55 protein-coding genes (2 of these 55 only partly in view) are annotated in these 56,181 nt (G+C 61.1%); 24 read left to right on the top strand and 31 right to left on the bottom strand.

All coding sequences use genetic code 11. From position 1 onward, the window contains the following. The 5 genes from EGY12_RS09940 to EGY12_RS09920 form a co-directional block, all read right to left on the bottom strand. Window positions 1–381 carry the 5' portion of an SDR family NAD(P)-dependent oxidoreductase gene (locus EGY12_RS09940; RefSeq protein WP_123893336.1) on the bottom strand. It extends 402 nt beyond the left edge of the window, so the window shows 381 of its 783 coding nt (coding positions 1–381); its start codon is at window positions 379–381; its stop codon lies off the left edge, out of view. After that, window positions 374–964 (bottom strand): DUF3156 family protein, encoded by a 591-nt coding sequence (locus tag EGY12_RS09935; protein ID WP_123893334.1) that lies wholly within the window; start codon window positions 962–964, stop codon window positions 374–376. Before EGY12_RS09935 ends, EGY12_RS09940 begins: the two co-directional genes overlap by 8 nt. Beyond that, a complete protein-coding gene (locus EGY12_RS09930; protein ID WP_123893332.1) occupies window positions 939–2,432 on the bottom strand; it encodes an APC family permease in 1,494 nt (497 codons plus the stop codon). Before EGY12_RS09930 ends, EGY12_RS09935 begins: the two co-directional genes overlap by 26 nt. 129 nt (window positions 2,433–2,561) lie before the next feature. After that, complete coding sequence (locus tag EGY12_RS09925) at window positions 2,562–3,746, bottom strand: anaerobic sulfatase maturase (protein ID WP_123893329.1); 1,185 nt, start codon at window positions 3,744–3,746, stop codon at window positions 2,562–2,564. Continuing rightward, a complete protein-coding gene (locus EGY12_RS09920) occupies window positions 3,743–5,455 on the bottom strand; it encodes an arylsulfatase (protein WP_123893327.1) in 1,713 nt (570 codons plus the stop codon). Before EGY12_RS09920 ends, EGY12_RS09925 begins: the two co-directional genes overlap by 4 nt. 482 nt (window positions 5,456–5,937) lie before the next feature. On the opposite strand from EGY12_RS09920, the gene EGY12_RS09915 reads away from it, so the two are divergent. The 4 genes from EGY12_RS09915 (at window position 5,938) to EGY12_RS09900 (ending at window position 9,925) form a co-directional block, all read left to right on the top strand. Continuing rightward, window positions 5,938–6,585, top strand: coding sequence for a LuxR family transcriptional regulator (locus tag EGY12_RS09915; protein WP_123893325.1), 648 nt, complete (start codon window positions 5,938–5,940; stop codon window positions 6,583–6,585). A gap of 140 nt (window positions 6,586–6,725) precedes the next feature. Further along, window positions 6,726–7,913 (top strand): MFS transporter, encoded by a 1,188-nt coding sequence (locus EGY12_RS09910; protein WP_123893323.1) that lies wholly within the window; start codon window positions 6,726–6,728, stop codon window positions 7,911–7,913. Next, the gene (locus tag EGY12_RS09905; protein ID WP_123893321.1) at window positions 7,910–9,022 is read left to right on the top strand and encodes a class II histone deacetylase; all 1,113 of its coding nucleotides are present in this window, start codon (window positions 7,910–7,912) and stop codon (window positions 9,020–9,022) included. The genes EGY12_RS09910 and EGY12_RS09905 overlap by 4 nt, the downstream gene beginning before the upstream one ends. Window positions 9,023–9,118: 96 nt before the next feature. Then, a complete protein-coding gene (locus EGY12_RS09900) occupies window positions 9,119–9,925 on the top strand; it encodes an alpha/beta hydrolase (protein WP_123893319.1) in 807 nt (268 codons plus the stop codon). 39 nt (window positions 9,926–9,964) lie between these two features. Here the strand turns inward: EGY12_RS09900 and EGY12_RS09895 are convergent, their stop codons facing one another. The 3 genes from EGY12_RS09895 to EGY12_RS09885 form a co-directional block, all read right to left on the bottom strand. After that, window positions 9,965–10,330, bottom strand: coding sequence for a cupin domain-containing protein (locus tag EGY12_RS09895; protein ID WP_019454941.1), 366 nt, complete (start codon window positions 10,328–10,330; stop codon window positions 9,965–9,967). Window positions 10,331–10,348: 18 nt separating this feature from the next. Continuing rightward, window positions 10,349–11,650 (bottom strand): FAD-binding oxidoreductase, encoded by a 1,302-nt coding sequence (locus EGY12_RS09890; protein ID WP_064291110.1) that lies wholly within the window; start codon window positions 11,648–11,650, stop codon window positions 10,349–10,351. Between the two features lie 101 nt (window positions 11,651–11,751). Next, entirely contained in the window at window positions 11,752–12,510 is a 759-nt protein-coding gene (locus EGY12_RS09885; protein WP_038878388.1) for a helix-turn-helix transcriptional regulator, read from the bottom strand. Between the two features lie 229 nt (window positions 12,511–12,739). Between EGY12_RS09885 and EGY12_RS09880 the strand changes: the two genes are divergently transcribed. Continuing rightward, window positions 12,740–13,867, top strand: a complete 1,128-nt coding sequence (locus EGY12_RS09880) for an iron-containing alcohol dehydrogenase (protein WP_123893317.1) — start codon at window positions 12,740–12,742, stop codon at window positions 13,865–13,867. Between the two features lie 258 nt (window positions 13,868–14,125). On the opposite strand, the gene EGY12_RS09875 is transcribed toward EGY12_RS09880, so the two are convergent. After that, window positions 14,126–15,055, bottom strand: a complete 930-nt coding sequence (locus tag EGY12_RS09875) for a LysR family transcriptional regulator (RefSeq protein ID WP_107226705.1) — start codon at window positions 15,053–15,055, stop codon at window positions 14,126–14,128. 135 nt (window positions 15,056–15,190) lie between these two features. On the opposite strand from EGY12_RS09875, the gene EGY12_RS09870 reads away from it, so the two are divergent. From EGY12_RS09870 to EGY12_RS09855, 4 genes are all read left to right on the top strand, one after another. After that, entirely contained in the window at window positions 15,191–16,531 is a 1,341-nt protein-coding gene (locus tag EGY12_RS09870) for an aspartate aminotransferase family protein (RefSeq protein ID WP_123893315.1), read from the top strand. Between the two features lie 10 nt (window positions 16,532–16,541). Next, complete coding sequence (locus EGY12_RS09865; protein ID WP_123893313.1) at window positions 16,542–18,050, top strand: CoA-acylating methylmalonate-semialdehyde dehydrogenase; 1,509 nt, start codon at window positions 16,542–16,544, stop codon at window positions 18,048–18,050. A 127-nt stretch (window positions 18,051–18,177) separates the two neighbouring features. After that, window positions 18,178–19,554, top strand: a complete 1,377-nt coding sequence (locus EGY12_RS09860; RefSeq protein ID WP_123893311.1) for an APC family permease — start codon at window positions 18,178–18,180, stop codon at window positions 19,552–19,554. Between the two features lie 2 nt (window positions 19,555–19,556). Further along, on the top strand, window positions 19,557–20,666 hold the full coding sequence (locus tag EGY12_RS09855) for a P1 family peptidase (protein WP_123893309.1): 1,110 nt from the start codon (window positions 19,557–19,559) through the stop codon (window positions 20,664–20,666). Between the two features lie 36 nt (window positions 20,667–20,702). On the opposite strand, the gene EGY12_RS09850 is transcribed toward EGY12_RS09855, so the two are convergent. The 10 genes from EGY12_RS09850 to EGY12_RS09805 all read right to left on the bottom strand — a co-directional run bounded on the left by EGY12_RS09850 (window position 20,703) and on the right by EGY12_RS09805 (window position 29,664). Further along, window positions 20,703–21,953: a phospholipase D-like domain-containing protein gene (locus EGY12_RS09850; RefSeq protein WP_123893307.1), complete on the bottom strand. Its 1,251-nt coding sequence runs from the start codon at window positions 21,951–21,953 to the stop codon at window positions 20,703–20,705. Beyond that, window positions 21,946–22,596: a MotA/TolQ/ExbB proton channel family protein gene (locus EGY12_RS09845; RefSeq protein ID WP_123893306.1), complete on the bottom strand. Its 651-nt coding sequence runs from the start codon at window positions 22,594–22,596 to the stop codon at window positions 21,946–21,948. Before EGY12_RS09845 ends, EGY12_RS09850 begins: the two co-directional genes overlap by 8 nt. Window positions 22,597–22,642: 46 nt before the next feature. Beyond that, a complete protein-coding gene (locus tag EGY12_RS09840; protein WP_123893304.1) occupies window positions 22,643–24,886 on the bottom strand; it encodes a TonB-dependent receptor in 2,244 nt (747 codons plus the stop codon). Window positions 24,887–24,925: 39 nt separating this feature from the next. Next, window positions 24,926–25,672, bottom strand: a complete 747-nt coding sequence (locus tag EGY12_RS09835; RefSeq protein WP_123893302.1) for an energy transducer TonB — start codon at window positions 25,670–25,672, stop codon at window positions 24,926–24,928. A 1-nt stretch (window position 25,673) separates the two neighbouring features. Next, window positions 25,674–26,081: a biopolymer transporter ExbD gene (locus EGY12_RS09830; protein ID WP_123893300.1), complete on the bottom strand. Its 408-nt coding sequence runs from the start codon at window positions 26,079–26,081 to the stop codon at window positions 25,674–25,676. 244 nt (window positions 26,082–26,325) lie between these two features. Further along, window positions 26,326–26,649, bottom strand: coding sequence for a DNA-binding transcriptional regulator (locus EGY12_RS09825; RefSeq protein ID WP_123893298.1), 324 nt, complete (start codon window positions 26,647–26,649; stop codon window positions 26,326–26,328). Then, the gene (locus EGY12_RS09820; RefSeq protein WP_123893296.1) at window positions 26,612–26,992 is read right to left on the bottom strand and encodes a type II toxin-antitoxin system RelE/ParE family toxin; all 381 of its coding nucleotides are present in this window, start codon (window positions 26,990–26,992) and stop codon (window positions 26,612–26,614) included. Before EGY12_RS09820 ends, EGY12_RS09825 begins: the two co-directional genes overlap by 38 nt. 254 nt (window positions 26,993–27,246) lie before the next feature. Further along, window positions 27,247–28,167 (bottom strand): L,D-transpeptidase family protein, encoded by a 921-nt coding sequence (locus EGY12_RS09815; RefSeq protein WP_038878352.1) that lies wholly within the window; start codon window positions 28,165–28,167, stop codon window positions 27,247–27,249. Between the two features lie 233 nt (window positions 28,168–28,400). Continuing rightward, entirely contained in the window at window positions 28,401–29,276 is an 876-nt protein-coding gene (locus EGY12_RS09810) for a helix-turn-helix domain-containing protein (protein ID WP_123893294.1), read from the bottom strand. A gap of 10 nt (window positions 29,277–29,286) precedes the next feature. Next, a complete protein-coding gene (locus EGY12_RS09805) occupies window positions 29,287–29,664 on the bottom strand; it encodes a hypothetical protein (protein ID WP_049202336.1) in 378 nt (125 codons plus the stop codon). A gap of 120 nt (window positions 29,665–29,784) precedes the next feature. Here EGY12_RS09805 and EGY12_RS09800 point away from each other — a divergent pair, with 120 nt between their 5' ends. Continuing rightward, window positions 29,785–30,606, top strand: a complete 822-nt coding sequence (locus tag EGY12_RS09800; RefSeq protein WP_123893292.1) for a helix-turn-helix transcriptional regulator — start codon at window positions 29,785–29,787, stop codon at window positions 30,604–30,606. Between the two features lie 38 nt (window positions 30,607–30,644). On the opposite strand, the gene EGY12_RS09795 is transcribed toward EGY12_RS09800, so the two are convergent. The 8 genes from EGY12_RS09795 to EGY12_RS09760 form a co-directional block, all read right to left on the bottom strand. Beyond that, the gene (locus EGY12_RS09795; RefSeq protein ID WP_123893290.1) at window positions 30,645–31,781 is read right to left on the bottom strand and encodes a porin; all 1,137 of its coding nucleotides are present in this window, start codon (window positions 31,779–31,781) and stop codon (window positions 30,645–30,647) included. Between the two features lie 119 nt (window positions 31,782–31,900). Continuing rightward, on the bottom strand, window positions 31,901–32,152 hold the full coding sequence (locus tag EGY12_RS09790) for a hypothetical protein (RefSeq protein ID WP_123893288.1): 252 nt from the start codon (window positions 32,150–32,152) through the stop codon (window positions 31,901–31,903). Next, entirely contained in the window at window positions 32,152–32,922 is a 771-nt protein-coding gene (locus EGY12_RS09785; protein ID WP_123893286.1) for a 3-hydroxybutyrate dehydrogenase, read from the bottom strand. Before EGY12_RS09785 ends, EGY12_RS09790 begins: the two co-directional genes overlap by 1 nt. Window positions 32,923–32,934: 12 nt before the next feature. Beyond that, window positions 32,935–34,326 (bottom strand): GntP family permease, encoded by a 1,392-nt coding sequence (locus tag EGY12_RS09780; protein WP_072626667.1) that lies wholly within the window; start codon window positions 34,324–34,326, stop codon window positions 32,935–32,937. Between the two features lie 168 nt (window positions 34,327–34,494). Beyond that, window positions 34,495–35,418 carry a 3-hydroxyacyl-CoA dehydrogenase family protein gene (locus EGY12_RS09775; RefSeq protein ID WP_123893284.1) on the bottom strand — a complete coding sequence of 308 codons (924 nt, stop codon included), beginning with the start codon at window positions 35,416–35,418 and terminating at the stop codon, window positions 34,495–34,497. Window positions 35,419–35,436: 18 nt separating this feature from the next. Beyond that, on the bottom strand, window positions 35,437–36,621 hold the full coding sequence (locus EGY12_RS09770) for an acetyl-CoA C-acetyltransferase (protein ID WP_123893282.1): 1,185 nt from the start codon (window positions 36,619–36,621) through the stop codon (window positions 35,437–35,439). Window positions 36,622–36,634: 13 nt separating this feature from the next. After that, window positions 36,635–37,288, bottom strand: coding sequence for a CoA transferase subunit B (locus tag EGY12_RS09765; RefSeq protein ID WP_123893280.1), 654 nt, complete (start codon window positions 37,286–37,288; stop codon window positions 36,635–36,637). Between the two features lie 11 nt (window positions 37,289–37,299). Further along, window positions 37,300–37,998: a CoA transferase subunit A gene (locus EGY12_RS09760; RefSeq protein ID WP_004933280.1), complete on the bottom strand. Its 699-nt coding sequence runs from the start codon at window positions 37,996–37,998 to the stop codon at window positions 37,300–37,302. 168 nt (window positions 37,999–38,166) lie between these two features. Here EGY12_RS09760 and EGY12_RS09755 point away from each other — a divergent pair, with 168 nt between their 5' ends. The 4 genes from EGY12_RS09755 to EGY12_RS09740 all read left to right on the top strand — a co-directional run bounded on the left by EGY12_RS09755 (window position 38,167) and on the right by EGY12_RS09740 (window position 40,984). Then, entirely contained in the window at window positions 38,167–39,066 is a 900-nt protein-coding gene (locus EGY12_RS09755; RefSeq protein ID WP_123893278.1) for a LysR family transcriptional regulator, read from the top strand. A gap of 108 nt (window positions 39,067–39,174) precedes the next feature. Further along, the gene (locus EGY12_RS09750) at window positions 39,175–40,179 is read left to right on the top strand and encodes a hypothetical protein (RefSeq protein WP_123893276.1); all 1,005 of its coding nucleotides are present in this window, start codon (window positions 39,175–39,177) and stop codon (window positions 40,177–40,179) included. 3 nt (window positions 40,180–40,182) lie between these two features. Further along, window positions 40,183–40,575: a hypothetical protein gene (locus tag EGY12_RS09745; protein ID WP_123893274.1), complete on the top strand. Its 393-nt coding sequence runs from the start codon at window positions 40,183–40,185 to the stop codon at window positions 40,573–40,575. Window positions 40,576–40,588: 13 nt separating this feature from the next. Further along, window positions 40,589–40,984 carry a hypothetical protein gene (locus tag EGY12_RS09740; protein ID WP_123893271.1) on the top strand — a complete coding sequence of 132 codons (396 nt, stop codon included), beginning with the start codon at window positions 40,589–40,591 and terminating at the stop codon, window positions 40,982–40,984. Window positions 40,985–41,408: 424 nt separating this feature from the next. Here the strand turns inward: EGY12_RS09740 and EGY12_RS09730 are convergent, their stop codons facing one another. Further along, on the bottom strand, window positions 41,409–41,708 hold the full coding sequence (locus EGY12_RS09730) for a hypothetical protein (protein ID WP_123895578.1): 300 nt from the start codon (window positions 41,706–41,708) through the stop codon (window positions 41,409–41,411). A gap of 245 nt (window positions 41,709–41,953) precedes the next feature. On the opposite strand from EGY12_RS09730, the gene EGY12_RS09725 reads away from it, so the two are divergent. The 7 genes from EGY12_RS09725 to EGY12_RS09695 all read left to right on the top strand — a co-directional run bounded on the left by EGY12_RS09725 (window position 41,954) and on the right by EGY12_RS09695 (window position 48,784). Then, the gene (locus EGY12_RS09725) at window positions 41,954–43,324 is read left to right on the top strand and encodes a glutamine synthetase family protein (protein WP_060457160.1); all 1,371 of its coding nucleotides are present in this window, start codon (window positions 41,954–41,956) and stop codon (window positions 43,322–43,324) included. A gap of 29 nt (window positions 43,325–43,353) precedes the next feature. Then, entirely contained in the window at window positions 43,354–43,764 is a 411-nt protein-coding gene (locus EGY12_RS09720) for a GNAT family N-acetyltransferase (RefSeq protein WP_033636925.1), read from the top strand. A gap of 13 nt (window positions 43,765–43,777) precedes the next feature. Then, on the top strand, window positions 43,778–44,467 hold the full coding sequence (locus tag EGY12_RS09715) for a trehalose-6-phosphate synthase (protein ID WP_123893267.1): 690 nt from the start codon (window positions 43,778–43,780) through the stop codon (window positions 44,465–44,467). A 252-nt stretch (window positions 44,468–44,719) separates the two neighbouring features. Then, a complete protein-coding gene (locus tag EGY12_RS09710; RefSeq protein WP_123893265.1) occupies window positions 44,720–46,900 on the top strand; it encodes a carbon starvation CstA family protein in 2,181 nt (726 codons plus the stop codon). Between the two features lie 217 nt (window positions 46,901–47,117). Beyond that, window positions 47,118–47,321, top strand: coding sequence for a YbdD/YjiX family protein (locus EGY12_RS09705; protein ID WP_004953088.1), 204 nt, complete (start codon window positions 47,118–47,120; stop codon window positions 47,319–47,321). 21 nt (window positions 47,322–47,342) lie between these two features. Next, window positions 47,343–48,305 carry a GTPase gene (gene yjiA / locus EGY12_RS09700; RefSeq protein ID WP_123893263.1) on the top strand — a complete coding sequence of 321 codons (963 nt, stop codon included), beginning with the start codon at window positions 47,343–47,345 and terminating at the stop codon, window positions 48,303–48,305. Window positions 48,306–48,361: 56 nt separating this feature from the next. After that, window positions 48,362–48,784, top strand: a complete 423-nt coding sequence (locus EGY12_RS09695) for a hypothetical protein (RefSeq protein WP_123893261.1) — start codon at window positions 48,362–48,364, stop codon at window positions 48,782–48,784. A gap of 24 nt (window positions 48,785–48,808) precedes the next feature. Here the strand turns inward: EGY12_RS09695 and EGY12_RS09690 are convergent, their stop codons facing one another. Continuing rightward, entirely contained in the window at window positions 48,809–49,831 is a 1,023-nt protein-coding gene (locus EGY12_RS09690; RefSeq protein ID WP_123893259.1) for a LacI family DNA-binding transcriptional regulator, read from the bottom strand. Between the two features lie 284 nt (window positions 49,832–50,115). Between EGY12_RS09690 and ascF the strand changes: the two genes are divergently transcribed. Both ascF and EGY12_RS09680 read left to right on the top strand, forming a co-directional pair. Beyond that, window positions 50,116–51,558, top strand: a complete 1,443-nt coding sequence (gene ascF, locus EGY12_RS09685) for a PTS cellobiose/arbutin/salicin transporter subunit IIBC (protein ID WP_123893257.1) — start codon at window positions 50,116–50,118, stop codon at window positions 51,556–51,558. A 16-nt stretch (window positions 51,559–51,574) separates the two neighbouring features. Further along, on the top strand, window positions 51,575–53,005 hold the full coding sequence (locus EGY12_RS09680; RefSeq protein WP_123893256.1) for a 6-phospho-beta-glucosidase: 1,431 nt from the start codon (window positions 51,575–51,577) through the stop codon (window positions 53,003–53,005). 41 nt (window positions 53,006–53,046) lie between these two features. Here the strand turns inward: EGY12_RS09680 and EGY12_RS09675 are convergent, their stop codons facing one another. Beyond that, entirely contained in the window at window positions 53,047–53,505 is a 459-nt protein-coding gene (locus EGY12_RS09675) for a very short patch repair endonuclease (protein WP_071845097.1), read from the bottom strand. Between EGY12_RS09675 and EGY12_RS09670 the strand changes: the two genes are divergently transcribed. Then, window positions 53,488–55,146, top strand: a complete 1,659-nt coding sequence (locus EGY12_RS09670) for a DNA cytosine methyltransferase (protein WP_253722949.1) — start codon at window positions 53,488–53,490, stop codon at window positions 55,144–55,146. The genes EGY12_RS09675 and EGY12_RS09670 overlap by 18 nt on opposite strands. 91 nt (window positions 55,147–55,237) lie before the next feature. Here the strand turns inward: EGY12_RS09670 and EGY12_RS09665 are convergent, their stop codons facing one another. Next, window positions 55,238–56,181, bottom strand: the end of a protein-coding gene (locus EGY12_RS09665) for an AIPR family protein (protein WP_123893252.1). 1,120 nt of this gene lie beyond the right edge of the window; 944 of the gene's 2,064 nt are visible here — the last part of the coding sequence; its start codon lies beyond the right edge, outside the window; its stop codon occupies window positions 55,238–55,240.

The following is a 56,181-nucleotide window of genomic DNA, read 5'->3' as shown; positions in this document are numbered from 1 at the left end:
ATTGCCGCCGCTTTTAATCAGCTCCGGCAGGCAGGCGCGCGCGCTGGCGAAAGCGCTGTTGAGGTTGCTGTCCATCGCCCCTTGCCACTGCGCGTCGGTCATCTCGGTGATGCGCTTGAAGCCCATGCCGCCGGCGCTGCCGATCAGGCAGTCGATGCGCCCGGCTTCACGCAGAATGGCCGGCAGCAGCGTGTGGGCCCAACTCTCACCGCTGGCGGCATCGCCCACCAGCGCCTGCGCGCCGATCTCTTGCGCCAGCGCCGCCAGCGGTTCCGGGCGGCGGCCGATGATGAACACCCGATCACCCTGCGCCGCCAGCAGACGTGCGCAGGCGGCGCCGACGCCGGTACCGCCGCCGGTAATCACAACCACTCTACTCATGATTCAGCTTCTCCATCAGTTGGCCGATCATCAGCAGGCTGCTCAACAGCAGCCGCCGCTGTTCGGCATCCAGCCGCAGATAGCGGCGGCCGACCGGCAAACAGCTGACCACCTCCGACGCGGCGAAATGCTCAATATCCACCTGCCAACGCCCGTCGTTCACCGTCAGCTGCACGCGGCGAAAATCCAGCTGCGCCAGCGTCTCGCCGATCTGCGGGTAACGCTGCAGGCCGTCCAGCACCTGCTGCGCGGCCGCATGGCGCTGGCGCAGCAGATAACGCACCCCGCACCGCCGCAGCCAGCCGCCGGTCACCACGTCCAGCGTCAGCGGAAGCTGCATCGCGCACGGGCCCTGCAACCGAAAGCGGTGGCTGACGATATGCGCCATAAACAGCCCCTGCACCTGTTCACTGACCTCGATCTGCGGCCCCTGCGGCAGCGTCAGCCGCAGCAGTCCCGGCGCCAGGCGTTCGCACGCGTAGGGTTCCAGATTGCGCACCAGACGATCCAGCGCAGCGCCCGGCCGATAGCCCGACGGCGCTCGCCGCCAGGCACGGTTAAGTGAGGGAAGTAAGCCGATCAAACTGCGCCTCCTCGTTTTCCCCCTTGGCGAATGCGTTCTCCAGCACCTGCTCGACCGGCACCGGCTTGAACGGATTCACTTTCTGCACGCACAGCGTCCAGAACAGCGCATAGGCGGCAGTCAGGCCGATCATCCAGCCGAAGGGAATGTAGATATCGCTCGGGTTCATTCCCGGCGGCGTGATGTAAACGATGGCCAGCACGATGCCAACGCTGGAAACGATCTGCGGCAGCGGGAACCACGGCGATTTATAGGCACGCGGCAGATCGGGGCGACGTGCGCGCAGGATCACCACCGAGCAGGTCACCAGCAGGTAGGCCACGCCCCAGGCGCACACCGCCGCCAGCACCAGCGGTATGATTCTGTCGAGATTGCCCTGAATGGCGAAGGCGTGTACGCAGGGGATCAATACCGCCACCAGAATGCCGACCACCGGCGTCTTAAAGCGCGGGTGCAGATAAGCGAACATGCGCGGCAGCGCGCCGTCCAGCGCCATGCCGTACAGAATGCGCGGCACCGCCGCCATCAGCGTGTTGATGGTCGCGGCGCCCGCCAGCAGCAGGCCGACGCCGAGCCAATATTTGCCGAACTGGCCCATCACCTGGCCGGCGAACGCCGGGATGGCCATCGGCGTTTCCAGCAGGCGCGTGCCGCTGGCGGCGTCGATCACCACGTTTTCCACCTGGTGGCTGAGCGCCGCGCCATACAGCGCCATACACACCGCCACGCCGCACAGCCCCAGCGCCATCGCGCGCGGGATCACCCGATCGCAGCGTTTGATCTCCGGCGCCATCGGCGTCACCAGTTCACAGCCAACGAACATGAACATCGCCATGCCGATCAGGCTGAACACCGCGAAGGGATCGTTCAGGCTCAGCGTGCTGCCGAACCAGCCCTCGAGCGGCACCGCATGCGGCGACAGCAGCCCGACGATGCCGAAAATCACCAGCGTGCTCCACATGGCGAAGGTCAGCACGATCTCCGCCTTGCCGAAGGCCTCGATGCCGAACGCGTTGAGCAGGCCGAACACGACAACCAGCCCGACGCCGACCATCCAGGAGGCATTGTGGCTTTCCATCAGGGTGTTGAGGTGCTCGAAGTTCACCAACGCCATGATGCCGGAAAGAATGGTCTCGGCGGTGCCGGCGAAGATATGCACGATCAGGTAGGCCGACAGCGCGCCGGTGATAGCGAAAAAACGCCCCATGCCGCAGGAGATATAGTCGTAAACGGAGCCGGAGGTCGGCAGCAGCGCCGCCGCTTCGGAGAAGGTGGTGAGCTGCGCCTGCATCATGATGAAGGCGATCAGCATCGCCAGCGCGAAGGTGTCGCCGCCGATGCCGAAGCCGCTGGTGACCGTCAGGATCACCGGGCTGGCCATGATCACCCCGACCGAACTGGCCAAGGTGGTGGGAAAGCCGACCTTGCCTCGAGCCAGGTGGGCGTGCAACCGCGACGACAGGTTCATGGTTATTTCCTCTTATAGTTTTGGCCTGATGCATGCAGGTGCTTGCAGGTTTTTCACCGCCAGCGGCGGTAATCTCACTATAGAGAGGAAAGGAAAATGCTGACTATCGTCCTTAAGGACGAGACGGTTTCAACCTGCGGCCGCGCTCACGGCGGCGCGCCACTGCCTCGCTCCCTGCGGGCTGCGCGGATAGGCACGCAGCGGCGCCAGCAGCGCGGAAAAGAAGGCGTAATAACCGGCGCACAGCCGGTTGTAGCGATCTTCGCCCACATGCGCCGGGCAGCCGCCCTGGCAGACGCTTTTCACGCTGCAGCGTTGGCACTCGCGGCGCAGGCTCTTGTTTTTACCGAATGGCATCTCCGCCGCCCTTGCCGCCAGGGTGGCGAGCGGCGTGTGGCGATCGGCATGGCCGAGCAGGTGCTGCGCGTTGATCAGATGATCGCAGGCGTAAAGCCGCCCGTCCGGCTCCATCACCAGATTGCCGCCGCAGCGTTCGGCGTGTACACAGCTGGGGCTGACGTGAGTAAAATACTGTGCGTAGACCTGCTCGATGTTCATCACGAAGACCTGGCCGACGTGCCCGCGGCTGCGCCAGCGGCGGTATACCGCCAGCATGAAGCGCCCCCAGTTGGCGGCGCTCAGCCCATAGCCGGCGGTGGGCGCGTCCCCTTCCAGCATCAGCGGCTGGAACTGCAGATAGCGCGCCCCGATCGCCACCGCATGATCGTAGATCGCCTCGGCGCGATCCGCGACGCCGTCGTGCACCACCATCAGCAGGTTGAAGTCGATCTGATGGCGCTGCAGCAACGCGATGCCGCGCAGCGCGGCGTCATAGCTGGCGCCACCGCGCTTGTCCGGCCGGTGGGCGTCCTGCACCTCGCGGTCGCCGTCCAGGCTGACGCCGAGGATAAAGTGATGTTGCCGGAACAGCCGGCACCAGGCGTCGTTCAGCAGGGTGCCATTGGTCTGCAGGCTGTTGCTGATCCGCACGCCCGGCGGCGCATAGCGGCGCTGCAGCGCCAGCGCCCGCTTGTAAAAACCGATCCCCGCCAGCAGCGGCTCACCGCCCTGCCAGACGAAGTTGATCTCGCGGCTGTAACGCGGCTGGGCGGCGATGTAGCCGCGGATAAATTCCGCCAGCAGGTCGTCGTCCATCTTGCGCGTCCGTTCTTCCTGGCGCTGCGGATAGTAACAGTAACGGCAACCCAGGTTGCAGCCGGCGCCGATCGGCTTCACCAGCAAATGAAAAGGCACCGCCGCGCGCGGTTCGCTCTCTACCGGGATCTGCTGCGCGCGCAGCTGGGCCAGGTTCATGGCGCCGCCTGCGGCAACGGTTTGTGGGTCTGCGGATCCAGGCCGATATAGTCACCGGTGCTGGCGTCAACGCCGAGGTAGTCGATCGCTTCACCTTTGGCTTCAATGACCATGCTCTGCTGCGCAAAGCGGCGATACGCCTCGCTCAGCCGTTTGACTCGATCCGGGTTGGCGGCGGCCAGATCGCGCGTTTCCAGCGGATCGTCATGCAGGTTGAACAGCCCCCACGGCGCCATCTGCGCCGTCGGCCCGGCCTTCACCAACCGCCGCAGCTTCCAGACGCCATCCACATAGGCGGCCTGGTTATGCAGTTCCACGCCGTAGGTCGCACGCGGCACGCCGTCTGCCTCGCCGCTGAAATAGCGCTTGAAGCTGACGCCGACCATCGGCAGCGTCGGCTTGGCTTTCAGCGGTTTGTTGGCGTCGATGCCGGCATAGTCATACAGCGTCGGCGCGATGTCATACACCGCCATCGGCGTGCGGTCGATGCCGCCACGCCCCTTCAGCCGCGGCGCGGAGATGATGAAATCGGTATTGATGCCGCCCTGTGCGCTGGTGGTTTTGTGGTAATTGGCGTACGGCGCGTTGCTGACGTTGGCCCAGTGCGGCCCGTAGGAGATGAACGATCCCTTGCGGCCGAGGTTGGCGTAGCTGTTGTCGAACTGCCGCCAATACTCCGGCTTCGAACCGTAGTAGAAGCCGCTGGCGGGGTTGGCGCCGTTGTCGGTGGCGAACACGATCACCGTATTTTGGTCGCGGCCGGTTTGCTTGAGGGTGTTCAGCACCGCACCGACCTGATCGTCCATGTAAGCAATCATTGCCGCGTACACCTGCATGGTCTTGGCTTCATATTTTTGCTGCTCGGGCGTCAGCGCGTTCCAGGCCTTATCCAGCGCCAGCGTCGGCATCGGCGTGCGCTCGGAGATCAGCCCCAGCGCCTTCAGGCGCTGAATGCGCCGCTGATAGGCCTGCTGGTAACCGGCGTCGTATTTGCCGTCGAATTTGGCGATCCAGTCATCCGGCGCCTGCAGCGGATCGTGCGGCGCGGTAAAGGCCAGATAGGCGAAGATCGGCTTGCTCTGCGGCGTATCGCGGATCCACTGTTCCAGTTGATCGGCATAGGCCTTGCTGGAATAGAAATCTTTGGGCAACGACACGCGTTTACCGTTCAGGGTGTAGAAGGTATGGAACGCCTCCACGGTGCCCAGCGGTTTCGCATCGTCGAAATGGCTGGTGCCGCCCCCCATAAAGGCGAAGGCGCGCTCGAAGCCGCGATCGGTCGGTTTGGCGCCGTCGACATAGCCCAGGTGCCATTTGCCCGCCATCATGGTGGCGTAGCCCGCGTCGCGAAAGCGCTCCGGCAATGTGGTCACGCGGTCGGTCAGCCGCATTTCATAGCCCGGCTGCGCGGCGGTGCTCTCATACCACCACATGCCGCCCATGCCGGCCTGCTGGTTGGTGTTGCCAGTCATCAACATCGACCGCGCCGGCGCCGACATCGGCGAGGTGTAGTACTGGCTCATGCGCACGCCCCGTTCGGCCAGCGCCTGCAGGTTGGGCGTCGGTATCTCGCCGCCGAACGGGCTGATGTCGGAGTAGCCCATATCGTCCACCAGAATGATCAGCACGTTGGGGCGATCGACGTCCGCCCCCTGCGCCAGGCCCGATAAGGCGCCGCTCAACGCCACCGCCAACGTTTTTTTCTGCATCGTCCGTCCCCTGTATGGTCATGCGGACTGAACAACCCGACGCCTCAGCCCGAGAAAGGTCATCATTTTTTCGTCTTATACGTTTGGCGCCGCCTGGCGCTATCTTCAATTCGCAGTGTAGGAAGCGGTGGAAAAGCCTGGCTATCGTTCTTAAGAACGAGAGGCGGCGGCGGCAACGACAGCTGTAGCACGCGCAGGGCGGAGGCGGCTTCACCCGGGCAAGCCTTGAAAAGCGCTGTAAATTCAGCGGGAAAAGCGGTGAACCATTTCATTAACCTATTAATGAAAATCGCGATAAATCCGCCATGAAAAGCCCTGATTAATGCAGTGTCATCTTGTTATTTATGTGTTTTATTGCAATCAGCCTCACGTTGTTAATATGTTTTTATTGTGTTGCCAAATTGCTACAACTATGCTTGTATCGTTCATATATTGACCGCCAACCTTCTCCAGATTGAATGATAAAGGGAGGAACACGAATCATGCACAGCACAGCATCCGATGCCTTTATCAACAGTTGTTTGGCGACCATCACGCACCTGATCCCGGTGTCCGCCGGGGTGTTCTATCTGGTCGATCGCGACCTGCGGCCGGATCACTACATCTTGCATGGCATGCCCGATAAAACGCATCAGCAGTACCTGAACCACTTCCAGCAGATAGACCCGCTGCAGCCGGCCAATTTCCATCGTCAGGACATTACCATGGTCGGCATGAGCCCGGCGGCGATCGCCGGCAACCGCCGCTATTACCACGACTTTATGCTGCCGAACGACATGCGCGACATGACGGAGATCTTCATCCGCCAGCGCAAGCGCATCGTCGCCGGGGTATCGCTGATCCGTGACACCCCGTTTACCGAAGTGGAACGCGGCCGCCTGCGCGCGGTGCTGCCGCTGATCGAGCTGGCGACGCGCGATCTGCTGCCCGACGGCGAGGCGCAGCTGCTGACCGCCAAAGAGCAAGAGATCGTCAACATGGTGCGCGAAGGCGCCAGCAATAAGCGCATCGCCCTGAAGCTGGGCATTTCGCTGTCCACGGTGAAAACCCATATGCGCAATATTTTTGCCAAAACCGACGTGGTGAACCGCACCGAACTGGTCGCCAGCGGCTTTCTCGCCCACGGTTAACGCCCGATAACGGCCGCCGCTGCCGGCGGTCGGAAAATAACGCCAGAACGTATTCGCCATTTATGGCGCGGCTTCCCCCTGCCCGCAATCGGGCCGGGCGGGATATTTCATCGTCACTTAACGCTTGGGGAATAAGGTTTATGTCCAGTGATTCGGTTTCCGCGCCCGCCGTCGGCGCGGCGCTCCCCTGCCCGCCGCGGCTGCTGACCGCCATTATCGTCTTCGCCGCCATCGCGCCGGGCATTCTGATGACCGCCCCCGCCGTGGCCGCCCAGCTCGCCGCGCAGTGGCAGCTCGGCCCGGCGCAGATCGGCCACCTGTTCTCCACCGAACTCGGCGCCATGAGCCTGGCCACCCTGCCGGCGTGGTGGTGGATCGGGCGCATCAACTGGCGGCGGGTCGCTACGCTGTCGGCGTTGGTGTTTATCGCCGGCAACCTGGCTTCGGCGCTGGTGCAAGATTTCGCCCTACTGCTGCCGCTGCGCTTCATCGCCTCGCTGGCAGGCGGCACCTTGATGATCCTGTGCATCACCTGCGCCGCCGGCACCGCCAATCCCAGCCGGGTCTATGCCTTCTGGGTGCTCGGCCAGCTGGTGCTGGGTGCAGTCGGGCTGCTGGTGCTGCCGCCGCTATTCGCGCACTTCGGCCTGATGGCGGTCTACCTGATTTTGGCAGCCATCATGCTGTGCTGCCTGCCGCTCATCCCGGCGTTCCCCAACGGTTTCACCGCCGCCCGCGCCGCCCGCAGTGGCCCCGCCGCCTCGCTGGCGCGCAAGCTGTGCGCCGTGCTGGCGGTGCTGACCTTTTACATCAGCCTGAGCGCGGTCTGGACCTTTATCGGCGGCATCGCCGCAGGTGCCGGGCTGTCGCCGGCCCACAGCGGCCAGGTGCTGGCCATCGCCACCTTGCTCGGCATCGTCGGTGCGGGGGCAGCGGCGCTGATCGGCGCGCGCTTCGGCGGCGGACGCCTGATCGTGCTGGGGTACGCCTTGCTGTTGACCAGCGTGGCGCTACTGACAGGCCAACCGCTGCTGCTGCGTTTCGCCCTGGCCGCCCTGCTGTTCAAATTCACCTGGACCTTCGTGCTGCCGTTCATTCTGGCGCGGGTCGCCGGGCTGGATAACGACGGCAAGCTGATGAACGGCATCAACCTGGTGATCGGCGGCGGCATGGCCATCGGCCCGACGCTGGCCGGCTCTCTTATCGAATCTTCCGGCGGTTTCAACGCCTTGCTGTTCGGCGCGCTGGGCTGCGCGCTGCTGTCACTGCTGTTGATTTCGCTGGCTTCACCGCGCGCACCGCGCCGTATAACAGGAGGAGAAAGGTGAAAAGAACAACCGGTTTCTTGTTTGATGAACGCTGTTTCTGGCACAGCACCGGCCTGCACGCCACCACCCTGCCGGTCGGCGGTTGGGTACAACCGCCTTCGGGTGCCGGCCACGCCGAATCGCCGGAAACCAAACGGCGCATGAAGAACCTGATGGACGTGTCCGGCCTGTCGCGCCAGCTTACCCTATTGAGCGCCGAACCGGCGGCGGAAGAAGACCTGCTGCGCATCCACCCCGCACACTACCTGCAGCGTTTCAAACAGGTGAGCGACAGTGGCGGCGGCCTGCTGGGGGAAGAAGCGCCGCTGGGGCCGGGCAGCTATGAGATCGCCAAACTCTCAGCCGGGCTGGCCTGCGCGGCGGTGGAGGCGGTGCTGCAGGGCGAGCTGGATAACGCCTATGCGCTGTCGCGCCCGCCGGGCCACCACTGCCTGCCGGATCAATCGATGGGCTTCTGCTTCCTGGCCAACATTCCCATTGCCATCGAGCGCGCCAAGGCCCGCCATGGCCTCGGCAAGGTGGCGGTGCTCGACTGGGACGTACACCACGGCAACGGCACCCAGCATATCTATTGGCAGCGCGGCGACGTGCTGACGCTGTCGCTGCATCAGGACGGCTGCTTCCCGGCAGGCTATTCCGGCGAACGGGATCGCGGCGAAGGCGCCGGGGCGGGCTGCAACGTTAACGTACCGATGCTGGCCGGCGCCGGCGACGACGGCTACCTGCACGCCATGCGGCGCATCATCATCCCGGCGCTGGAAAAATTCGAGCCGGAGCTGATCATCGTCGCCTGCGGCTACGACGCCAACGCCCTCGATCCGCTGGCGCGCATGCAGCTGCACAGCGACAGCTTCCGCGCCATGACCGCGCTGGTGCAAGACGCCGCTGACCGACTGTGCGGCGGCAAGCTGGTGATGGTGCACGAAGGCGGCTACGCCGAATCCTACGTGCCGTTTTGCGGGCTGGCGGTGATGGAACAGCTGAGCGGCGTGCGCACTGAAGTGCAGGATCCGCTGCTGGCGTTCATCCAGCAACAGCAGCCGCGCGACGCCTTCAACCGCTTCCAGCGTGAAGCGCTCGACGAGCTGGCGCGCCAGTTCGGCCTGTAATCCCCCTCTCTTGCGGGCGCCGCACCCGGCGCCCCTGACAACCTCGCCGCCAGCCGCTACGCTGAAGGGCAACCCTACCACCATGAGAACAATAAGATGTCCGAACAAACCGTCAGCTTTATCAAAGGCCGTCACGGCGACATCGCCGTGCACGACTGGGGAAACGACAAACCGCGCTATCTGGCGCTGCTGGTGCACGGCTACGGCGAGCATCTCGGCCGCTATCAATACGTGGCGCGCACGCTACAGGCACAGGGCGCGCGGGTGTTCGGCCCCGACCATCTCGGCCACGGCCTGTCGCAGGGCGAACGCGTGCTGATCGAGGACTATGACGCCGTGGTCGACGACGTGCAGCGCGTGGTCGCGCATCTCCGGCAGCAATACCCCACCTTGCCGCTGGTGGTGATCGGCCACTCGATGGGCGGCATGATCGCCACCCGCTACGTGCAGCGCCATGGCGAGGAGGTGCGCGCGCTGGTGCTGTCCGGCCCGCTGCTCGGCGACAGAACGGCGATCTCCGATCTGGCCGAACTGCCGACGATCCCCGACGCACCGCTGGATACCGCTACCCTGGCGCGCGATCCCGCGGTCGGCGCGGCGTATCAGGAAGATCCGCTGGTGTGGCACGGGCCGTTCAAGCGCCCCACGCTGCGCGCCATGCAACGGATCCTCACCGCCATCAACGCCGGGCCGGGCTTCGGCGCGCTGCCCACGCTGTGGATCCACGGCGACGACGATCGGCTGGTGCTGATGAGCGAAACGCAAACCGCGCTCGATCGTCTGCGCGGTGACGATTTCGAACGAATGATCAATGCAGGCGGGCGGCACGAGAGCTTTAACGAAACCAATAAGGATCAGATCCTCAAGCGGGTGACCGAGTTTATTGCGCGGGCGTTAGGCTAAGGCGCTCCCCCTCAGCGGGCCGAGGGGGGCATGACGGCGTCAGCCTTCGACGATGGCGAGGTAGTGTTTGACGAAGCGATCCGAGGTGATATCCCAGCGCACCGGGGTGCCCTTCTCGACGAACCAGGAGTCGCCGGCCTGATACTGCACCGATTCGCCGGTGCGTTCGTTGGTCAGGGTGGCGCTGCCTTCCCACACCGTGGCGTGCTCGGCGAACGGATACTCCATCACGAAGCTGCCGCGAGTGCAACTGAACACGCCGCAGTTCAGATTGTCGGTCGGTTCGCCGAAGATGCTGGCCACGCCGACGGTCGGCGTGCCGGCGATCACCGTGGCGCCCAGGTTGCTGACGCTACCGATCTCCAGCAGTTCCGGCAGCGGTTGTTTAAGCAGTAACGGTTTCATGTCATTCTCCTCTGAGGGTTAACGGCGGCCTTTCCAGTAGCCGGATGTCTGGTGCCAAACCTTACCGGCGGTGGTCATCACCCGCCGCAGCTTGTCCTTGCCGAAAATGTTGACGTGCGGGATCGAGCTCATCAGATCGTAACGATCGGATCCTTCGCTCATGCCCTCCGCCAGCACCTTGCACACGATGTGGCTCGGCGTTACGCCGAAGCCTGAGTAGCCCTGCACGTAAAACACGTTGTCGCGATCCGGCAGCGTGCCGATCTGCGGGAACAGGTTGGCGCTGCAGCACAGCGGGCCGCCCCAGGCCAGATCGATCTTCACGTCTTTCAGGTACGGGAACACCTTCAGCATCAGGTTGCGGTTCCAGGCCTTGAGATCCGACGGGAAATATTCGATCAATCGGGTGGCACTGCCGAACAGCAGCCGGTTTTCGTTGGTCACCCGGTAATAGTCGATCACCGGGCGGATGTCGCTGTAGGCGCCGCGGATCGGGCTGATCTGGCGGATCAGTTCGTCAGACAGCGGCTCGGTGGCCAGCTGGAAGGCGTAGGTATTGATGGTCTTGCGGTAGATCTGCGGCTCCATGCCGTTGAGGAAGCCGTTGCAGGCCCACAGCATCTTGTTGGCACGCACCGAGCCCATGGCGGTGCGCACCGTGATGCGCGGGCCATACTCCACGTTGAGCACGCTGCTGTTCTCGAAGATTTTCACCCCGTAGCCGCTCAGCGCCTTGGCCTCGCCCAGCAGCAGGTTGAGCGAGTGCACGTGGCCGCCGCCCATGTGTTTCAGCGCGCAGGTGTATGCGTCGGAGCCCACCACCTGCTTCACCTCCGCCCCGGTGTAGAGCTCAATCTCCTCCTGTGGCGCTACCGCCTTGAACTCCTTCAGCCAGCCGCGCAGGGTCTTCTCCTGGCGCGCGTTGCTGCCGAGATAGCCGTAGCCGAAGCAGAAGTCGGCGTCGATGTCATATTTTTTGATGCGCTCGCGGATAATACCGGCGCCAAGGTTGCTGATTTTGAAGATGGTTTCCAGCCCGGCCGGGCCAACGTGGCGCTTGATCTTCTCCAGATCGTGGCCAATGCCGGCCATCACCTGACCGCCGTTGCGCCCGGTGCCGCCGTAGCCCAGATAGCGGCCTTCGAGAATGGCGATGTTGGTGATGCCCTTCTCCGCCAGCTCCAGCGCGGTGTTGATGCCGGAGAAGCCGCCGCCGATGATCACCACGTCGACGTCCAGATCCTCTTCCAGCGTCGGGAAGCGCAGATCGTATTTTTTGGTCGCCGCGTAGTAGGTTAAGGACTCGATTTCGTTGTTCACTGCCGCACTCCCGATTGCCTATGCCATGACATCGGATTATCGGGAGCCGGCAGCCGTGCCGCTATGTCCCCTTAGGGACATTCGCTACAAAAAATTAACATTCACGCGCTGCGGCGCTGCGGGGCGGTCAGCAACAGGCTGAACAGTTCGGCCTGTGAGCCGATGTTCAGCTTGCCATAGATGTTCTTGCGGTGATTTTTTACCGTGCCGAGGCTGATGAACAGCCGGTCGGCAATCTGCTGCGAACCGCAACCGGCGAGGATCAGATCGACGATCTCGCGCTCGCGCGGCGTCAACAGATAACGCGCCTGCGCGCCATCGTCGTTCCCCGTGTCGGCCTCGGCCGGTGCCGCCACCACTTCGCCATGCAGCCGTGCCACGCTTTTCACCAGCGTCAGCGCGCTGCGCAGATCCGCCCGCTGCGGGTAGCGCACCGCCACCGTGCGGCACGCCGAGCCGAAGAACACCCCCAGCCCGCGCTCCGGCGTCAACTGCAGCAGCACGCCGGCCTCGTCGTGCCAGCCGGTCTTGCGATAAAAATTACGGTAATAGTCGCTGTGATAAAACCCGCAGGGCGCCAGCTGGCGCAACGTGAGCACCTCGCCTTCGCCGCCGTCATTCAGCGCGCGGTAAAACGGATCCTGCAGATAGGCGCCCTGTTGGTAGATTTGGTTAACCGCATCGCTGTTTTCCCGTTCGGTTTTGATCAGGCAGCGCGGCGGCCGGCCGCGTTCGAAGGCATAGACGATGGCGTTGTCGAAGGCGAAAAACCCTTCCAGCCAGTTCAACAGGCTGGGATAAAAGCGCGGGCTGGCCACCGCATCGATCACCGCAGACAAGCGTTCAACCTGAATATCCATACCCGCCTCGCCATTATTAATACATTAACAATCTACCGATTTCGGATGGGGTTGGCCGCATGGCAGCCAGTACTGTTAAAAAAAGCATCCGGCGCGCCGAAATGCAAGAACGCGATCGTTTACATGTTAAACAACTCACAAGTTGCCGCTGCGGGGAAAGCGGTGGCCGCTCCGCGCCCGCTGGCTTATGCTGTGGCATCGCGACCTGCAACGCCGTCAAGGAGACCTCATGTCCGTCAGCCACATCATCGCCAACCGCCAGACCTGGTTCGGCCACGGCAGCATCCAGCAGCTACCGCCGCTGCTGCTTGCCGATCCGCAGCCGACGCTGCTGTTCAGCTGCCGATCTTTTCTCAACGGCCCGGTGTACGCCGGCCTGCACGAAGCGCTTACGCCGCTGCTCATCGGCACCGAGATCGTCAGCCACGAAGCGTCGCCGCAGGAAATAGACGCCTGGGTGGCGCGCTGGCGCGGCCGGGCGCGGCGCGTGGTGGCCATCGGCGGCGGCAGCGTGCTGGACGCCGCCAAGGCGTTCTCTGCGCTGGTGGAACATCCGCTGCCGACGCTGCGCTATATGGAAAAGGTCGGTGACAGCAAAATCAGCGGCGCCACCCTGCCGCTGATCGCCATTCCTACCACCGCCGGCACCGGCAGCGAGGTGACGCAAAACGCGGTGATCACCGACACCCAGGTCAGCAAAGTGAAGGCTTCGCTGCGCCACAATAACTTCGTGCCGCACACCGCCATTCTCGATCCGCAGCTGCTGGCGGGCGCACCGGACAAGGTGCTGGCCTACTGCGCCATAGACGCCTTCACCCATCTGTTCGAGGCCTACCTGTCGAAAACGGCCAGCGCCATGACGCGCGACATGTCGCTGAGCGGCATCCGCCACTTCCTTGAGGCATGGCCAGCGCTCAACCGCAGCGACGCGGCGCGCGAGGCGATTATGCAAGCTTCGTACCTTGGGGGACTGACGCTGAGCGCCGCCGGGCTGGGGGTCATTCACGGCATCGCCGGCGAGATCGGCGCGCTACGCGACTACCACCACGGCCAGGTCTGCGGCCGCCTGCTGCTGCCGTTCCTCGCTCTGCTGGAAAGCAGCGAACAGCCGCAGCAACGTGCGCTGATGGCCGAGCTGGCCGCGCGCCTGTACCCGCACTGGCAGGGCAGCCCGGAGAGCTACCTGAGCGACTTCATCACCCGCCACGCCATCGCGCCGTTCTGGCAGGGCGATTTACCGATATCCGGCCAGGAATTGGCGGTTGCGCTGGAGAAATCCAACAGCAAGAATTCCTGGATCGATTATGCGCCGGCACAGCGGCAACGGATGATCGAAGAGGCGTTTCGCGTCGAATGATTATTTCTACCCTAAATAGTTGGAGCTGCATCCCGGCGGCAAGAGGTGGCTCGCCAGGAGCTTACTCAAGTAAGTGACTGGCGTACGCACTCGCAGCCAACACAGATGCAGTTTCAAGTATGACGGGTATAATCAGATCAACGCACTAGCAGGAGTAAGGAAATGGGCATCATCGGCTGGATCTTCGCCGGCATCGCGGTCGGCATCCTCGTCGGCGCGCTGATCAGAATCTTCGGCAAGAAGAAAGAGCAGTAAGCGTCACGCTGTTCCGTGGGCCGCCAGCAGGCACTCATGGAACAGCTTCACCACCCGCTGCGGCACCGGCGAGCGGCGCAGCACGCTGGAGTATTCGCAGTGATAGCGGAACAGCGCCGGTTTGATCGCCCGCATCAGGTTCTGCGCCACGAAAAACGCCGCGTAGTGATCCGGCAAAAAGCCGACGTATTTGCCGGACAGGATCAGCGTGGCGATCGACTCCTGCGCGAACCCCGTCGCCTTGCGATGCAAATGTTGCTGCAGGCTCAGTTCCATATTCGGCGAATGATAGCCTAATCCGGCGAAGGCATAATTGTGCAGCAGATCCCAATTTAATGTTTCATGGGGGGCGGAAAATAATTCATGCTGCGCGCCGCAATATAAGAACATCCTCTCACTGAATAATGAATGATAAGATAAACTTTCCGCGCTGCGGTGCATGGGAATAACGCCAACCTGAAATTGCCCGTCAATGACGCCGCGTTCGATGGTATTAATCGGCTCAACGTACATTTGCAAAGAAACCTCTGGCGCGCGCTCGCTGAATAACGCGATGGCCCGGCCGATCTGCGCCTGCGGATTGCTGACCGTATGGTCGAATATCGCCACGTGCAGCTGCCCGCCCATGCGCTGGTGCACCTCGTCCACCCCGCGCCGGAACGCCTCGGTGGCCGCCAGCAGGTTGACGGTTTCCTGGTAGATCAACAACCCCTCGTCGGTGACCGCAAAGCCTTCGCGCCCGCGCTGGCACAGCGTCAGGCCCAGCCGCTGTTCCAGATCCTTGATGTGCTTGCTGATGGTCGACAGGCTGATGTTCAGCTCCAGTTCGGCGGCACTCATGCCGCCGCAGTCGACCACGGCCTTGAATACCCGCAGCAAACGCAGATCCATATCCGACAATTGCCCTAACAGCGCGCGCTTTTTTACTTGCATAAAACCTTAAGTAAGTTTCGACATATGATTATTCACAGTAGAGAACAAGCGGTACATAGTCAATTTCGCACAACAATTCGTTAACAACTCAGTTTATTTCATTAATCGCTCTTATTTTCCTGTTCGGAGGAAAACATGGCCGCTGAAAATCACCCGCTAAATAGTCTCGATGCCGAAGGGTTAGAGGCCCATTGGATGCCTTTTACCGGTAACCGTAATTTTAAAGCGCAGCCGCGCATCATTACTCAAGCCGCGGGGGCGTATTACACCAGCCATGACGGCAGAAAGATTTTCGACGGCCTGTCCGGATTATGGTGTTGCGGATTGGGGCACGGCCGGCAGGAAATCACCGACGCCGCCCAGCGCCAGCTGGCGACGCTGGATTACTCGCCGGCGTTTCAGTTCGGCCACCCGCTGTCGTTCGAGCTGGCCAACAAGATCAAGGCACTGACGCCGGCGGGGCTGGATTACGTGTTCTTCACCGGCTCCGGATCGGAAGCGGCGGACACCTCGCTGAAAATGGCGCGCGCTTACTGGCGCGCCAAAGGCCAGGCGGGCAAAACCTGCTTTATTGGCCGGGAAAAAGGCTATCACGGCGTTAACTTCGGCGGTATCTCGGTCGGCGGCATCGCCGGCAACCGCAAGACGTTCGGCGCCGGCGCCGAGGCGGACCACCTGCCGCACACCCTGCTGGCCGGCAACGCCTTTTCGCGCGGCATGCCGCAACAGGGGGCAGAGCTGGCGGAAGAGCTCAACCGCATCATCGCGCTGCGCGACGCCTCAACCATCGCCGCGGTGATCGTCGAACCCTTCTCCGGCTCCGCCGGGGTGATCGTGCCGCCGGTCGGCTATCTGCAGCGCCTGCGCGAAATCTGCACCCAGCATGACATCCTGCTGATCTTCGACGAAGTGATCACCGCCTTCGGCCGCTGCGGCGCGATGACCGGCGCCGAGGCGTTCGGCGTCACGCCGGACATCATGAATATCGCCAAACAGGTGACCAACGGCGCGCAGCCGATGGGCGCGGTGGTGGTGCGGCCGGAGATCTACCACACCTTCATGAACGGCGGCGAGCCGGACTACCAGCTCGAATTCCCGCACGGCTACACCTACTCCGCCCATCCGGTCAGCTGCGCGGTCGCACTGGCGACGCTGGACATTCTGCAGCGCGAACAGATGGTGGAGCGCGTACAGGCGCTGGCGCCCTACTTCGAGCGTGCGGTGCACAGCCTGCAAGGGGCCAAACACGTCGCCGACATTCGCAACATCGGCCTGGCTGCCGGCATCACGTTGGCGGCGCGGCCGGGCGAACCGGCGCGGCGCCCCTTCGAGGCGGCGATGCGCTGCTGGGAAAGCGGATTTTACGTGCGCTACGGCGGCGACACCCTGCAGCTGGCGCCACCGTTCATCAGCAGCGAAGTGCAGATCGACGCGCTGATCAACGCCGTCGGCGATGCTCTCAACGCCACCGAATAAGGAGATAACCATGACCATTACCCATTGGATCAACGGCGAGCCCGCCACCGGCGGCGAACGCAGCCAGCCGGTTTACGACCCGGCCACCGGCCAATCGGCGCAGGAGGTGCAGCTGGCAGACCGCGCCACGGTGGAGCGCGCCATCGCCGCCGCCGAACAGGCTTACCCCGCCTGGCGCGACACCCCGCCGCTGAAGCGCGCACGCATCATGATGAAGCTCAAGGATCTGCTTGAACAGCACGCCGACGCCATCTGCCAACTGATCACCGCCGAGCACGGCAAGGTGCTCAGCGACGCCCTCGGCGAACTGCAGCGCGGCATCGAGAATATCGAATATGCCGGCTATGTGCCGGAACTGTTGAAGGGCGAACACAGTAAAGAGGCTGGCCCGGGCATCGACAGCTGGAGCGAGTTTCAGCCGCTGGGGGTAGTGGCGGGCATCACACCGTTCAACTTCCCGGCGATGGTGCCGCTGTGGATGTGGCCGATGGCGGTGGCGTGCGGCAACACTTTCGTGCTGAAACCGTCAGAGCGCGTGCCTTCCGCCGCGCTGTATATCGCGCAGCTGGCGGCGGAAGCCGGGCTGCCGCCGGGGGTGCTCAACGTGGTCAACGGCGATCGCGAAGCGGTGGAGACGCTGCTGCATGACGGACACGTGAAGGCGATAAGCTTCGTCGGCTCGACGCCGGTGGCGGAACACATCTATCACACCGGCTGCGCGCAGAACAAGCGGGTGCAGGCGCTGGGCGGCGCCAAAAACCACGCGGTGGTGCTGCCGGACGCCGATATCCCCGGCGCGGTCGGCGCGCTGATGGGCGCGGCCTTCGGCTCCTGCGGCCAGCGTTGCATGGCCATCCCGCTGGTGGTGGCGGTGGGCGACGACACCGCCGAAGCGCTGATCGCCGGGCTGCGCCAGCAGATGGCCACCATGCGCGTCGGCCCCGGCAGCGACAACCGCAACGACATGGGGCCGCTGGTGACCCAACAGCATTATCAGAAGGTGAAAGGCTATATCGAGCAGGGCGTGGCCGAAGGCGCAGAGCTACTGGTGGACGGCCGCGAGCTGAGCGTGACGGACGCTGACGGACGCCCCAGCCAGGGGTATTTCCTCGGCCCGACGCTGTTCGATCGCGTAACACCCGGCATGCGCATCTATCAGGAAGAGATCTTCGGCCCGGTGCTCGGCGTGGTGCGCGCGGCGTCGCTGCCGGAGGCGATGGCCTTGATCGACGCCCACGAATACGGCAACGGCACCTGCCTGTTCACCCGCGACGGCGAAGCGGCGCGCTACTTCTCCAGCCGCATTCAGGTCGGCATGGTGGGGATCAACGTGGCGCTGCCGGTACCGGTGGCCTACCACTCGTTCGGCGGCTGGAAGCGCTCGCTGTTCGGCGATCTGCACGCCTACGGCCCGGACGCCGTCAGGTTCTACACCAAACGCAAGACCGTGACCCAGCGCTGGCCGGCCTCCGGCGATGCCCGGCACGCCAGCTTCAGCTTCCCGTCGGGACAGGGGTAACACATAAGAACAATAAACTTCCGGGGAGCAACGCTCCCCGGCATTTCCGCGCGCTCCATTTGATTCCTGCGTACAGCCTGTGCAGCAAAACAATAATTCACTCACACGTTAATGGAGTCGTTATCCCATGAAAGAGTCCGACCCTGAACACACCTTCAAAGGCAATCTCAGCATCCTCGACGTGGTGATGATCACCGCGTCCGGCGTGACGCCGGCCAGCTCGATCTTCGTCATCGCCCCACTGGCGATCGCCAGCGCCGGCAGCGGCGCCTTTCTGTCGTTTCTGATCGCCGCCTGTGTCGCCGCCACCATCGCGCTGTGCTATGCCGAGCTCGGCGCCGCGCACCCCAGCGCCGGTGGCGAATACAGCATCATCAAACGCCTGTTCGGCACCCTGTGCGGGTTGCAGACCTATTTGTTTATTCTCAGCGCTGCCCTGTTCGTGCCGGCGGTGCTGGCCACCGGCGCCGTACCCTACCTGAATACCGCGCTGGATACCTCATTTGATGCTTCCACCGCCGGCATGATCACCGTGCTGATCGGCGGCGCCTGCGCCATTTTCAACATCAAGGCCAACGCCCTGCTGACCGGCGCCTTTCTGGTGGTGGAAGTGGCGGTGCTGGCGCTGATCGCCTGGCTCGGTTTCAGCCATCCGCATCAGAGTGCGGAGATCCTCACCGCGCCGGTGATGCTGGACGCGCAAGGCAGCCTGGCGCCGGTGTCGCTGCCGCTGATCGTCGCCATGGTCGGGGTCGCGCTGTTCTCCTACAACGGCTACGGCGCGGCGGTGTACATGGCGGAAGACATGCGCGAACAGGGCAGACCGATGGCGATCGCGATCATGCTGACACTGGTCATCGTGGTGCTGGTGGAACTGGTCCCGTTCACCGCCCTGCTGATCGGATCGCCGTCGCTGACGGAGATGGCCAAACAGGCCGATCCGGTTGGTTATGTGGTCACCCAGCTCGGCGGCCCGACGCTGGCGCGGGTGGTGAGCGGCGCGATCTATCTGTCGGTATTCAACGCCATCATCGCCATCGTGGCGCAATTCAGCCGCATGATGTTCGCCAGCGGGCGCGACGGCTTCTGGCTACCGGCGTTTAACCGGGCGCTGAAAATCATCCACCCGCGCTTCGGTACCCCCTGGATCGCCACCCTGCTGTTCGGCGTTCCGTCGGCGCTGCTGGCGTTTTGCTCCGATCTCGAGTCGCTGACCTCGTTCACCGTGATCCTGCTGCTGCTGGTGTACATCATCATGGCGGTGGCGGCGCTGATCAGCCGCCGTCGCCGCCACTTCCATCACCCGTACCTGATGCCGCTGTGGCCACTGCCGGTGGTGGCGGCGCTGCTGTGCTGCCTGTACGTGCTGTGGACGATTTTGATCGCCAGCAGCCTGAAAGACTTTATTATCATTGCCGGCATCATCGGCTTCGGGCTGGCGCTGAACCATCTGCGAGGCCGCCAAACGGCGCCCCTCACCGCCCCCTCAATAGAAGGAGAATAACCATGACGCAGCGCGCTCAGGATCTGGGCATCATCATCGGACAGGGCACGCCCGGCCCGCTGAACGCCATCACCGACGTGCCCGGCGTGCGCGTCGGCCATGCCAGCATTCATGCCGATTTGGCGGACGGGCGCAGCGTGCGCACCGGCGTGACGGTGATTGAACCGCGCCCCGGCTCTGCCCGCCACGCGCCCTGCTTTGCCGGCGTGCACGTGCTGAACGGCAACGGCGACGCCACCGGTCTGGAATGGGTGCGCGAAGCGGGCCTGCTGACCAGCCCGATCGCCTTCACCAACACCCACAGCGTGGGCGTAGTGCGCGATGCGCTGATCGCGCTGGAGCGTGAAGCGCTGCCAGAGAGCGACAACGCGGTGTATTGGAATATGCCGGTGGTGATGGAAACTTTCGACGGCCTGCTCAACGACATCAATGGCTTTCACGTCCAGGCCGAGCACGTACGCCAGGCGCAACAGGCGGCTCAGGGCGGCTTGCCGCAGGAAGGCGCGGTCGGCGGCGGCAGCGGCATGATCTGCCATGAATTCAAAGGCGGCAGCGGCACCGCGTCGCGCCGCTTGCCCGCCGATCAGGGCGGCTGGACGGTGGGCGCCATCGTGCAGGCCAACCACGGCAAGCGCGAATCGCTGCTGGTGGGCGGCTACCCGGTGGGCCGCCATTTGGGGCATATCCCCTCGCCGTTCACGCCGCAGTTGCCGCATCCCGGCATGGGCTCCATCGTGGTGGCGCTGGCGACCGACGCGCCGCTGCTGCCGCACCAGTGTGCGCGGCTGGCGCAGCGCGCCAGCATTGGCATTGCTCGCACCGGCGGCGGCACTGAGGATTCGAGCGGCGACATTTTCATCGCCTTCGCTACCGGCAATGACGGCCTGCCGCCCGCCGACTACGCCAATAAAGGCGCTTTCACCACGCCGCTACGCATGGTGAACAACGACTACATTTCGGCGCTGTTCGCCGCGGCGGCAGAAGCGGTGGAGGAAGCGATCGTGAATGCGTTGCTGGCGGCCAATACCGTCAGCGGCAACGGCCACCGGGCGGAAGGGTTGAGCGCCGAGCAGCTGGTGACGGCGCTGGAGAAGGCCGGCTGGCGACGGTAAAAACACAGGGCGCGGGGATTAACCGCGCCCTGTTTATCAGGATTCGCCGCCCGGCTTGGGCGGCGGGTAGTCGTAATCCAGCCGCAACGGTTCGGCGTAGACGCTGTTCCACAGCTGTTGGTACAGCTTGTCCAACCGCCCGCTCATCGCCGCACTGTGCATCACCAGCTCCAGATTGCGCGAGTTGTCCAGATAGCCGCCGGTCCAGTTGCTGGTGCCCACCCAGGCAAACTCATCGTCGATGGTCATCAGCTTGCTGTGGATCACGCGGGCAAACGGAATGAAGCCGCTGCTGGCCGGTGGTATGGTCACCACTTTGATCTGCACGTTCGGCACCAGCGCCAGGCTCTTCAGCCAGGCGATATCCGGCTTTTTGGTGTTCCAGTTGGCCACCATCAGCTCGATCTGCACCCCGCGTGCCGCCGCGCTGCGCAGCGCGTTGTCGATCACCGCATAAAAGGGGCGGCTGCGTTCGGGGCCGAACGACAGCGGCGCATAATCCATCACCTGCACCCGCACCCGCCGCTTGGCGCCGGCCAGCAGGCGCGGCAGCTCGGCCTGCGAGTCAATCACCCCCGCCGGGTTGTAGGCACGCGGGCTGGCGACCAGATAGTTGCCTTGCGCCTGCCCCGTCGGCGGCGCATCGGGCAGCGCCGGCACCGGTTTATCCTGCGCCAGCATCGCCTGAGCCTGCCAGTCCTGCTCGAAGATCGCCTGAATTTGCCCCACCACCTTGGCGTCGCTGATGCGCAGCCCGGTTTCGTGAATATGCTCCAGCGCGCGCCAGTCGAAGTTCTGGCTGCCGACGAACGCCTGTTCGCCGTCCACCAGCAAATATTTGGCGTGCAGAATGCCGCCGCTCAGCTTCTGGTAAGGAATGATTCGCAGCTCCAGATTGGGGATCGCCTTCAGCTGTTCCAGCGTTTCGGCGGTAGAAATGCGAATGCCCTTCTCTTCCACCAAAAAGCGGATTTTCACCCCGCGTTCGCCGGCCGCCTTCAGATGCTGCAACACACCATCCAGCAGCGAACCGTCCTGGTTCGCCACATAAAACTGCCCCAGATCGATGCGCGTTTTCGCCGCGTCGAACATCTCGCGCCACACTTCGGCGGTGTTGCGCAGGTCATCCGCCTGCAGCGCGGTTTCCACCGGCGCGGTGTACACCAGCTCATAGCCGGGAATCGCAAAACGCGCCGCGGCGCTCTGGCTCAACATCAACAAACAACCGCTCCACAATGCCGTATAAAGGCGGCCGAACGGCCGCCGTACTGGATGGCCATTAGGCATAGCGCGGCGCCCCGCTGTCAACCCATTGTTCGCCGTTGCCGCTCTCCGGGCGGCTGGCCGGTTGACCGGCGCGGATCAGCAGCACCTTCAGCAGCTCGTTGATGCGCTCCATGCGGCTCTGCAGGAAATTGTTAGCCACCAGGCACAGCAGCGCGATGGCGATGCCCAGGCCGGTGGCGTACAGCGCGGTGCCCATCCCGGCTGACACCAGGCTCGGCTCGGACACCCCCGAGGCGGCCAGCGCCTTGAAGGTTTCGATGATCCCCATCACCGTGCCCAGCAGCCCCAGTAACGGCGCGGCGGTGACCACGGTCTCCAGCAGCCACAGGCCGCGTGCCATCGGCGGTTTGCTCAGCAGGTATTGCGCGTCGATCAGATCGCCGATCGCCTCGCGATCGCCGGCGCGGTGCTTCTGCGCCAGCACCGGCGCGATCACCGCCATCGGCAGGCTGTTGCGCTGGGTCAGCTCGTCCGGCAGATCGGCGGCGCGGCGCACCTCCGGCGTCAGCGCCTGCTCCAACCGACGCGCCTGACGCTGGGTGTAGGCGAAGTACAGCGTGCGTTCAATGATGATCACCAGCGCAATCGCCAGCGCGGCGTACATCACGTAGAAAATAATGTCGTGCAACAGATTGGCGTCCATACGGGGTTCCTCTTCCCCGCCGCCCGGCAGACGGCGGGGTATTCAGTTAAAAGGTGGCTTCCAGCGAGACGCTGAAGGTGCGCTCTTCGCCGACGTTGTAATACGGCGTGCTGGCCTTCACGCCGCCGTAAGGCGCCGCGTTGAAGGTGGTGGTGCGCACCGAAGTCAGGTATTCCTTGTCAAACAGGTTGCTGATGCCAAAGCGCAGCGCGGCGCTCTTGACGATTTTCTTGTCCACCGGCAAATGCACCCCCGCCGCCAGATCAAACACCGTACGGCCGCCGATCTTCTCGTCGTTGGTCAGATCGCCGTAGAACGAACTGACGTACTTGCCGCTGACGCTGCCGTAATACAGCCCGTCGTCATAACCCAGCGTCATATTCAGCAGGTTTTTCGGCACGTTCGGCACCTCTTTGCCGGAAGTCGGCAGCGGCTGTCCGCCATTGCTGACGATATCGCTCTTCTGCTTCGACTCGGTGTAGGTATAAGAGGTGTAGTAGTTGAAGTTATGCGGCAACTGGCCACTCCACTCCAGCTCCAGCCCTTTGTTCTCCACGTTGCCGATGTTCATCATTTCGTAGTCGCCGGCCGCATTGGTGGTGGAGATCTGGCGATCGCTGTAGCGCATGTAGAACAACGTGGCGCTCAGCAACATGTCATCCTGCTGGAAACGCCAGCCCAATTCGTGGTTCCAGCTCAGTTCCGGCTTGGTGCTGATCGAGTCGCCGACGTTGTACAGCACGTAGTTCGGCGGCGTGCGCATGTTGCGCGTCAGGTTGTAGAACACCTGGTTTTCCTGATTCACCTTATAGCTGGCGCTGAAGTTCGGCAGGAATTCATGATAGGTGGCTTTGCGCTTCTCCGGCACGTTGTACAGGCTGCCGCGGTTGTCCCCTTTGCGTTCTACGTACTGATAGGCCAGGCCGCCGACAAACGTCCAGTCCGGCGTGGCGAACCAGGTATCCTGCAGCCACACCTTCTGCGCCGGGGTGATGGTGTACTGGTTACGCCCCTGCACCGTATTGCCGTTGGCGTCCTTCACCTGATCGGAGCCGCCCGGCTGCCCCCAAATCTGCGACGGATTGCCGTCGCCCTTGATGCTGATGAATGGCTGGGTCTGCAGCTGACGCGCGCGCTCATACCAGTAGCCGAGATCCAGGCTGTGCTGATCGTTGATGTCCCACTTCAGCTTGGTGGTGATGCCCGGCCGCCAGGTTTGGGTCCACGACGGGCGGTAATAGGTGTTGGATTGCAGATTGCTGAGATCGTACTGCCCGGCCTTGCTGGAGGTGCTGGACAGCACCGAGGCCGTCTGGCCGTTGAAGCTGCCGCCGTTGCCCCAGTAGTAATAAGGCTGCAGGGTCAGCGACAGGTTGTCGCGCAGCTGCAGCTTCTGGGTGAACGACAGCGTGAAGTTTTCGAACGGGTTGCGTTCAATCTTGTAATACTTGTTCAACTGCCCTTTGTTGTTGTACTCCGGCGTGGTGGCATAGTCGGTGTCACGGCCGTCGTTTTGGAACTGCGCCTTGCTCAGGGTGTTGTAGTTGGTGTTGTTCTGGCGGTTGTACTTCATCACCAGATTGCTGCTGTTGCCGTTGCCGTCTTCGTACAGCGAGTTCATCTCGAACTTGTCGGAGTACAGGCGCCCCTCGCCGCGCCACTTCTTCGCCTCGGTGTGCGAATAAGAGAGCCAGTTGCTGAAGCCATTGTACTCGCCGGTCTCGAGGCGGGCGAAAGTTTTGCTCAAGCTGTTGCTGCCCAGCGTCTGTTTGACGAAACCGCCGAAGTCTTTCGCCGGGCGGCGCGTCACCAGGCCGATGTTGCCGCCGCTGGAGCCGATGTGCGGGCCGTCCGCTTCGGAAGAGCCCTGGGTGACGAACACCTCTTCCAGGTTCTCCGCATCGCCGAGCAAGTTCGGGTAGACCGCGTAGTTGCCGGAGTCGTTGATCGGAATGCCGTCCATCGACAGGCCGATCTGATCCGAGTTCATGCCGCGCATGGTGTAGTCCACGCCGCTCAGGCCGCTGGCATCGTTGCTGTTGACGTTCAGACCCGGCGTGTATTTCAGCTTGTCGATGGCGTTGGCCGCCGACGGCATTTTATCCATCGCCTCTTTGGTAACAGTGGAGCGCGCCTTGGCGCTGTCATCCTGCACCATCATGCCACCGCCGAGCGACTGCCCCTTGACGCTGATGGTGCCGACATCGGTGGCGTCGGCCGCCAGCGCGGCGCCCGGCAGCATCGCCGACATCACCGCCAGATAGATCCCAGAACGATTAAACGATTTCATTGTGTGCATCCCATAAAAATCAAACGATTAACCCTTGCGCTAAGGCGCCTGATAATTGAACGTTGCGGTAAATCTTTTGGTTGTTTGCCCGGCGAACGCCTCGCTCGGGAACGGCTTCACTGAACTGATGCTTTGCAGGCTGCTCATCGCCGCGCGGTTCAGCAGCATGCTGGCGGCTTTATTGGCGATGCCGGAAGAGAGCACCCGTCCGCTGCGATCGACCTCCAGCCACACTTCGACGTTGCCCTGCGGGCGCTCGAGCGAGGCCTGGCGCCCGCTCGGGTAGCGCTTGCGCTGTTCCAGCTCGCGGCGCAAAGCCAGCAGATAGCCGTTTTCGATCGCCTGTGCGTTCACCTTCGGCGCCGCCGGTGCGGCCGGTGCGGGCTGCGCCGCCGGTTTGCTGACCAGCGCGCGCGGGGCGGCGGGCGCCGGCGTCGGCTTAGGCTGATCTACCGGTTTGGCTTTCTCTTTCACCGGTTTGGGTTTGGGCTTCGGCTGCGGTTTCGGCACCGGCTTGGCTTCCACGATCGGTTCCGGCGCCGGCACAACCGGTTCGGGGATCGGCTCAGGTTCGGGCGGCGGCGGCTCTGGCTGAGGCTCCGGCGGCGTTTCCGGTTGAGGTTCAGGCGCCGGTTCAGGCTCCACCAGCGCCAGTTCGATGGCGGTTTCGTCATAGCGCGGCTGGATTTTCAGCGCCGCCTGCTGGCTGGCGAACAACAGGCAACCGGCGACAATCAGCGCCGGCAACCAGCTGAACAGATGACGTGAGCGATAGAGCAGATACATGTCACAGCTTCCGTGTCGCGATGGAGACGGAGAAGAAACCGCCCTGGCGCAGGTTGTCCATGACCGCCACCAGCCGCTCGACCGCCACGCCTTTGTCGCTGTTGACGATAATGGTGGTGGTTTGGTTGGCCTGCTGCTGTTGCTTCAGCGTGTTGACCAACGTGTCGAGCGCGATCGGCTGGCCATCCAGCTGCAGCTGTTCATCGGCCCCTAACGTGATGATCGCTTTCTTCTGCGGTTTCAGCTGTTGCGCGCTGCCGGCAGACGGCAGCTGCGTTTTCAGCCCGAGCGCCGGAATGACGTTCAGGCTTATCAAGACGAAAAACACCAATAAAAACATCATCACGTCGATCATCGGGATCAGTTCGATGTGCGCTTTGTTCTTTTTCGGTTCGTTCCAGTTACGCATGACACTCCCTCCCAAAAGCGAAGCAGCCAATATAGGAGGGGTTTGTTTACCTTTTGTTACGCTTGTGTGATCTTATTTTCACAGTGTGGATTTTTTGCGAGAATTTTTTCAATGACAGGTGATGACGAAGGAGATATAACTTATTAATTAGCTATAGTTTTTATTGGAATAATTGCCGTATGGGCATTTCAGAGAGGCAAGGGCAGAGAGGTAAATGTGAGAATAGTGACAACCAAAACGATCACTACAACAAGACCTGAAGCCCATGTTTGCGTACGATCGAAAGCAGCTTGAGCGACACACCACCTGGCCGTTTCACTCCTGTTTCCCATTTCTGTACGGTCGACACGCTGGTATTCAGATATCGGGCAAAAACCGGTTGGCTTAAACGTAACTGCTCGCGCAAGGCTTTGATCTCTTGGGGCTGCAATATCTCGACTGGAGAAAGGCAAGACTCATCAAAACTGCGTAGGGTTTCCAGAGAAATGGCACCAACACGATGCAATCCTTCAGCGGCGCTGTGAATCGCCTCAAAAACTGGGCTCCGGAACGTTTTTTCCTGCGTCATGGCAAATCTCCATCCATTCTTTTTTCACAACCAGGGACTCGACCAGATCGTCGCTCAACGTGCCAAACTGCATCGCTAACTTGCGAAAAACTTGCAATTCCGCCCCTGTGATATTGGCCTGGTCCTGCTTGGCAAACAAAAAAACAAACACCCAATGCCGACCGTTTTTCGCTAATACCAATGCACGGTCGCGATTATGATTAAGACGTTTTTTAAATACGCCACCGCCTAAATCCACAGCCAAACCACGTTGCACATCTTTTATTGTCCGACACAACGCCTTATCGGTGATGCCGTGAGCCCGAGCCTTCCTGCTAAACCAACCAGTTTTAAACGTACGCATTGCGATGGGCTTCCTGTCAAAACATAGCACCTAGTGAGATACTTTTCCAGAACATTCCTCCCCGCCAGCATCGCTTCAAACGTTGATGACGACCACCACGAAAAACCCGCTTTGCATGATGACGCGCATAATGACTTCTTTCTGTGCAATGCTGAGGGCATGATTGCGGATGCACACGCAACAACATGTTTTACAGGTATAAAAAAAGACGCCCGCAGGCGTCTTTTTATCGCGTTCACTGAAGCCCGAGGCAATCAGTTCACTTTCACCGGCATACCGGAACGGGCCTTGATCGCCGCGTCCACTTCGCTCTGGTTGACGCCGGCGTCCATCAGCACTTTGCCGACCGGCGCGGAGATGGTCAGCGGCACCGGATCTTTCGATTGCAGCTGCTCTTCGTTGGCCGACAGCGGGTTGTGCACTTCCACGTAGCGCGAGCCGTCCGGTTCAACGGTGGCTTTCATCGGTTCGTTGATGAACTGCACGCGGGTGCCGACCGGCACTTTCTCGAACAGGTACTTGATGTCGTCGGCGCGCAGACGCACACAGCCGTGGCTCACGCGCAGGCCGATGCCGAAGTTGGCGTTGGTGCCGTGAATGGCATACAGGCGGCCAACATACAGCGCATACAGCCCCATCGGGTTGTCCGGGCCGGCCGGGAACACCGCAGGCAGGATTTCGCCGTCGGCCGCGTACTCGGCGCGCATCTTGGCGGTCGGCGTCCAGGTTGGGCCGTCTTTCTTGCGCTGCACGGTGGTAGTCCAGTTCAGCGGGGTGTCTTTACCCAACTGGCCGATACCGATCGGCAGCACTACCACGGTATTGGAACCTTTCGGGTAGTAGTACAGACGCATCTCGGCGCTGTTGATGATGATGCCTTCACGCGGCGCGTCCGGCAGGATCAGCTGCTGCGGGATGGTCAGGGTGCTGCCGGCCTTCGGCAGGAACGGATCCACGCCCGGGTTGGCTTCCAGCATGTTGCTCAGCCCCATCTGATACTGGGCGGCGAAGCTTTCCAGCGGCAGTTTGCTGTCTTCCGGTACGGTGATTTGGATATTCTCGCCCACCAAACGGCTGTCTTTTGGCGGCAGCGGGTAGACGACGGCGAAGGCAGCCTGGCTGAATGCAACCAGTGCCGTAAACAGGGTTAATAACGCGCGAATGCTCATTTTCATCTTCGTGTTGGTCAAGGCCACTGGCGATTATGGGTATCGGTTTCTACGGCCATTTTACCCCGTTGAATTTCAGCCGGCAGCCAACGGCGCTGCGGCCTGAAAAACCAGGGGGGATTTGACCGGATGCGCATTATATGTGCACATCAATCAAAGTGTGAACCATTACCGATGTAATATCGCAATTTTTTGTAACCTGACGCGCCACAAAGGCGACTTTTTGCGAGAACCGCCGCCTAACCAGCGGCGGCCAACGCTTCCACCCGCCGAATAGGGATCAGATATTCGCAGCGGATCGCCGTGCCGCCGAGCGGGCAGCTGCCCTCCTGCGCCGGGTAGAAACGCTCGATATCCTGCCCCGGCCGGCGGACGGCATTCATCTGCGGCATGGCGGTGTCATACAACCGCACGATAAAGTTTTGTAACCCTTCCGCCTGACCTTGATAGGTGAAACGGGCATATTCTCCCTGTTCGATAGTCACCCTCTCCCCCATCGCCCCTTCGTCCGGCAGAGCGGCGGTATAGACCATGCGCGGGTTACCCCGGCGTTGCCTGTCGACCTCCAGGCTGGTGAGGCCATAGACCACTTCCGGCAGCGCCTGCGGCTGCAGTAACTGCCGCCAGGCGTGGCGGCGCAGTTCGCACTTGGAGGCCGCCAGCTGCCCCAGCGTGAAGCTGCGGCGCTGGGTGTTGCCCACCAGTTGCATGGCGGGCAGCATCACGATATCGGCCTGCGGCAACGGTGTGTCGGTCAGCCGCAGCGGCGGCTGCAGGCCATAGCTCGACCAATCCTGGCTGCGGCGATAGCTGGCCGGCGGCAGGCCGAACTGTTTGCGGAAGCAACGGGTGAAGGTCTGCTGCGAATCGAACTGGTAAGTATCGGCAATGCAGGCCACGCTGGTGCCGGTCAGGCGCAGTTCGCGCGCGGCGGCGGTCAGCCTTCTGCGGCGGGCGTAAGTGCCGAGAATATGGCCGGTATGTTGCTTGAACATCCGCTGCAAATGCCACTTGGAGTAGCCGGACTTGGCGGCAATGTCGTCCAGCGTCAGCGGCTGATCCAGGCTCTGCTCGATCCAGGCCAGCAGCTGTTCAATCACCTGTTGCTGGTGCATGGTATTCCCCTTATTTTAACAATAACGTCTGCGCCAATACCCGCCCTGCGGCTTCATCGGCGGCCACCAGCACCGGATAGCCCCAGAACTTGGCGCCGTATTCGGCGAATTCTTCCGCCGCCGCGCGTTTGGCGTCGTCCGGTTCCAGCATGATCATGCCTTTCACCCACAGCTTCAGCGCCTCGCGGTTATCGCGCTTCCACAGCGCGACCTGGGTGCGGGCATCGCGGTCATGTTCTTGTTCTTCATCGCCGACGCTGCGGTCGGTCATCAGGACAAAGGGTTCGGCGCGTGCCAGCAGCGCGCTGAATTCGGCCAGCTCGGCCTGGGTATCGCGCCCGTTTTGGCGCATCCATACCAGCGGAAAATCGGCGGTATCCAATGACATAATCAGTTTCCTCAGAAAATGGTTTAGGACTGGCGCTTACTTTATCGGCACCGGCGCTAGACCACATTGCGCAATCAGGACATAATACTTTTCAATCACGCCAAATTGAGAATTGTTCTCATGAAAGTACAAATCCCCCGCCACTGTTTGGATATCGATCAGGTGCCGCGCCCTCTGTTTGCCCTGCAAGGTTCGACCCTCGAGCAGGACTGGGAAGTCGAGCCGCACCGCCACCAGAAGGCGCAACTGATCTACACGGTACGCGGCATGATCCGCTGCGAAGTGGAAAACGGGCTGTGGCTGGTGCCGCCGCAGTGCGCGCTGTGGATGCCGGGCAACGTGTTGCACAATGCCCAGGGCGCCGGCTCCACCGAGGCCTACTGCCTGTTCGTCGATCAACATGCCGCCGCCGGTCTGCCGCAAAACTGCTGCACGCTGTCGGTCTCTCCGCTGCTGCGCGAACTGCTGCTGCAGGCCAGCACCTTCGAACCGCTCTACGACGAACAGGGCGCCGAGGGGCGCCTGACGGCGGTATTGCTGGACCAGTTGGCGGCCGCGCCGATCGAGAACCTGCATCTGCCGGTGTCCGACGACGCGCGCATTCGGCAGTTGACCGAAGGCATGCTGAGCTGCCCGGCGGACAAATCCACCCTTGGGCAGTGGGCACAGCGCATCGGCATGAGCGAGCGCTCCCTCAGCCGCACCTTACAACAGCAGATGGGCATGAGCTTCGGCCACTGGCGGCGCCAGCTGCACGTGATGCTGGCGCTGCAGCGCCTGACGCAGGGCGAGAGCGTACAGACGGTGGCGCTGGATCTGGGCTACGAGAGCGCCAGCGGCTTCGTCACCATGTTCAGAAAGGCGGTAGGCAAGCCGCCGGCGCGCTACCTGGCAGAGCGCAACGCCTCTGGAGAAACCCTGGGCGGCGCGATCACCATGTGAGAAAGCCGGCGCAAGCGCCGGCTTGAAGCAGGTGAGAGTCAGAAGTCGTAGAACACCGTAATCCAGGTGGAGTCCGGCTCGTTGTCGCTGCTGTTGGCCAGCGTGCGCTCCACATACACCGACAGACCGTAACCGATGGTGGTGCCCGCACCGAGGTAGACGTGGTTGGCGTGATACGCCTCGTCTCCCTTCAGCCGCAGCGAGTCCGCCGCCACGTAAGGCTGGATCGACTTAAGGAACGGCTTGTCGATATTGAAGGTGTAACCGACGAAACCTTCCAGCCCATAGCCGTCGCCGGCAAAGAAATGCGACAGCGTGCGCTGGCGGGTGCTCGGCACATAGTCTTTGTAATAGCTGGCGGTGCCGACGATGTACCAGTTGTTCGGCTGCCAGGTCAACGCGGTGCCGGAAAGCTGCTGGTGATAATCCTTTTCGTGGTACAGATTATCTTTGATCTTCGCGTCGGTATAACTGTAGGCCGCGCTGAAGGTGAAATCTTTCGTCACCTTGTAATCGAAGCCCAACCCGCCCCCGCCTTTGCGGCGATAAATCAGGTTATCCGCAGTGTGCAAATCGTCTTCGGGTAATAAATAGTTGGCGTACAGCGTCACCGGTCCGAAATCATTGGTGTACTTGATGCTGTTTTTCGGTTTATTGCCGCCGTCGTAGTCGCCGGAAATGCCGATGCCGGTGCCGCCCGCATGGCCATCGTTATCCCAGACGTCGCTTTTGATGCCGACCACCGAATAATAGATGCCGTATTGATGGCCGTAGGTCAGGGTGCCGTAACGATCGTCTTTGAAACCGGCGTACAGCTGGCGCTGATAGTCGCGCTTGCCGTCTTCGTTATAGTGCCCGTCCCAGCTGAGCGCATGCGCCAGATCGACGCCCCACTCGTAGTAGCCTATGATCGAGGTGTCCTGCGTCAGCGCATAGTCGCCGCTGAAGCGAAAACGCGTGCCGCCGTCGTGGCCATTTTTGTCATAGCCCGGCTCCGGGCCGTTATTGAAGATCCACTCGGGGCGAATGCTGCCGCCCACCTTTAAACTGAGCGGCGCCAGCAACACATTGCTCTGCGGGTTTTTATCCAGAATGGTGATCTCGGCCTGCGCGCCGGCGGATAACGCCGACAGCAAGACGCCGCCAATGAATATTGGCGTTGTATTTTTTCTCATTATTACCCCTGCCCGAAAAAAATTATTGTTATAAACACGGTGGTCTTAAGCCACGCAGAAATAATTAACCGATGTCACCAGCGCACGCAAGATATAAAAATTCACGCTATAACCTGTCATTATTTCAGGTTGGATTTAATTTCAGCAAAAACGTGTTCATCTGTAACGCGGAGAAAAATAATGTAATAACCACAGCACGAAATAAACCAATCCGCACGTTTCACCCAAAATAAACCGGCGTGATTATCCGGGAATAAAGATAGCAAATAACAAATAAATATTATTGCCGCAGGTAAACCGTCACGCAGGGGAATTAACTCATAGCGGGAAATAACGACGGAGCGCGTTGCGCGCTCCGGGATAAAATTCACTACTGCGCCAGCCAGCCGCCGTCCATGTTCCAGGCGGCGCCGCGCACCTGCGCCGCCGCATCGCTGCACAGGAACAGTGCCAGCTCGCCGAGCTGCTGCGGGGTGACGAACTCTTGCGAAGGCTGCTTCTCCGCCAACAGCTCATCGCGCGCCCGCTGCGGATCCGTCCCGGCGGCGATGCGCTTGTCGATCTGCTGCTGTACCAGCGGCGTCAGTACCCAGCCGGGGCAGATGGCGTTGCAGGTAACAGGCGTGCGCGCGGTCTCCAGTGCCAGCGTCTTGGTCAGCCCCACCACGCCGTGCTTGGCCGCCACATAGGCCGACTTGTCCTTCGACGCCACCAGCCCGTGCACCGACGCCACGTTGATGATGCGCCCCCAGTTGCGCTCGCGCATCCCCGGCAGCGCCAACCGGCAGGTGTGGAACACCGCCGACAGGTTGATGGCGAGGATCGCGTTCCATTTCTCCACCGGGAACTGATCCAACGGCGCCACGTGCTGAATGCCGGCGTTGTTCACCAGAATGTCCACGCCGCCGAACTCGCGTTCGGCATACTGCATCATGTCCGCTATCTGGGCCGCATCACCGAGATCGGCGCCGTGATACCCCGGCGCGGCACCCAACCGCGCGACCTGCGCTTGCGCCTGCTCCACGTCGCCGAAGCCGTTGAGGATGACGCGCGCGCCGGCGGCGGCCAACACGGACGCTATCCCGAGGCCGATGCCGCTGGTCGAGCCGGTCACCAGCGCGGTTTTGCCTTGTATACTCATGGTATCGCTCCTTTAAACAATGCCGGTCAGGTAGAACACGCCGATCACGAACAGCACCGCGGCGCTCTTGATCAGGGTGATGGCGAAGATGCCGCCGTAGGCCTGCCGGTGGCTAAGGCCGGTGATCGCCAGCAGGGTGATCACCGCGCCGTTGTGCGGCAAGGTGTCCATGCCGCCGCTGGCCATCGAGGCCACCCGGTGCAGCACCTCCAGCGGAATGTGTGCCGCATGGGCGGCGGCGATAAAGCTGTCGGACATCGCCGCCAGCGCGATACTCATGCCGCCGGAGGCCGACCCGGTGATACCGGCCAACAGGGTAACGCTAATCGCTTCGTTCAGCAGCGGATTGGGGATCGCCGACAGCGCCTGCGACAGCACCAAAAAGCCCGGCAGCGCGGCGATCACCGCGCCGAAGCCGTATTCGGAGGCGGTGTTCATCGCCGCCAGGATCGCCCCGCCGACCGCCGTCTTGCTGCCTTCCGCCAGACGTCCGCGAATATTGCGAAAGCCGAACACCACCACCAGCAGAATACCCGACACCAGCGCCGCTTCCACCGCCCAGATGGCGGTGATCTTCGCCACGTCGGTGGTGATCGGCTTGGCCAGCCCCGGCAGCGTCAGCTCGTGGCTGGCGCCGTACCACTGCGGGATCCAATGGGTGAAGCCAAGGTTGAATACCCCGACCAAAATCAACGGCAGGATGGCGATCAGCGGGTTCGGCAGGTTGATGTCATCCGGAGTTTCCGGCTCGTTCAGCAGATCGGTGCCGTACCCCTCTCCCTTCAGCTGCGCCTTGCGCCGCTGGCGTTCAAGATACAGCAGACCGACCGCGATGATGAACAGCGAGCCGATCAGCCCCAGCCAGGGCGCGGCCCAGGCATTGGTACCGAAGAAGCTGGTCGGGATGATGTTTTGGATCTGCGGCGTACCGGGCAAGGCGTCCATGGTGAAGGAGAAGGCGCCGAGCGCCACGGTGGCCGGGATCAGCCGCTTGGGGATGCCGCTCTGGCGGAACAGCTCGGCGGCGAACGGATAGACCGCGAACGCCACCACGAACAGCGACACCCCGCCATAGGTCAACAGCGCGCACACCAGCACGATCACCGGAATGGCGTGACGCCGGCCGAGAATGCGGATCGCCGCCGCGACGATCGAACGGGAAAAGCCGGACAGCTCGATCAGCTTGCCGAACACCGCTCCCAGCAGGAACACCGGGAAGTAGAGCTTCACGAAGCCAACCATCTTCTCCATAAACAGCCCGGTGAAGGTCGGCGCCACCGCGCCGGGATCGGTCAACAGCACCGCGCCCAGCGCGGCGATCGGGGCGAACAAAATCACGCTGTAGCCGCGGTAGGCGGCCAGCATCAGTAATCCCAGTGCTGCCAGGGCAATCAAAACGCTCATCGGTCACCTCTTTCCCCTGCGTCTTTCGTGCCGCAGCGTTGTTGCCTGCGTGCGTTCTCCCCAGGAGCTTACTTAAGTAAGCTCCTGGGAATTCACGCGCTTGCCGCCTAGCTGCAACCCGAAATCCATTGGGGTGGTTGTTGTTATTGTCAGGTACGGAGTGCGAAATTACGGTTTCAGCGCAAAGCGCAGCTGATGCGCCCGTCGCCGTTGAATGCGTTCCCTGCGTGCATCATCCCAAAGATAAAATCCCCGGCCGCTGCGCTGGCCGGTATCGCCACGCTGCAACCGCTGTTCCACCAGCGCCATCATCTCGTCGCCGGTCGCCAGTTCCGGGAACAGGTGGCGGGCGATATCCGCCACCGTCGGCAGCCCGGTCATGTCGGCAGCCTCCAGCGGGCCGACCATGGCGTAGCGTCGCCCCAGCGAGGCGCGCATCACCTGATCCACCACCTCGGCGCTGGCGATGCCGCTGTGTACGATATGCAGCGCCTCGCGCAACACCGCAAACTGCAGCCGGTTGCCGACAAACCCCGGCGCGGCGCGCTCCAGCAGCACTGCCTCCAGCGCCATCCCGCCGAGCAGCGTCTGCACCGCCGCCAGATGGCGCGGATCGGTGGCGCGGCCGGGCACGATCTCCACCAGCGGGATCAGGTGCGGCGGGTGCCAGAAGTGGGCGATCAGCAGGCGCTGCGGGTGGGTCATGCGTGCCGCCAGCTCGTCCGGCGGCAGGCCGCTGGTGTTGCTGGCAATCACCGCGTCGTCGGCGATCAGCCCTTCCAACTGCTCATACAGCGCGTGCTTCAGCTCGAGCCGTTCCGGGATCGCCTCGATAAGCAGCCGGGCGCGCGCCACGTCGTTCAGATCGCCAGTCATGCGCAGCCGCGCCAGCGCCGCGTCGCGCTCAGCGTTATCAAACTGGCCGACGTCGCTCAGCTCAGCCAGAATGCCGCTCGCCACCACCGGCGCCTCTACCCGGCGCTGCGGATCCGGGTCATACAGCAGCACCTCATGGCCGTGGCGAATAAAGTGGGTGGCGATGCCCACCCCCATCAATCCGGCGCCCAGTACCGCATAATCAGATGACTGCATCGTGCCCTCCTCGGTTGTTTACGGGCGCTCTACCGCCAGCGCCACGCCCTGACCGCCGCCGATGCACAGCATCGCCAGCCCCTTGTTCACCCCGCGGCGCTGCATTTCGAACAGCAGCGACACCAAAATGCGGCAGCCGGACGCGCCGATCGGATGCCCCAGCGCGATCGCTCCGCCGTTGACGTTGACCCGCTCCGCCTCCCAGCCCAGTTCTTTGCCTACCGCCAGCGCCTGCGCGGCGAAGGCTTCGTTGGCTTCGATCAGATCGACCTCCTCCAGCCGCCAGCCGGCTTTCTCCAGGCAGCGGCGCGCCGCCGGCGCCGGGCCGATACCCATGATCGCCGGATCGACGCCCGACGAAGCGTAACCGGCGATGCGCGCCAGCACCGGCAAGCGCAGCGCGGCGGCTTTCTCCGCGCTCATCAGCAGCACCACGGCGGCGCCGTCGTTGAGCGACGAGGCGTTGCCGGCGGTCACCGTGCCCTCCTTGCGAAACGCCGGCCGCAACCGCGCCAGCACCTCCAGGCTGGTGTCGCGCGGCTGTTCGTCGTGCTCCACACTCAGCACCTCACCCTTCGGTTTCGGCACCGTCACCGGCGTGATCTCCTGCGCGAAACGCCCGGCCTGCTGCGCCGCCTGCGCCTTCTGCTGCGAGTGCAGCGCAAAGCTGTCCTGCTCAGCGCGGCTGATGGCGTATTTCTCCGCCAGATTCTCGGCGGTGATGCCCATGTGGTAGTCGTTGAACGCGTCCCACAGGCCATCGTGGATCACGCTGTCCACCATCTGCGCGTGACCGAGGCGCAGACCGGCGCGCGCGCCGGCCATCAGATAAGGCGACTGGCTCATGCTCTCCTGGCCACCGGCGATAACCGCCTCGGCGTCGCCGCTGCGGATCGCCTGCACCGCCAGATGCACCGCCTTCAAACCGGAGCCACACACCTTGTTGATGGTCAGCGCCGGCGTCGTATGGGGCAGCCCGGCATTCAGCGCGGTCTGGCGCGCCGGATTCTGCCCGCAGCCGGCGGTCAGCACCTGGCCAAGGATCACTTCATCGATTTGCTGCGGCGCCACCCCGCTTTGCGCCAGCAGCCCCTGCACCGCCGCCGTGCCCAGTTCCACCGCCGTCAGCGGCGCCAGCGCGCCGTGAAAACTGCCGACCGGCGTGCGCGTCGCCGCCACGATCACCACTTCACGTTGTTGCACATTCACCTCCGTCTCAGAAACGCATTTCCGGCACTTGCTCCGGCACGATCAGCCGGCCGGCGGTCTTGGCGACAATCTCCGCCACGCTGACGCCGGGCGCGCGCTCGCGCAGCACGAAGGCGCCGTCTTCAATTTCCAGATAGGCCAGATCGGTCAATACCTTGCGGATGCAGTGGGCGCCGGTCAGCGGCAGCGTGCAGCGCGGCAGCAGCTTGGACTCGCCGCCCTTCGAGGCGTGGGTCATCACCACGATGATGTTCTCCGCCCCCGCCACCAGATCCATCGCGCCGCCCATGCCCTTGACCATCTTGCCGGGGATCATCCACGAGGCGATGTTGCCTTCGACGTCCACTTCAAACGCTCCCAGCACGGTCAGATCGACGTGGCCGCCGCGGATCATGGCGAACGACTGCGCCGAATCGAAGATCGACGCGCCGAGGCGCGCGGTGACCGTCTGCTTGCCGGCGTTGATCATGTCGGCGTCCAGCTGCTGCTCGGTCGGGAACTCGCCCATCCCCAGCAGGCCGTTTTCCGACTGCAGCATCACATCCATGCCCGCCGGCACGTAGTTGGCCACCAGCGTCGGAATACCGATGCCCAGGTTGACGTAGTAACCGTCCCTCAGCTCTTGCGCCACGCGCTGCGCCATTTGTTCACGGGTAAGCATGCGAATTCTCCTTATGCCCGCAGGGTGCGTTGTTCGATACGCTTCTCGAAGGTGCCCTGGATCAGCCGATCGACGTAGATGCCGGGGGTGTGGATCGCCGCCGGATCCAGCTCGCCCGGCGCGACGATCTCTTCCACTTCCACCACTGTGATACGCCCGGCGGTCGCCATCAGCGGATTGAAGTTCTGTGCGGTGTGGCGGTAGATGACGTTGCCGAAGTGATCGGCCTTCCAGCCTTTAACGATGGCGAAATCGCCGGTGATGGCGGTTTCCATGATGTAAGGGCGGCCGTTGAACTCGCGCACCTCTTTGCCTTCGGCGATCGGCGTGCCGTAACCGGTGGCGGTGAAGAACGCCGGGATACCGGCGCCGCCGGCGCGGATCTTCTCCGCCAGCGTGCCCTGCGGTGTGAGATCCACCTCCAGCTCGCCGCTGAGCGCCTGCTGCTCGAACAGCGCGTTTTCGCCGACGTAAGATCCCACCACCTTGCGGATCTGATGGGTTTCCAGCAGCCGCCCGAGGCCGAACCCGTCGACGCCGCAGTTGTTGGAGACCACCGTCAACCCGCGCACGCCGCGCCGGCGGATCTCTTCGATCAGGTTTTCCGGGATGCCGCACAGGCCAAAGCCGCCCGCCAGCACCGTCATGTTGTCCGTCAGGCCTGCCAGCGCTTCCTGGTAGCTGCCGACGCGTTTGTCGAGCCCTGCCATATCGTTGCCCCTGCATGTTGCGGCGCAGGGCGAAATGCCCTGGCTTGCGTAAGGGCATCTTCAGGTCACAAAAATGATTTGTTAATTTTGTTTTTATGCCGCATTCATTTAGAATTTTTATCAATCACTCGTTAACCGACAATTAACAAAGAGTTAACGCCAGCCAAAATGAAAATGAGCATCAAACAGTTACGCGCGTTTTTAGCGGTAGCTCACACTCTGAACTTCGCCCAGGCCAGCGAGCGGCTGAATATTTCTCAGCCGGCGCTCAGCCTGGCGATCCGTGGGCTGGAAGACGCGCTGGGCGGGCCGCTGCTGCTGCGCACCACCCGCCGGGTGACGCTGACGCCGGAGGGGGAAACCTTCTTTCCGATGGCGCGCCAGCTGCTGGCGGATTGGGACAACGCGGAAGAGGCGATGCGCCAGCGCTTCACCCTGCAAATGGGCAAGGTGGCGATCGCCGCCATGCCGTCGTTCGCCGGCAACCCTCTGCCGCCGATCCTCAAGGCGTTTCGCGATCGCTACGCCGGCATCAACGTGGCGGTGCACGACGTCATCAACGAGCAGGTGTTTGAAATGATCCGCGAAGGGCGGGTGGAGATGGGCATCGCCTTCGAGCCGGAGCCGAGCGACACCCTGCACTTCACCCCGCTGTGCCGCGATCGCTTTCTGGCGGTGGTGCCGAAGGATTCGGCGCTGGCGCGCAAGGCGCAGGTGAGCTGGAAGGAGCTGCTGACGCTGGATTTCATCACCCTGCAGCGGCCATCGGCGGTGCGGCTGCTGCTGGAGCAGGAGCTGGCCCGCAGCGGGCGAACGCTGGAGGTGGCGTTTGAAAGCCACCAACTGGTGACGGTCGGGCGCATGGTGGCCAACGGCCTCGGCGCCAGCGCGGTGCCGGCGCTGTGCGAGAAACAGATGGATGAGCTGGGGGCGGTCTGCGTGCCGCTGATCGGCCCGATCATCGAACGGCGCGTGGGCCTGATCCGCCTGGCGCAGCACCAACTCTCTTCCGCCGCGCAGGCGCTGGCGACGGTGATCGAACGGGAAATGGCGGAGAGTGGCGGGTAAAGCGGCACCAGCATTTTCAGATGATTCTCCGATCGAGAGCGTGAGCCAGAACCTGTTACCACCCTGTAGAAAATGTTAAGTTTCCTAAAAATAAGGAGGCTTTTCGACATGGAACAGAAGTCCAGCAGCATCGCACCGGGCTATTGCATCGCCCAACAAACCGGCCCGCTCGCCTTCCACGTTAACTACCTGTTCGGTGGCAAGCCATCGGAAGCGGCACGCTTTTTTATGCAGCTCAATGCCGATACGCCGCTGGTTCAACCGGGGCAAATGCTGATCGTCGCCGATCCGCGCAATCATAATCAATCTACGCAGATCGCCGCCCTGATGCAGGCCAAGAGCCGCACCAGCAAAGCGGTGAAAGCCGGTGACAGCGATTTCTCTACCTTCTTGCACCGCAATTACGCCGCTATCGCCGCCTTCACCAGCTATGGGGAAACGGTCGTCGGGCTGGCTTCGGATGCCGGAGAACGCTACTTCAGTCAGATCAAAAATATCCTGGTCGAAATTGAAAAAACCTACCAAAATCAGTTCCGCACGAGTGGCGCTTTGATTGGCACTCAGTTTCAGGTGGAACGAGCGCGGCTGTTCGGTACATTAAAACCGTTACTGAATCGCCTTACTCGTGCTCAACTCAATATGAAAGAGCATGCGCAAATCAAACACGCGCTGGGGCTCTCCAGTAAATCGCTGGTGCATGAATGGAGTACCGCTGGCGTCGGTGCCATCAAGGGCTATTCGAACTACGTCGACAGCGCCAGCCGTGCGGCCAAGTTTATGAAAGCCGGCGGCTGGATCGGCATCGGATTGAGCGGGCTGAATACCACCAACGACGTCTACAATGCCTGCACCACCGGCCGCGAACAGGAGTGCGCCAAGATCGCGGTGAAGGGATACAGTCATTTTGCGGCAAGTACTGCCTTCGGTATCAAAGGCGGCGAATTAGGTGCCGCTGGGGGAATGTTACTATGCGGAGTTGTATTAGGCGTCGCCACTGGTGGCGTTGGGTCGTTAGCATGTGGCATAGCGGGTGCGGCTGCTGGTGGGGCCGCCGGTGGTTGGCTCGGTGGTTCTTTATCTGATACGGCTACAGGTTTTATTTTTGGTGACTGACTCATGAAAACAGCATCACTTATTGCAGCCGTGCTGCTCTTGCTTTGTTGGCTTGTTCAATATATTTACTCTCGTCGCTATAAACGTGAGTTCGATGTTTTTTATCAACGCTATACCCAACAGGGCCACTTTGTCCCTGCTCACGTCGCGATTGCCGATGGCCTTGGCTCTTTAGGCACTTCCATCAAAGTCCAATGGTTCAGATGGATCCTTTGCGGCAAGAAAATCAAGGTGAAGAAAAACCAATATCTTCCCGCCAAGACCTATGAATTTGTTCGTCTTTCATCATCTGAACGCTTGCAGACCTGGATGAAAAACAACGGCACGCTTTTGGCGCTGGAAGGCGTACTCTTCATCATGGCATTGATCTTTATGATGATAGCGAGAATATCGTGATTCAGGCTACTCAATGAAAACCATTGTCATATTATGCTTAACGCTGCTGGTTTTAAGCGCCTTCATCCAGTTCATTGGTTACCGGCGCCATAAAAAAGAGTTTGACGCTTTCTATCAACGTTACGCCGGCAGCGGACATTTTATTCCGCCCTACGTCGCCTTTGCCGATAGCCTCGGCATGCTTGGAACCTCATTGAAAGCACAGTGGTTTCTTTGGACTCTGAAAAGGAAAAAATTAAAAATAAAGGATCAAGTTTGGCTCGATGCGAAAACCTACGATTTCGTGCAAAAAACCGCCTCTCCTGAGCTACAGAAGTGGCTGGCGATGGATTTTATACTTTTGCTCGTAGAGGCCATTATTACCACCGTGGGCTGTATTTTTATTTATCTCATCAAAATCAACGTATAAAAATGACCAATTATATTGAGTCTTACATAAAAGAGATAAAACTCTTAGTGGTATTACTATTCTTTCTTTGCCTTCTTATCGCTATTATCCAATTTATTTACTATCGACTTCATAAAAAAGAATTTGATCTCTTTTATCAACACTATGTGGTGAGTAAACACCCTGTTCCACTTTTTGTCGTGATAGCGGACAACCTTAACTTCATCGGTGTTTCACTAAAAGCCCAGTGGTTTCGTTGGATTTTGAACAACCGGAAATTAAAACTGACTCGCAAAGTTTGGCTAAGCCCCAAAACCTACGATTTCGTTCGAACTGCTTCATCACCAAGGCTACAAAGTTGGATCCGTAATGATTTCAGACTATTAATGATACAAGGAGCACTCTTAGTCATCATGTGTCTCCTGAACTATCTCCTGAAGTCGGTCTAATCCCCCTCCACCGCCTGCACCGCCACCTTCTGCGTGGCGCGCTGATATAAGCACAGCTCCCTGCCCGGCTTGTTTTTCATAAACGGCTGCGGGTAGCGCCCGCCGATAAACAGCGCCGAATAGCCGACGTCATCACCGTAGTGAACGATCGCCCCTTCCACCCTGGCGTTTTTTAGCCCGCTGGCTTTCAGGCAGGCGGCGCGCATCGCCCTTTCGCTCTCGGCCCACGCCTGTGGGGAAGACGCGGTGGCGTTGAACGCGGCCAGCGCGGCGATAAGCAGCCCTATTCTCTTCATCATTGCCTCTCCTTCAACGGCCCGTCTCGCCAGTATAGACCGTGCCGGCGCGGCCAACCCGCCAACGCCGCCGTACTCTTTACGGCATTTTTATTCCGCGCCCCGTTAACGTTACGGCGTTTTTACAGACAGTTTTTGCCGCCGCAGATACCCTTTTCACATCGCCGCTATGGCCTTACAAGAGAGTTGTCCCATGCGTTTATCCCTGCCTCTGGCCGTGATCGGTCGCCGTTCTGGAGCGCGCCATGCATTCTAATATCATCGGCTTCAATCCGCTGTTGGCGGAGCTGCCCGCTTCGCCAACGCGCGCCTTCCACAAAGAGCTGGAACACTACCTGCAGCGCTATCCGCAGACCGAACAGCTGGATATTTATCTGCACGATCTGAACGGCCAGCTGCGCGGCAAGCGACTGCCGATCGCCGAAGCCTTTGGGCTGGAGAAAGGCTGCTACTTTCCGCTGTCGATCTACGCCCTGGATCTGCACGGCCGAGTGATTGAAGAAAGCGGGCTGGGGCAACGGGCGGGCGAGCCGGACCGCTTGTGCCTGCCGGTGCCCGGCACGCTGCGCCCCTGCGCGCGCGATCCCGAACGCCACGCCCAGCTGCTGCTGACGATGCAAAACGCCGACGGCGGCGCCTGCGAGCTGGAGCCGCGCGTGGTGCTGCAACGGGTGCTGAAGCGCCTGCACGAGCGCAACTGCTTCCCGGTGGTGGCGGCCGAACTGGAGTTCTACCTGCAGGATCCGCAGCACCCCGCCGAGGCGGAAACCTGCCCAACGCAGAGCTTCGCTGTGGATGCGCCCGAGCGCCACCATGCGCTGCTGAGCGACATCGAACGGCACGCCCGCCTGCAAAACCTGCCGTTGACCGGCGTGGTGGCCGAAGCCGCCTCCGGCCAGTACGAGCTGAATCTGCATCACAGCCGGCGCGTGCTGGAAGCCTGCGACCAGATCATGGCGCTGAAACGCCTGACGCGGCAGATTGCCGAGCAACATCACCAGCACGCCTGCTTTATGGCCAAGCCCTGCGCCCACGCCGCCGGCAGCGGGCTGCATTTCCACATCAGTTTGCAGGACGAGCACGGCGAGAACCTGCTGACCGGCGCGCCGGGCGAACTGAGCGACAACATGCAGCAGGCGATGGCGGGCATGCTGGCGCTGATGCCGGCGTCGATGGCGATCCTGGCGCCCAACATCAACGCGTTCCGCCGCTTCCGCCCTGGCATGCACGTGCCGCTGCGCGCCTCCTGGGGCCACAACAACCGCACGGTGGCGCTGCGTCTGCCCTGCGCCGACAGCGCCAACCAGCGCATCGAATACCGCCTGGCCGGCGCCGACGCCAACCCCTATCTGGCGCTGGCGGTGATGCTCGGCGGCCTGCTGCACGGGCTGGAAAATCCGCTGCCGCTGCCGCCCGCCGCCAACGGCTGCGAGAGCGACAACGCCGCGCCCTTGCCGCTCGGCCAACAGGAGGCGCTGGCGCTGTTCCGCCACAGCGATCCGCTGCGTGAGCTGCTCGGCCCAGCGTTCTGCACCCTGTGGCACACCTGCAAAAGCGCCGAACTGCGCCGCTTCGAGGAACAGGTCACCGCCGCCGAACTCGGCTGGATGCTGTAACCCCCCGGTTCATTAACCTAAGGATAATCATGAATATGCAACCGCAACGGGCGCCCGTGCAGCCGCTGCTCTGCTGGCGCAAAGGCGTTTTTCATATCAGCACCGATCGGCAGCTGTTGGATATCGAGGCGATCCAGCGTTTCCTCAGCCTGCCGGATCGGGCGGCGGCCGAGCGTCTCGTGCACCACGGCCTGTGCTTCGGGCTGTACCGCAAGCGCCACCTGCTCGGCTTCGCCCGCATGGTGACCGATTACGCCACCTTCGCGTCGGTGAGCGAACTGTTCGTCAGCGCCGAATACCGCGGCGTCGGGCTGGGAAGCTGGCTGACGCGCTGCTGTCTGGCGCATCCGGCCTTGCGCGGCCTGCGCGTCACGCTGCCCGCGCTGCAGGCGCCCTGGCGCGCCGATGGTTCGGCGCACGCCCTGCGCGCCCTTCACTGATAAGGAGGCCTCCATGTCTCGTTTGGTGCTGATTTCCAACAAGCAGTGCGACGGTAAGGATCTGGCCTGCGCCGGCCAGACGCTGGCGGCCGACGCCGAACCGGGGCTATGGCTCGGCTGGAACGGCGACGTGCAGAATTTCGCGCAGCGCCCGATCAGCTGCCGGCAGCGTGCCGGTTACGATCAGGTGACCTTTCCGCTGTCGATCGAGGAGTTTCGCCGCCACTATCAGGGCTATTACCACGACGGCCTGTGGCCGGTGTTCCACAACCAGCCGGAGAAGGCGCATTTCACGCCGGAAAACTACCGCGCCTACCGGCAGCTGAACCGCCGGTTTGCCGATATCGCCTGCGAGCACCTGTGCCCCGGCGACATCGTCTGCATCGACGACTATCAGCTGCTGCCCTGCGCCCAGGCGCTGAAGGAGCAAGGGCTGCTGAACGCCTGCGCGTTCTTCTTCCACCTGCCGTTCCCATCGGCGGCGCTGCTGCGGCGCATCCCGGAACATCGCCAACTGATCGCTTCGCTGCTGTTCTACGATCTGATCGGCTTTACCACCAACGACGATCGCAACGCCTTTCTCAGCTGCCTGGCGGCCGAGTTCCCGCTGGAGATGCTGCCCGACGATCAGATCCAGGCCAACGGGCATCTGTTCGCCACCGGCATTTTCCCCGCCGGCATCAACGGCAGGCAGGTTTATTGAGCTCAGACCATCGGCGGCCGAACCTATGGCTCAGGCCGCCAACCGCTCACCCCGCCAATCCAACCGTTCACCCGGCGAATCTGACCGCTGACCGAAATACGCCTGTCTTCCCCCCTTACCCCCGGCGATGATGAGCTGTTCCTAAACCCGCTTTACCTCGGGAAAGACGCTACGGCTCACCGCGCCACTCTGACATCTCTTACAAGCGGATGAGTTCATTCATATTTTGCAGACTGGAATTAAGGATACCTCATGAAACGAGAGGGGATTTTAAAGCACATTCCGTGGATGCTGCTGGGGATACTCGGCGCAGCCTGCCTCGGCGTGGTGGCGCTGCGCCGCGGTGAACACATCAGCGCGCTGTGGATCGTCGTCGCTTCGGTGGCGGTGTATCTGGTGGCCTACCGCTACTACAGCCTGTACATCGCCACCAAGGTGATGAAGCTGGACGCCGGCCGCGCCACTCCGGCGGTGGTCAACAACGACGGCCTGAACTACGTGCCGACCAACAAGAACGTGCTGTTCGGCCACCACTTCGCCGCCATCGCCGGCGCCGGGCCGCTGGTGGGGCCGGTGCTGGCCGCGCAGGTCGGCTACCTGCCCGGCACGCTGTGGCTGCTGGGCGGCGTGGTGCTGGCGGGGGCGGTACAGGACTTTATGGTGCTGTTCATCTCCTCGCGCCGCAACGGCGCCTCGCTCGGTGAGATCATCAAAAAAGAGATGGGGCCGATACCGGGCACCATCGCCCTGTTCGGCTGCTTCCTGATCATGATCATCATCCTGGCGGTGCTGGCGCTGATCGTGGTGAAAGCGCTGGCGGAGAGCCCGTGGGGCGTGTTCACCGTCTGCTCCACCGTGCCGATCGCGCTGTTTATGGGCATCTACATGCGCTACCTGCGCCCCGGCCGCGTGGGTGAAGTGTCAATCATCGGCATCGTGCTGCTGGTGGCCGCCATCTGGTTCGGCGGCGTGGTGGCGCACGACCCGTACTGGGGCCCGGCGCTGACCTTTAAAGACACCACCATCACCTTCACGCTGATCGGGTACGCGTTCGTCTCCGCCCTGCTGCCGGTGTGGCTGATCCTGGCGCCGCGCGACTACCTGGCGACCTTCCTGAAAATCGGCGTGATCGTCGGGCTGGCGATCGGCATCGTGATCCTCAACCCTGAGCTGAAAATGCCGGCGGTGACCCAGTTCGTCGACGGCACCGGCCCGGTGTGGAAAGGTACCCTGTTCCCGTTCCTGTTCATCACCATCGCCTGCGGCGCGGTCTCCGGCTTCCATGCGCTGATCGCCTCCGGCACCACGCCGAAGCTGTTGGCCAATGAGACCGACGCGCGCTTCATCGGTTACGGCGCGATGCTGATGGAGTCCTTCGTCGCCATCATGGCGCTGGTGGCGGCGTCCATCATCGAGCCGGGCCTGTACTTCGCCATGAACACCCCGCCGGCGGCGCTGGGCATCACCATGCCGGATCTGCACCGTCTGGGCACCGAAGACGCGCCGATGATCATGGCTTCGCTGAAGGACGTGACCGTGCACGCGGCGGCGGCGGTCAGCTCCTGGGGCTTCGTCATCAGCCCGGAACAGATCCTGCAGACCGCCACCGACATCGGCGAACCTTCGGTGCTGAACCGCGCCGGCGGCGCGCCAACGCTGGCGGTGGGCATCGCCCACGTGTTCCATCAGATCATTCCGGGCGCCAACATGGGCTTCTGGTACCACTTCGGCATTCTGTTCGAGGCGCTGTTCATCCTGACCGCGCTGGACGCCGGTACCCGCTCCGGCCGCTTTATGCTGCAGGATCTGCTGGGCAACTTCGTGCCGTTCCTGAAGAAAACCGACTCTCTGGTGGCCGGCATCGTCGGCACCGCCGGCTGCGTCGGGCTGTGGGGCTACCTGCTGTATCAGGGCGTGGTGGATCCGCTCGGCGGCGTGAAGAGCCTGTGGCCGCTGTTCGGCATCTCCAACCAGATGCTGGCCGCCGTGGCGCTGGTGCTGGGCACCGTGGTGCTGATTAAGATGAAGCGCACCCAATACATCTGGGTGACCGTGCTGCCGGCGGTGTGGCTGCTGATCTGCACCACCTACGCGCTGGGGCTGAAGCTGTTCAGCGACAACCCGCAGCTGGAAGGCTTCTTCTTCCTGGCCGGCGAGTATAAACGCAAGATCGCCGAAGGCGGCGCCGAGCTGAGCGCCCAGCAGATCGCCAACATGAACCACATCGTGGTGAACAACTACACCAACGCCGGGCTGAGCATTCTGTTCCTGCTGGTGGTGTACAGCATCATCTTCTACGGGGTGAAAACCGCAATGGCGGCGCACAAAAACCCGAAACGCACCGATCAGGAAACGCTTTACGTACCGGTGCCACAGGCCACGCCCGCCGACGGCGTAACTGAGGGGGAGGTCAAAGTTTCGACCCAGCATTGATGTGATTTAACGGATACCCTGCATAATAACGTTAAGTAGTACCCAAAGCCGCACGGCCTGCGTATCGCAAGATGCCAGGCGTGCGGCGCGATGCAATCGAGATACCCGGGGCGACCCGGAGGTGGGGCATCCCTGCGGGAACCCCATCCCCCGGCTTCCCCTAATATCAGGCTTAAGCAAGCGCTGTAGTGATGCAGGGTAAAGTTGGAGAAGGCTTATGTTCGGAAATCTCGGCCAGGCGGGGAAATATCTCGGGCAGGCGGCGCGCATGTTGGTGGGCGTACCTGACTACGATACCTACGTCCAGCACATGAAAGACAACCACCCGGACAAGCCGGTGATGACCTATAAAGAATTTTTCCGCGAGCGCCAGCAAGCGCGCTACGGCGGCGACGGCAAAGGCGGCATGCGCTGCTGTTAACCCGCAGTCACAAGGACCCGTATGAAACCCATTGCAGTCACCATCCTGACCGGCTTTTTGGGCGCCGGCAAAACCACCCTGCTGCGCCACATCCTGAACGCCGAACACGGCTATAAAATCGCGGTCATCGAGAACGAGTTCGGCGAAGTGCCGATCGACGACGCGCTGATCGGCGATCGCGCCAGCCGCATCACCACGTTGAGTAACGGCTGCATCTGCTGCAGCAAGTCCAACGAACTGGCGGACGCGCTGCTGGATCTGCTGGACGGCGTCGACAGCGGCCAGCTGGTGTTCGATCGGCTGATCATCGAATGCACCGGCATGGCCGATCCCGGCCCGATTACCCAGACCTTTTTCTCGCACGAGATCCTGTGCGAGCGCTTCCTGCTGGACGGCATCATCACCCTGGTGGACGCGGCGCACGCCGAGCAGCAGCTGAGCCAGTTCAGCATCGCCCAGGCGCAGGTGGGCTACGCCGACCGCATCCTGCTGACCAAAACCGACGTGGCGCCGGACTGCGAGGCGCTGATCCAGCGGCTGCAACGGATGAACGCCCGCGCGCCGGTCTACCAGGTGACGCACGGCGACATCGATCTGAGCGTGCTGTTCGACATCGAAGGCTTTACGCTGAACGACAAGCTCAACCTGACGCCGCCCGCCCCACTGTTCCGCCGCATTCCGCAGCCGCAGAGCGACATCCGCTCAATTGTCGTGACGCTGAAGCGCCCGCTGCCGCTGATGCAAATCTCCGACGTGATGGAAGGCCTGCTGCTGGAATACGCCGACAACCTGCTGCGCTACAAAGGCATTCTGTCTATCGAAGACGAACCGCGCCGCCTGCTGTTCCAGGGCGTGCAACGGCTGTATAACGCCGACTGGGATCGGGAGTGGCTGCCGGAGGAAGAACGCAAGAGTACGCTGGTGTTTATCGGCGTGGATCTGCCGGAGGAGGAGATTCGGGGCAGGATTGGGGGGCTGGGGTAAGATAAGCCATTCCCCAGGCCAACACGCCCCATATCCAGCAAACTCAAGGATGAACGATGGCAAACAACGTGATGATAGTAGGATTAAAGGCGCTTAACCTGTGCGCGAGCGCCTATATCGTCATCAAACTGAGCACGGTGTTAGCCATCGGCATCATGTTTCTTATTGTCTCTTATGCCGGCGTGGAGGACGTTGGGCTGTCCAATCTCCTCGCCGGGGCGCTCATCATCCTGCCGCTGTTGGTCGTCGTCGGTGGAACACTTATCGTCTGCGCCGTCGCCGCCTATCTCAACCTAAAGGCACCCTATCGTAAAAAAACGCTGTTCTTTAGCCTGCTGTTGGGCAGCATCTCTGCGGTTGGCCTGCTGTTGCCCTACACGCGCGAGTTCGCGCTATCCACGGCAGCCGCCAGCGCCCTGGCATTGGGCAGCGCGCTGGGGATTTTTGCTTTATCGAGGAGGCAGGTGCAAGCGTTGTAGCACCTGAAAAAGGCGGGTACGCGATTATGCCTTTCCCCGATACGGGCCCGCCGCCACCGAGTCGCGCTCGATCAGGCTGGCCGGGAAGCTGGGGCGCTTGCTCAGCTCGCCGCCGTCCAGCATCGACAGCAGGCGGTTGATGGTCTCCTGGATCATCTCGGTAACCGGCATCTTCATGCTCGACAGCGACGGCACGGTATAGGGCGCCAGCGGGATGTCGTCGAAGCCGATGACCGATACCGCCTCCGGCACCGCCACGCCGCGCTCCGCCAGCCGCTTCATCGCGCCGATGGCCATTTCGTCGTTGCCGGCGACGATAGCGCTGAACGGTTGCCCGCCGGCCAGCAGCGCATCGACCGCCGCCACGCCGCTTTGCGCGTGCCATTTCCCCTCGACGATCAACGCCTCGTTAACCGTGATGCCCTCCTGCGCCAGCGCGGATTTGTAGCCGGAAAGCCGCTCCAGCCCGGTGGGGGAATCGAGCGAGCCGGTGATAAAGGCGATGTCACGATGCCCGCGCGCGATCAGGTGCGCCACCGCCGCCGCGCCGGCGGCGTGCTGATCGCTGAAGATGCAGTAGCTGTCGTTCAGCCGCAGCCGACGGTTGATCACCAGAATCGGCTGGCGGTGTTGGGAGACGATCTCGTCCATTTCCGCAATCGACAGAAAACGCGGGTAGATGATCACCCCGTCGCAGCGCAGATCCAGCAAAAACTGAATGGCGGCCCGCTCCTCTTCGGCGGTGTGCTTGCCGTCCACCAGGATCAGTTGGCGGCCGTTCGCCTCCATGATGCGCGCCGACTGCGCCATCAGTTCGCTGAAATAGTTGCCGCTGTAGAGGGTATTGGTGACCACCAGGCCGAGGGTTTGGGTGGTGTTGGTCGCCAGGCTGCGCGCCAGCAGGTTGGGCCGATAGCCGGTTTCCGCGATGGCTTTATCCACCAACGCGCGTTTCTCCTCGCTGACATAGCCGCTGCCGGACAAAACGCGCGACACCGTCGCCTTTGAAACGCCGGCCTTTTTCGCCACCTCGAGTATCGTTGCCATCTGTGCGCCGCCAAAATCCATGGGTTCAGCGCAGTCTACCCAAGACGCCCGGCGTTTGGAACGTTTTCGCGCCCCTGCGCGTCGGTGCGCACTTACCTATGACGATCCAGATCACGAAAATGCAACACCAAAAATCATATCTCTTGCCAACAACAAAACACCAATACATGATTTTGTGAAACCGGTTTCTTATGGGCGTTTCATACGGATGGAACGACGGATCGCCCAAGCAGTAAATATTCGCCTTTGGGCTATCCGAATTGCTATCTGAGAGACGACACGCCATGCCGAAGAACTACGCAGAGATCTCGCACGCCATCGTGGCCGCCCTGGGCGGCGCGGGCAATATCGAGACCGTGACCCACTGCATGACCCGCCTGAGATTCGTGGTGAAAGACAAAACACGGATCGACACGCCGGCGCTGAAGGCCATCGACGGCGTGCTGGGCGTGGTGCACAGCGGCGAGCAGTGCCAGGTAATCATCGGCAACGAGGTGGCCAAGGCCTATCAGGCGGTGCTGGCGCTCGGCATGCCGGGCGCGGCGGCTCCCGCCGCCCCGGTGAAACGCCAGCTCACCCTGAAGGGCATCGGCGCCGGCATTCTCGACGCGCTGGTGGGCACCATGTCGCCCCTGATCCCCGCTATCATCGGCGGCTCGATGGTGAAGCTGCTGGCGATGATCCTGGATATGGCCGGGGTATTCGAGAAAGGCTCCTCGACCCTCGTCATCCTCAACGTGATCGGCGACGGCGCATTCTTCTTCCTGCCGGTGATGGTCGCCGCCTCGGCGGCGCTGAAGTTCAAAACCAACATGTCGTTGGCGATCGCTATCGCCGGGGTGCTGGTGCATCCCAACTTTATCGATCTGATGGCCAAGGCGGCGCAGGGCCAGGCGGTGGAATTCGCCTTCATCCCGGTGACGGCGGTGAAATACACCTACACGGTGATCCCGGCGCTGGTGATGACCTGGATCCTGTCGCACATCGAACGCGGGGTGGATCGCATCACCCCGGCGGTGACCAAGAACTTCCTCAAGCCGATGCTGATCGTGCTAATCGCCGCGCCGATCGCCATTCTGCTTATCGGCCCGCTCGGCATCTGGATCGGCAGCGGCATCTCTGCGCTGGTGTACACCGTGCACGGCTACCTGGGCTGGCTCTCCGTGGCCATCATGGGGGCGATTTGGCCGCTGCTGGTGATCACCGGCATGCACCGGGTGTTCACCCCGACCATCATCCAGACCATCGCCGAGACCGGCAAAGAGGGCATGGTGATGCCTTCGGAGATCGGCGCCAACCTGTCGCTGGGCGGCGCTTCGCTGGCGGTGGCGCTGAAAACCAAGAACCGCGAGCTGCGCCAGACCGCGCTGGCCGCCGCCGCCTCCGCCATCGTGGCGGGGATTTCCGAACCGGCGCTGTACGGCGTGGCGGTGCGCCTGAAGCGGCCGCTGGTCGCCAGCCTGATCAACGGCTTCGTCTGCGGCGCGGTCGCCGGCATCGGCGGGTTGGCCAGCCATTCGATGGCCTCGCCCGGGCTGTTCACCAGCGTGCAGTTCTTCGATCCGGCCAACCCGATGAGCATCGTGTGGGTGGTGGCGGTGATGGCGCTCTCGGTGGTGCTGTCGTTCGCGCTCACGCTGATGCTGGGCTTCGAGGATCTGCCGGAAAACGCCGCCGCGCCCGGCCAAACCGCACCGGCGGCGAACGCCGCCAGCGCAACGCATTGAGACACCAGAGGATTGCATGTCCGATTCAACATTCCCTAAAGGATTTTTATGGGGCGGCGCTTTAGCCGCCAACCAGGCGGAAGGCGGCTATCGCGAGGGCGGCAAAGGGCTGACCACCGTCGATATGATCCCGCACGGCGCCAACCGCATGGCGGTCAAACTCGGGCTGGAGAAGCGCTTTAGCCTGCGCGACGACGAGTTTTACCCCAGCCACGACGCCATCGATTTCTACCACCGCTACCGCGACGACATCGCGCTGATGGCGGAGATGGGCTTTACCGTGTTCCGCACCTCCATCGCCTGGAGCCGGATTTACCCCAACGGCGACGAGCTGACGCCCAACCCCGAAGGCATCGCCTTCTACCGCAGCCTGTTCGAAGAGTGCCGCCAATACGGCATCGAGCCGCTGGTCACCCTGTGCCACTTCGACGTGCCGATGCATCTGGTGACCGAATACGGCTCCTGGCGCAGCCGCAAGATGGTGGAGTTCTTCACCCGCTACGCCCGCACCTGCTTCGAGGCCTTCGACGGGCTGGTGAAATACTGGCTGACCTTCAACGAGATCAACATCCTGCTGCACAGCCCGTTCTCCGGCGCCGGGCTGGTGTTTGAAGCGGACGAAAACCCCGAACAGGTGAAATACCAGGCCGCGCACCACGAACTGGTGGCCAGCGCGCTGGCGACGCGCATCGCCCACGAAGTGAACCCCGCCAACCAGGTGGGCTGCATGCTGGCCGGCGGCAACTTCTACCCGTGGTCCAGCAAGCCGGAAGACGTGTGGGCCGCGCTGGAGAAAGACCGCGAGAACCTGTTCTTTATCGACGTGCAAGCACGCGGAGCTTATCCCTCCTACGCCGCCCGCGTCTTCCGCGAGAAAGGCGTCAGCATCGTCATGGCGCCGGAAGACGCCGACATCCTGAAGCACACCGTCGACTTCGTCTCCTTCAGCTACTACGCCTCGCGCTGCGCCTCCGCCGACATGAACGACAACAACAGCAGCGCCGCCAACGTGGTGAAATCGCTGGCGAACCCGCACCTGCCGCGCAGCGACTGGGGCTGGGGCATCGATCCGCTGGGGCTGCGCATCACCATGAACATGATGTACGACCGCTACCAAAAGCCGCTGTTCCTGGTGGAAAACGGCCTGGGCGCACACGACGAGTTCAATGCAGCAGGCGAGATTGAGGACGACTACCGCATCAGCTACCTGCGCGAACACATCCGCGCCATGGCCGACGCCATCGCCGACGGCGTGCCGGTGCTGGGTTACACCACCTGGGGCTGCATCGACCTGGTAGCCGCCTCGACCGGCGAAATGAGCAAGCGCTACGGCTTTGTCTACGTCGACCGCGACGACCAAGGCAACGGCACCCTCGCCCGCACCCGCAAGAAATCGTTCTGGTGGTACAAGAAGGTGATCGCCAGCAATGGGGGGGATTTGGGGTAGTGGGGAAGTTCTAACCAAGAACAAATTAGCTTATCGCCTGACTACATGTCCCCACTGCAAACATAGTCAGGCCAACTAAGAGTCTGAACATCGCTGTTGATAAACTCTGGCAACCAACTTAAGGAATCACCATCTTTCTTTCTAAGACCGCACTCCCAGATTTCGAAGACTCGCCATCCAGCGTCAAGCAGTTGCATCTTGACGCGAATATCGCGTTGTTTATTCGATGCAAGTTTTTTAGTCCAAAACTCTGTGCGAGTAGCTGGAGTCGTAGCATAACGACATCCTTCATGGCGATGCCAAAAACAGCCATGTACAAAGATGCACAATTTGTGCTTGGGAAGAACCAGATCGGGTTTTCCGGGTAAATCTGCAACGTGCAGTCTGAATCGAAAAGCTTTCGCATGTAAGTACTTACGTACGAGCATTTCCGGCCGCGTATTCTTGTTTTTGATGCCTGACATCATTCTAGAGCGTGTTTTTTGGTCGACGACATCCATGATTACTTCCCGTTTGCGTCTCTTCCTAGTATCCTGGTTACCTTATTAAAATTACAAAAAGAACTCATGAGTACAACTTCATTACCGATTCCAATAGTAGACCTTTTTGCCGGACCTGGTGGCTTGGGTGAAGGCTTCTCTTCGTTGAAAAACGGGACCGCGTTCCAGATCGCAGTTTCAGCTGAAAAGGATCCTATTGCTCACCAAACTCTCCGTCTCCGAGCCTTCTATCGATTACTCTGTAGTAGTAGACCAAGCAAACTGGGTGATTACTATCGCTTTTGCAATGGCCAAGCCGAAAAACCATACAGCTGTGAAACAGAAGATCTTTGGCATAAGGCCGGTAAAGAAGCTATGTGCATAGAAATTGGCAGCGTTGATGGAAATGCTACTCTTGATGCTTCAATTAAAGCAGCATTAGATAAACGCCCCACTGAAGAACCCTGGGTGTTAATTGGTGGGCCGCCTTGCCAAGCGTATTCACTGGTAGGTAGAGCCAGAAACAAAGGTAACGCTGATTACAAGGCAGAAGATGATCATCGCCATTTTCTCTATCGTGAATACTTGAGGATCATACAAAACTATCAACCGGATATTTTTGTCATGGAGAACGTTAAAGGAATTCTCTCGTCGACTATAAATGGGCAAAAAATATTCCATGAAATCCTGAAAGACCTTGCCAATCCAAATGCTGCCTTGAGTGCAGAAAAAAAAGGTCAGCGCTATCACATAGTGTCACTCGTCAGCGATCAAGTATTTAGTGATGGTGATGATCCGAGTCAGCTGGATCTAACGAAATATATCATTCGTGCCGAGGACTTTGGCATACCGCAGGCTCGCCATAGAGTCATTTTGTTAGGGATAAGAGAAGATCGCTATCAAGACAAATTGCCCAAGTTGTCCTGCCAAAACTCAGTATCAGTCAAAGATGCTATTGGAGGTCTCCCTGCTTTGAGAAGTTTGTTAAGCAAAGAAAAGGACTCCAATATTTTATGGGCAGAACTAGTTGGTAAGGAACTGCAAGCACTGGCAGAGGCTGCATCGACATCTGACGATACCGTAAAAAATTTAGCACCTTATCTACAAAAAACCGCTTCCAGCATCGGCTGCGTCCAAGCCACAGGAAGTATAAGGCTACCTAGAAAAGCCGGTTATTTAGGACAAACAGGACATGATAACTTAGATGAATGGCTATTAGACTCCTACCTAAATGTCTGGCTTAACCATGAAACTCGTGGGCATCGCATAGATGATCTTGCCCGTTATGGTTATGCCGCAACCTTCGCTTCTGTTCACAAAAGATCGCCAAAGGGACATAAGGAATTTAATTTGCCAAGACTCGCTCCTGCTCATAAGAACTGGGAGTCAGGCAAGTTTTCGGACAGATTTAGGGTTCAAATTAAAGATAACCCGTCGACAACGATTACAAGTCACATTTCCAAGGATGGACACTATTTCATCCATTATGACCCGGTACAATGCAGAAGTTTGACTGTACGAGAAGCTGCTCGGCTACAGACTTTCCCAGACAACTACTTTTTCCAGGGTGGTCGTACCCAACAGTACCACCAGGTTGGGAATGCAGTGCCGCCACTTTTGGCGAATCAAATTGCTGGAATCGTAGCCAAGATTTTGGCATAGAAGCTCCAAGACTAACCTCCAGCATTCTAGACAATTTACATATCGGCCATTACCTCAGCAAACAGCTTGCAATGGCCGTAACCAATTAATTTTAGTATTCGATTTCCAACCGCTCCAGCAGATACTTAAGAGCGGTTTTCTCCCCTTTGGATAGACTTAAATTACCCGCAGCAACCTTGGTTAAGGCACTTATGTTTTTGGGAGATGCAGCACCAATTTTATTAGCCTGAATGATGATGTCATTCGCTCGATGTACCAAACCAGTTACCTTAATATCGAAGTCAATATCTAATCGCCTAGCTGCTTCACGACTGCCTTGTCTTGTTTCATCATTGTAATCTTCAATAGAGACGCCGAACTGAAGAATAGAGTCATCCGGTGAACCGATTTTTCCCTTCACATACAGCTCCCAGCAAAAGTCTCGTTTTGCAAATTCCGATATGTTCCTGACATTGTCAGGGGGAGATCTCAAAATTTTTGCAACCTGGCTCGCTTCTTTAAGCATCCAGCCAAGCAATGAGATTGGGATACTTTGTTCTCGCCATATCCGATCTAGATCTATCTGTTGGCTTCTTATACGAAACTCATTCGCACAGGCTGCGATCGTATACGTAACTATTTGGGCTTTGTAACCTCTATCCATCAGATACCACGATGACTTCTGAATGGCCTCATCAAGGCCAATGAATAGTAATGCTTTAGCCATTGCTCTGCGAAACCATGTTTCACTAAGTAAGGTGCCGTCTCCAAGTTTCAAGAGTACCAATGTCGTATAGCGGTTGAAACATTTCTGAGCACCTTCACTAACGTAATGAGGGCGCCCATCAAAAGACAACTCATATTTAGCTAGATCTGTCTTTGTCACGAGTCTTGTTTTCGGGTACATCAACTCGAGTTTGTTGCGTTCAGACTTGGTTTTATAGGCAAAGAGGTTTTTGTATTGGCCTCTAGTACGCTCATAAAACCACTTACTAGTATGCAACTCACCGGCCTTTTGTGGTACGGAGATCTCTTTGGAAAAACGCTCAATTCGAA

The organism is Serratia sp. FDAARGOS_506, assembly GCF_003812745.1.
Classification (GTDB): Bacteria; Pseudomonadota; Gammaproteobacteria; order Enterobacterales; family Enterobacteriaceae; genus Serratia.
This window is presented reverse-complemented; position numbering and strand designations above follow the sequence as displayed.

Excerpts from the sequence above, each read along its gene's own strand:
- EGY12_RS09695 (WP_123893261.1), top strand. The coding sequence starts at position 48,362 with ATGGCAAACAACGTGATGATAGTAGGATTAAAGGCGCTTAACCTGTGC.
- EGY12_RS09840 (WP_123893304.1), bottom strand. The coding sequence starts at position 24,886 with ATGAAATCGTTTAATCGTTCTGGGATCTATCTGGCGGTGATGTCGGCG.
- EGY12_RS09910 (WP_123893323.1), top strand. The coding sequence starts at position 6,726 with ATGTCCAGTGATTCGGTTTCCGCGCCCGCCGTCGGCGCGGCGCTCCCC.
- EGY12_RS09920 (WP_123893327.1), bottom strand. The coding sequence starts at position 5,455 with ATGCAGAAAAAAACGTTGGCGGTGGCGTTGAGCGGCGCCTTATCGGGC.
- EGY12_RS09925 (WP_123893329.1), bottom strand. The coding sequence starts at position 3,746 with ATGAACCTGGCCCAGCTGCGCGCGCAGCAGATCCCGGTAGAGAGCGAA.
- EGY12_RS09820 (WP_123893296.1), bottom strand. The coding sequence starts at position 26,992 with ATGCGTACGTTTAAAACTGGTTGGTTTAGCAGGAAGGCTCGGGCTCAC.
- EGY12_RS09915 (WP_123893325.1), top strand. The coding sequence starts at position 5,938 with ATGCACAGCACAGCATCCGATGCCTTTATCAACAGTTGTTTGGCGACC.
- EGY12_RS09730 (WP_123895578.1), bottom strand. The coding sequence starts at position 41,708 with ATGAAGAGAATAGGGCTGCTTATCGCCGCGCTGGCCGCGTTCAACGCC.
- EGY12_RS09725 (WP_060457160.1), top strand. The coding sequence starts at position 41,954 with ATGCATTCTAATATCATCGGCTTCAATCCGCTGTTGGCGGAGCTGCCC.
- EGY12_RS09865 (WP_123893313.1), top strand. The coding sequence starts at position 16,542 with ATGACCATTACCCATTGGATCAACGGCGAGCCCGCCACCGGCGGCGAA.
- EGY12_RS09775 (WP_123893284.1), bottom strand. The coding sequence starts at position 35,418 with ATGCAGTCATCTGATTATGCGGTACTGGGCGCCGGATTGATGGGGGTG.
- EGY12_RS09800 (WP_123893292.1), top strand. The coding sequence starts at position 29,785 with ATGAAAGTACAAATCCCCCGCCACTGTTTGGATATCGATCAGGTGCCG.
- EGY12_RS09780 (WP_072626667.1), bottom strand. The coding sequence starts at position 34,326 with ATGAGCGTTTTGATTGCCCTGGCAGCACTGGGATTACTGATGCTGGCC.
- EGY12_RS09930 (WP_123893332.1), bottom strand. The coding sequence starts at position 2,432 with ATGAACCTGTCGTCGCGGTTGCACGCCCACCTGGCTCGAGGCAAGGTC.
- yjiA (WP_123893263.1), top strand. The coding sequence starts at position 47,343 with ATGAAACCCATTGCAGTCACCATCCTGACCGGCTTTTTGGGCGCCGGC.
- EGY12_RS09765 (WP_123893280.1), bottom strand. The coding sequence starts at position 37,288 with ATGCTTACCCGTGAACAAATGGCGCAGCGCGTGGCGCAAGAGCTGAGG.
- EGY12_RS09860 (WP_123893311.1), top strand. The coding sequence starts at position 18,178 with ATGAAAGAGTCCGACCCTGAACACACCTTCAAAGGCAATCTCAGCATC.
- EGY12_RS09830 (WP_123893300.1), bottom strand. The coding sequence starts at position 26,081 with ATGCGTAACTGGAACGAACCGAAAAAGAACAAAGCGCACATCGAACTG.
- EGY12_RS09850 (WP_123893307.1), bottom strand. The coding sequence starts at position 21,953 with ATGCCTAATGGCCATCCAGTACGGCGGCCGTTCGGCCGCCTTTATACG.
- EGY12_RS09675 (WP_071845097.1), bottom strand. The coding sequence starts at position 53,505 with ATGGATGTCGTCGACCAAAAAACACGCTCTAGAATGATGTCAGGCATC.
- EGY12_RS09855 (WP_123893309.1), top strand. The coding sequence starts at position 19,557 with ATGACGCAGCGCGCTCAGGATCTGGGCATCATCATCGGACAGGGCACG.
- EGY12_RS09835 (WP_123893302.1), bottom strand. The coding sequence starts at position 25,672 with ATGTATCTGCTCTATCGCTCACGTCATCTGTTCAGCTGGTTGCCGGCG.
- EGY12_RS09785 (WP_123893286.1), bottom strand. The coding sequence starts at position 32,922 with ATGAGTATACAAGGCAAAACCGCGCTGGTGACCGGCTCGACCAGCGGC.
- ascF (WP_123893257.1), top strand. The coding sequence starts at position 50,116 with ATGCCGAAGAACTACGCAGAGATCTCGCACGCCATCGTGGCCGCCCTG.
- EGY12_RS09885 (WP_038878388.1), bottom strand. The coding sequence starts at position 12,510 with ATGGATATTCAGGTTGAACGCTTGTCTGCGGTGATCGATGCGGTGGCC.
- EGY12_RS09750 (WP_123893276.1), top strand. The coding sequence starts at position 39,175 with ATGGAACAGAAGTCCAGCAGCATCGCACCGGGCTATTGCATCGCCCAA.
- EGY12_RS09720 (WP_033636925.1), top strand. The coding sequence starts at position 43,354 with ATGAATATGCAACCGCAACGGGCGCCCGTGCAGCCGCTGCTCTGCTGG.
- EGY12_RS09900 (WP_123893319.1), top strand. The coding sequence starts at position 9,119 with ATGTCCGAACAAACCGTCAGCTTTATCAAAGGCCGTCACGGCGACATC.
- EGY12_RS09845 (WP_123893306.1), bottom strand. The coding sequence starts at position 22,596 with ATGGACGCCAATCTGTTGCACGACATTATTTTCTACGTGATGTACGCC.
- EGY12_RS09680 (WP_123893256.1), top strand. The coding sequence starts at position 51,575 with ATGTCCGATTCAACATTCCCTAAAGGATTTTTATGGGGCGGCGCTTTA.
- EGY12_RS09815 (WP_038878352.1), bottom strand. The coding sequence starts at position 28,167 with ATGAAAATGAGCATTCGCGCGTTATTAACCCTGTTTACGGCACTGGTT.
- EGY12_RS09795 (WP_123893290.1), bottom strand. The coding sequence starts at position 31,781 with ATGAGAAAAAATACAACGCCAATATTCATTGGCGGCGTCTTGCTGTCG.
- EGY12_RS09755 (WP_123893278.1), top strand. The coding sequence starts at position 38,167 with ATGAAAATGAGCATCAAACAGTTACGCGCGTTTTTAGCGGTAGCTCAC.
- EGY12_RS09895 (WP_019454941.1), bottom strand. The coding sequence starts at position 10,330 with ATGAAACCGTTACTGCTTAAACAACCGCTGCCGGAACTGCTGGAGATC.
- EGY12_RS09805 (WP_049202336.1), bottom strand. The coding sequence starts at position 29,664 with ATGTCATTGGATACCGCCGATTTTCCGCTGGTATGGATGCGCCAAAAC.
- EGY12_RS09745 (WP_123893274.1), top strand. The coding sequence starts at position 40,183 with ATGAAAACAGCATCACTTATTGCAGCCGTGCTGCTCTTGCTTTGTTGG.
- EGY12_RS09870 (WP_123893315.1), top strand. The coding sequence starts at position 15,191 with ATGGCCGCTGAAAATCACCCGCTAAATAGTCTCGATGCCGAAGGGTTA.
- EGY12_RS09705 (WP_004953088.1), top strand. The coding sequence starts at position 47,118 with ATGTTCGGAAATCTCGGCCAGGCGGGGAAATATCTCGGGCAGGCGGCG.
- EGY12_RS09810 (WP_123893294.1), bottom strand. The coding sequence starts at position 29,276 with ATGCACCAGCAACAGGTGATTGAACAGCTGCTGGCCTGGATCGAGCAG.
- EGY12_RS09760 (WP_004933280.1), bottom strand. The coding sequence starts at position 37,998 with ATGGCAGGGCTCGACAAACGCGTCGGCAGCTACCAGGAAGCGCTGGCA.
- EGY12_RS09740 (WP_123893271.1), top strand. The coding sequence starts at position 40,589 with ATGAAAACCATTGTCATATTATGCTTAACGCTGCTGGTTTTAAGCGCC.
- EGY12_RS09710 (WP_123893265.1), top strand. The coding sequence starts at position 44,720 with ATGAAACGAGAGGGGATTTTAAAGCACATTCCGTGGATGCTGCTGGGG.
- EGY12_RS09690 (WP_123893259.1), bottom strand. The coding sequence starts at position 49,831 with ATGGCAACGATACTCGAGGTGGCGAAAAAGGCCGGCGTTTCAAAGGCG.
- EGY12_RS09715 (WP_123893267.1), top strand. The coding sequence starts at position 43,778 with ATGTCTCGTTTGGTGCTGATTTCCAACAAGCAGTGCGACGGTAAGGAT.
- EGY12_RS09880 (WP_123893317.1), top strand. The coding sequence starts at position 12,740 with ATGTCCGTCAGCCACATCATCGCCAACCGCCAGACCTGGTTCGGCCAC.
- EGY12_RS09825 (WP_123893298.1), bottom strand. The coding sequence starts at position 26,649 with ATGACGCAGGAAAAAACGTTCCGGAGCCCAGTTTTTGAGGCGATTCAC.
- EGY12_RS09875 (WP_107226705.1), bottom strand. The coding sequence starts at position 15,055 with ATGCAAGTAAAAAAGCGCGCGCTGTTAGGGCAATTGTCGGATATGGAT.